Here is a 57671-nt window from a genome sequence, read left to right as displayed (position 1 = left end):
GACAGATTGATTAAAATGTACACGATCAGGATTAAACTGAAAACAAGTAAGACAGGTGTGATAACGTAAGCAATCAAAATATTTAGTAAAGATGGCATGCTCTTTGCCGTATCTAAAGATGTTCCGTGTTGTTGATCATCAAGCAGTGGAAGTTGAGACAAAAAGTAAACCGGTGCAATGAACTGAAAAACGATTGCGGCACTAGAGGTGAACCAACGATAATCTAAATCATAAATCAAGGTTGTAAATGCGCCAAATATTGCGCTGATACCAACATATAGAATAAAGGAGACAAGGATGCTTGAGAAAAATGCTTTGATAAAAATAATGAGTGCATCACTAAAAGATAAACGATTAACGAGTGAGGGCAGTAAAATTAACAAAACGGATAATATAAAGTAACTAACGATTGTTCGAATTTGGCCAGCCTGGTTGAAGTCCATAGGAGCCTGTTGTAGATAAAAATAGTAGAGAATCGGTAACGACAAACTAAAAAGTTTTGCGCCCCACATAGTTCTTTTTTTGACTTTCTTTATTTCAGAAAACAATTGAATGGAAACAAGAATCATAGCCCCCAGTCCTGCACTTATAAGTTGAGGCGTATAATCCAGATTACCTTCTAAGTTTACCATCATAAGTGTATACGAAACGATCATAACGAGTGCAAGGATAGCTAGTGGGAAGCGTGAAAAAGATGCAAACCACTGTGTTTTTCTATCCATAAACCATTTTTTTATAGCCATATAAAGCCTCCTGTCAATATTTTCTATTTACTTAATTTTACGTACTTATCGATATATTTGCAATTAACTAGCCCCCTTAAAAGAAGTAATATATTACTAATGGTTCATTTGAGAATAGAATAGTTTTAATTCATGATTTTCTGTGAAAAATGATTTTATCATACCATTGTTTAGTGTATACTTATTATATTGATATATAGGAGGAGTGGGCGGACATGAAAATAAAACAATGGCTAGTTTCTTTTCTCGTAGCTATATTTGCATCTACTCTATTATTTATACCAGTAAACAAGTTACACCTTGAACAGAATGAGCAATTATATGAAGAACAGCAAACTGCTGCTAATGAACATTTAAATCGAGTCAAAACTGAAGTGAAAGCTCACCTTGATAGCAGTTTATTTTACGCAGATTTCTTTGAAATGATCATAAGTCAAAATCCTGATATTGAAGAAAGTGAGTTACTTAAATACAGTGAACTTATTGTAGAGCGCAATACATTGATTGATAATGTCAGTTTAGCTGAGGACGGTGTGATTAATTTTGTTTATCCATTAGAAGGCAATGAGGAATTAATCGGACTCAACGTGATGGAAGAGTTAGATAAGGAAATGATTCTTAAAAAGACCTATCAAGAAGACAATCATATTGCACAAGAGATTGTAGAAACGACACATGGAAATAGAAAAATTTTTAATCGCATACCGGTGATTGTTGATGATGCTGAATCTGAAAAAATTTGGGGCTCCGCAAATGTTGTTATCGATTTTGATGAATTAATTGAAAGCACACTTTATGCTAATCAAATGTATCTGTTCGATTCAGCAATTGTTGTGGAATCCGATTGGGCAAAGACCATGTCTTGGGGGAAAACGGATATCTTTAAAACAGATGCACTGAGGACATCTATCCATCTTCCAGATCAGGTTTGGCGGATTGGTACAATGCCTGTCGAAGGATGGGTTGGGGAGCAAAGTTATTACCAGCCAGAGATCATAATTTTTTATATCTTCATTGCAATTATATTCTTCCTGGTCATGTTTTTCACTCACCAATATTTCAATAAAAGAGAACTGTCTAGAACGGATATGTTGACGCAGTTACTTAATAAAAAAACGTTCGAATTATCAGCTAAGAAAACACTTAAGAAATCACGAAAGAAAAATGGTCTGCTTTTAATTGACTTTAATGATTTCAAGATAATAAACGATACTTACGGTCATTTAATGGGGGATCAAGTCTTAACCATTAGTGCGAATCGTCTGAAACATTCTTTGAAAAAACAAGATATTATTGGCCGTATTGGTGGCGATGAAATCATGATTTTAGTAAATGATGTCACTATAAGTGAATTAGAAAGCATTAAAAACCGTATTATCCAGCAGGTTGAAAAACCGATTTGCTTTCATGGGTTGACTATAACGCCATCAGTGTCAATCGGTCATACCCTGATCAGTCAGTGGGTTCCATTTGAACAACTATATGACATTGTTGATAAAAAGATGTATAGGAATAAATCCAAGCAAAAGATACAACTCTTTACGGATATGAATCATTCGCAGACAGATGTCTAGTTAGTGGTAGAAAGTGTGTTTTTTCTTTAGTTTAATGAATAAATCGAAACAAGAGTTAGGGTTATGACAAGCCTAGCTCTTGTTTTTTTATAAACGTTTATTTAATAAAGTAAGAATATAAGGAATAAAATGATCATAAAAAAGCCATGTTTGTTTGTCCTATAGAGAAAATAATGAGGAGGGTAGACTAATCATGTTCAAAAAGACACAATTTACATTAGTTTGTTTAAAGAATATTGAATTAATGCTTTATTAATCTGTTTATTTTTGTTAAACTATTCACATAAGAGAAGTGAGGAGAGAATTTAAATGAAAAAAATTATGTGTGCCTTACGTTTTATTTTTAGAAATGGAGAAACGTGGACAGTTAAACGGGAAAATATCGGAGATTTATGGATCAAGCAAGTAACAACAAGTTTTGGTCGTATAAATGAAGGTGAATTTGAAGAGATTCATCCATGTGAGTCCTTTAGAATTGAAATACTTAACGAAGCAGATCATGTGAATTCTAATGATATCAATAAAGGTGGACTTGAAGCCGGCATGTTTGCGCGTGTTAAGCAGTTCAAAGATATCGAAAAAATGGATATTTTATATCGCGACACAAAAAATGGTGAAAAACGTATGAATTTTGAAAAAGATACGATATATTTCCCCTATGCAGCACTTGATACGGATGGCCATGATAACGCACATCAAACATCGGTAGTTCTGGATGAGACCCTTTATATCGTGGTGGATCCAGAAAAAACTGTTTCAGAGATTTATCCCGAGACACAAACGTCTCTTTCATAATGTGTTCCCTTACCGCAGTCAGATGGATAACCCCCATCTGACTGTTTTTTTATGTAATTTGTAATTGTATAAGGTAATCGGTACAATAAAGATAGAGAAGTAAGTTTAAAGGAAAGCGCAAAGAACAATAGAAAATTATGAACAAATATTTACTTTTAATAAAGAGTAGGGAAGGTTTGAGTCGAGGCTGACTAAAGTTAATATCAACTATTTGAAACTAGGGATTAGGAAGTGGTTGTGTGCTTAAAAAACTTTACACTAAATTTCAAGCATTTATTGATCTTTGGTTTAATTACAGCCATACTTGCTATAAGTATCTTCTATGTATTCAGCGAACGCCTGCATTTTCATTATTTGCTTGCCAATAGTTTTTCTATCGTTATAGCGATTCTTTTCTCATGTTTTGTGACGAAACGATGTGTATTTAAGACTAAAACAGAGACGCTTAAGCAAACATTTCGAGAGTTCATCCTCTTTGTGGCGGTTAAGATGCCAGCGTCCTTACTTAATATGTTGGGATTATTTTTTTAGTACGCTTTACTTAAATTAATCCGACAGGGGGAAAAAATCAGTGTCGAAATCCTTATTGCTCTAACAGGTTACATGATAAGTAAAAAAGTAGTGTTTAAAAGATAAAAAAGGAAATGAAAACAAATAGTGAAAGGTTGATATAAATGAAAAAAGCGTTAATTAGTATCGATTACACCATGGATTTTGTGGCAGAAAAGGGAGCATTAACATGTGGTGAGCCGGGGCAAAACATCCACGATAACATGCTTAAACTGACAAAAGAGTTTTTTGAAGCTGGGGATTATGTCGCGTTTGCTATTGATAAGCACAAAGAAAATGACCTGTACCATCCTGAAAAAGACTTATTTCCACCGCATAATATCGAAGGAACCGAGGGACGTTTAATGTATGGGGACCTTGAGGCGTATTACCAAAAAATAAAAGATACAGATAATGTATATTATACTGATAAAACACGTTACAGTGCCTTTCATGGAACGGATTTGGAAACAAAGCTAAGAGAAAGAAAGATCACAGAGGTACATCTTGTGGGCGTTTGTACGGATATATGTGTGCTGCACACGGCGGTAGATGCTTATAATAAAGGCTTTTCCATTGTTGTGCACAAAGATGCTGTGGCTAGCTTTAATCAAACGGGGCATGATTGGGCCTTGGATCATTTCAAAGAAACGCTTGGCGCAACCGTCGTTTAAATGTTTTAAATGAAACTAAAATAGCCTCCGTTAACATACCCCTGGAGATATGTTAACGGAGGCCATTCACTTACCCGCTGAATTGTATATAAATATTCAAATCAAAGGCTTCATCCTCTTCGCAGACACTTTGGCTATTTTTATCATAATACTTATAAGGACCACCGTTTATATAGGCAAAAGTTGTCATAATTCCTGTTTCTAAATGGTTTTTTATATCTATATTTAAATCTTCAGGGATTTGCCCTAAATGAATGTTTTCAATATAAAAGTCAAAACTATTTTTAGCATTGGGAACAATTCTTATTTTACGTGTAAAAAAGCATTCGTATCTGTATACTTTTCTATTTACCTTTTTAATGTTTTCATTTTTCTTACCAATATAATAACGACGGGACTTATCTTTTTTTATGATTTGTTTAACAATAGTATTGATAGTCTCTTGATTAGAGCACATGTCACTGGCAGAGAAATTAAATTTATTTTGGATATTTAAAATGGTGCTGTTTTTTTTAACGGCATTAGCGCCTACAAGATCGTTTGAATACGTTGAATGTTGTTTTATAAAGTATTTTAGTTGATCATAAAGTCTCATAATCACATACTCCTTTCATAAAGGTACCAAGCCAAACATAGAATAACAAATGAAGTTGACCTAATTCTATCTTATCGATATCTAAAAATCTTTTCAAATATTATAACTCATCATTTCTAAAAGATATATCATGCTCACTTTTTTTAAAACGGGCGAGATGATTGAGGGGATGAATAAGCCAAGTCATAGCCGAGTTGACTCTTTTGTTGAAATTAAAAAAGACACTGTATATGTAAAGAAACATACGGTGTCTTTTATTATTTTATAGAAAACCTTTTATCTGGAATGGGAAAGCACAATTTTACCCATTGTATGATGCGTTTGTAGCTTTTCATAGGCTGCTTTCAGGGTATCTTCATTCATTTCTTTAAAATGTGTTTCAAGGTTAGAAGAAATAAAACCTTGTTCCACTTGATTTTTTAATTCCGTTAAATATTCGTGTTGTTTAATCCAGTCTGACGTTTTATAAACGGAGCGTGTATACATTAATTCATAACTGAAGGTGATACTTTTACCAAAGAAACGTCCGGGCAAAGGGCTTCTTAACGGTAGAAGTGAACAAACCCGACCTTGAGGATTAATAATTTTACTTACTTCATCAATGTTTTCATCCGTTTTTGCGGTAATGAAAACGGCGTCGATGTCTAAAAGGCCTAATGCCTCAAGTTGAGGGCCAAAAGGTTTTGAGTGATCAATAATATGCTTAACGCCTAAATCTTTGATGTATGCACGACTTTGTTCTCTAGAAGCTGTACCAATAACAGTGAAGCCATAATTTAAAGCGATTTGGGAGGCAATAGAGCCTACACCGCCAGCTGCACCAACAATTAGAAGGGTTACATCTTTTGGCTTTTCTTTTAAATCAAATAAGTTTAATCGGTCATGTATGACTTCATAGGAAGTAAGAGCGGTTAGGGGAAGGGCTGCGGCTTCCTCGTGTTTCAGATTTTTTGGTTTGAGAGCCACCATGCGCTCATCGATGACATGAAAATCAGCTTGAGCCCCAGTAATGTTACTTGAGCCAGGATAAAAGACGTCATCACCCTCTTTGAATAGGGATACCTTTTCCCCAACTTTTTTCACGGTTCCAGAAACATCTCTACCTAAAATAGTGAAAGATTCATCAGAAGATTTTTTCATCATTCGTGTAGCTAAATCAGTTGGATTGACACTGACTGCTTTAACTTCAACGAGTATTTCACGATCTTTGGGCTCAGGAATCGCCATTTCGATTTTTTCAAAGGGAAGTGTATTCTGTTCTTTTTGAGGATCATAAAAGCCATAAGCATTCATTTTTTTAGTCATATTTATCACCCAATCTATTTTTCTTTAGTATAACGTTTTTGAAATTGAGCGACAACTTGAATATAATAAGAATAGTATAAGATTTTCCTTTATATAAGTTTTTTGATGCTGTATTTTTATGTTCAAAGAATTTTAGGTAAGATAAAGGTAGGGTTAGCGAAAAGGAGAGAGACTATGACAAATTATATAGACAATGCCTTAAAGGTGCTTGAGAATAATTTTGATTTAAAGAAGGATGAAAAAGTAGTCATCATTACGGATGATCGTATGCGTAGCGTAGCTATTCCTTTTTATGAAGCAGCTTGCATCAAGGGGAATGAAACAGTTTTTTCTCAGTTTCCTGCAATGTATAAATCAGGGGAAGAACCTCCAGTTATTATTGCGAATGCGATGAAAGAAGCCGATGTCGCTGTGTGTGTAACGCAAGCGAGTTTAACACATACGCGTGCGAAAAAAGAAGCTGCAGCAACGGGCACACGTATTGGTACGATGCCTGGTATCACTCTTTCGATGCTTGAAAAAGGAGCCATTGAAGCAGACCCTGATAGGGTTGAAGAGATGACATATTATTTTACTGACTTATTGGAACGTTCAAGTGAAGTGAAAATTGAAAAGGATGGGGAAATACTTACTTTTTCAATTAGCGACCGCAAGGGGATAGCAAGTACGGGAATCTTCCGTGAGAAAGGGCAAGCTGGAAATGTTCCTTCCGGAGAAGCCTATATTGCACCGATTGAAGATTCAGCAAATGGAAAACTTGTCGTGGATGGTTCCATTGCTCAGCTAGGTAAAGTTAAATCACCTGTAACGTTGACGGTGAAAGACGGGAAACTTGTTGCTGCATCCGGAAAGCAAGGAAGTGAACTTCTTGAGCTTTTGGGCACAGAAGCGGGAAAAACGATTGCAGAGTTTGGGATAGGAACGAATCCAACAGCACGAATTACCGGTGTCGTTTTGGAAGATGAAAAAGTATTTGGGACGGTTCATATTGCTTTTGGGTCCAATAAACCCTTTGGTGGTGTGACAGAAGCTGGAGTACACATTGATTGTGTACTAAAGGAACCAACCTTTTGGATAGATGGTAAAAAGATTATGGAAAAAGGAAGAGTTTTGGATCCAGCCTTTCCAAACGGATAAGAAAAATAAAAGCGGCTAGGACGTTTGCGTCCTAGCCGCTTTTATGCGAGCAAATAAATGATATGCGGTGCAACGTGTGTAAATATACTTAAGACAGATATTATGTCAAAAGTGAATCAGAACAAGTCGAGCTGTTGGGGACCCAAACCATCGAAGGTGAGACCAAGTAAGGCTTGTAGTTCTTTGGCATTTTGTGCTGCATGACCTCCTGAATTATTATTGAAAATAACACAAACATCACTCGTTTCCTTTTCGAGTTGACTGACTATGTCTGCGAACGATTGGAGTTCTTCAATTGAGTAATTGTAAAGTGTGCGTTCAGCCCGCCAGTTTACAACGTCCTCACCCAACCAACCGTCGTAATTGCGCCCATGTAAGCGTAAAATGCTCAAAGAGGATGTCTTTTCAATAATTTTGGGGACACTATTATTAGGGGTTTGGGGCTGATCAACGATAACGTTTGTCCAGTTTTGTTGTTTCAACAAAGCCAACGTTTGTGCTTTGTTTTTTTCACTAAACCAACTGGGATGGCGAAATTCAACAGCAATTGGTAAATCCTTCATCTGCTTTTTTACAAAGCGCAAGTAAGTGACATGTTTTTTTACACAATCAAAATAGGGTGGAAACTGAAAGAGAATGGCCTTTACCCTGTTTTGTGAAAGCATGGGGTGGAAGGCCCTTTTAAAAGCATCAAAGGCTTCTTCCAATGTATCATAGCTTTCCTTATAGGATTTATGTAGGGTCAAAACATTGTTGGCCTTTGGGATAAATTGAAATGTTTTTGGTGTTTGATCCAACCAATTATTTATCGTTTTTTCTTTAGGAATCCCGTAAAAGCTCGTATCGACTTCCACAACAGGGAAGTGTCCAGCATAGGCAGTAAGCTTGTTGTCGGTGCTGCGCTGGATGAGAGGGTGATCGGTCCAGCCTGTAAGTCCGAGAGTAATCATTTATCGTTACCCTCTTGTTTGCTTTCAATGTCTTCAATGACAGATACCAGTAATGCTTTATAATCCATTTGGATAGAATCCGCAAAGGGATGGAGGGCTTTTACTCGGCGACTCCGCTTTGATGACCGCCGTTCTTTGGCGGAAAGGTGGCGTCCATCGATAAGTTTTTGAATAATAGCATCTGTGTATGCATAGCCATCGTGGTGTAAAACATGGCAGCCTTTGGGTAGAAGCATGGACGCTAGCCCATAATCTTGCGTAATAACAATATCATTCGGCTTCGCAATCCCAACGATTTTAAAATCAGCCTGATCACTCCCACGTTCGACCCATAGCTGACTGACATGGTTGGGGACCTTTTTTGTTGAGAAATGAGCAATACTCGCAACAAGCATAACTTCTAAATCATACTGCTTAGCCACTGTTATGGTTTCTTCTTTTGTAGGACAAGCGTCAGCATCAATAATTATTTTAACAGTCATCATCCTTTCTAAAGGTGTTTCTTTTAATTTTGGAGTCTATTTAATAAAAACAAGCTAAAAATAATAAAAGAACACACCTGTGCTTTTTATTTATATCTAAAAAATACCACATACCTATATGGGGGGGTTAATCATCACGAATATCTAAGCCGAGTAAATCGAGAAAGCGAATGGCCTGCGAGTGATTTACGATGGCACCTTTAACCGCATCAATATCCACAGATAACTGTTCAAAAGAGGCTTTACTGAGATCGATTCCTTTTAAAGAAGTGCGTGTAAAGTTTACTTCATCAAGCAAGCTTTCAGTAAAACGGATATCAGACCAACGAATGTCCAAAAAATCTGTTTCCTTGAGTTGTGTTTGGTTGAACTCACAAATAGTTAGCGCACTGAATCCGAAACTACAGAGTGTTAGAATGCAATCATCGAAAAGCATATCTTCCAGTTTGACATCGTTAAATAAGGTGCCACTAAAGCGACACTTTATAAATTCAAGACGTTTCATTGTGACGTTAGAGAAGACCCCACTGACAAAATGACAGTTTTCAAAGATGACGTCTCTAAAATAGCCGGCTTCTAAATCAACGCCTTCAAATTGCACGTTTTTAAAGCGGACTGTTTTGAACTCAAGTCGATTAATGTCATGCATCGTGACGACACAGTCTCTGATCTCAACATATTCAATGTAGGGATCATCTAAATCAAAACTGTTATCAAAGGTCTGAGAATCAAGATGCATCGGGACTTTGGGTTGTTTTCTGTTTTTCATAATGAATCTGCTCCTTTAATTGAAGTATAACATGTTAAGCGAAATGAATAATAAGAAAGAGAAACATTTTCTTTTTCAACCTAATCTTTGTTATAATATAAAGATGAACATTTAATGCACGAGAAAAGGAACCTTTTTTTGTGAAAAGAAACAATATTCAATAAATATTAGGTTAAAGGACTGACAAAACCTTATGAAAAAACAAACCTTTCCAGAGATGACATTGACAAGTCTGGCAAGTAATTATCCGACTTTTCTGCAAGGAAAAGAGCTTTATAAAAAGGGACAAATACAAAGTCTGAAAGCCGATGAAACAAATAATACGGTTCAGACAATGGTAGATGATAAACAACTGCAGACTGTGCATCTTCGTTTTTACCCCAATGGTGTTGCACGAAAGTACCATTGTACGTGTAAGGCGTTTGAGAAGAATGCGGGCGCTTGCCGTCACGTTATTGCTTCAATGATGTACCTTAATGATTTGGATGCTGAAGAGTTGACTGCTGAAGAGTCGACTGCTGAGAAGACGACTCAGAATAAAACAGTGTCACCTTCGATGTTTTCTTATAAAAAGAGTGAGAAAGCAATTAATGCACTGATTCATTACTCGAAAAAAGAAATTTCCCGTCAGACAGATATTCTTTATAAAGAGCCTGTCTACGTTGAGTATATTCTAAATGTCAGTGGAACGAGAGCGAATCCGATTTATGATCTTTACTTCAAAGTTGGGAAAGATTATCTGTATGTTATTAAAAACAGTACCCAGCTTATTTCAGATATTGCCAATGATGAAGAGATTGTCTTTGGTAAAAACTTTACCTATAATACAGACGACTATACTCTGATGCCGGAAGATATGGAGGTGTTTGATCGTTTAAATGAAATACAGACGGTCATTAAATCTGTACTTCCAATGGGATACGAAAATCAATTTTTGAACAAAGACAGTTTCACTTTGCCCGCATCTTACATCAAAGAATTGCTGACTTTACTCGATAAAACAATGGGGGCTTTTGTTCGTTTTGGACGGCCACCGAGACAGCTGAGTCAGGCAGACAGAGGCGAAACGCTTGAAGTTCGCCAAGACTTATCAGAACTTAATCTCGCTTTTAGTATTGATAAAATTGATAATCTGTTTCATTTCAAACTGACAGATGCAAAAGTGAATATAAATGATTTATCTTTTCATGATCAGACAAAAATGATTGAATACGAGCACATTTTTTACTTTTCTGAGTCACCGCACTATGAACTGATTAAGCAGATCATAGAGGGACTCAAGGAATCTGGTTCAGATACGCTGGTTATGCGACGTCAAGAACTTGAAACGTTTTTATCCGTGACCTTAAGTCAGCTCGAACAAATCGTTGATGTTAAAATGGATGAGGATGTCTTGGCGCTATTGCATCAGGCACCTTTTGAGGCACAGCTTTATATGGACACTCAAAACGACAATTTACTTGTACGCCCTGTGTTCACTTATGGAAATGTGACGATTTATCCGCTTCAAGAAAGCGCATCGTACAAAGATGATTCGATTGTGGTACGTCAATGGGGAGAAGAGTCCAAGGTGTTGGGTCGTTTATTTAAAGAGATTCCTCTGCCTGCACGAAAAGGTGATGTCTGGGAACTGACACATACGGATACGATTAGTGGTTTTCTGTATGATTCCCTTCCAGGTTTAGCTGATGATATGGATGTTTTCCTTTCTCAATCTGCTAGAAGTCTGCTTTATAGCCCATCTAAGCAGCCACAAATTACGATGGAAATGCGTGAATCATCCAACTTATTGGATATTTCATTCGACACCGAAGATATATCTACGGATGAATTAAAAGACTTGCTTAAAGAACTTGAAAAAAATCAATCCTATTATCGCTTATCAAATGGTCAAATTGTCAATCTTAAAGACCCAGCTTTCCAAGCAATGCGCCGCGCTAAGGATTCTTTGGATATTGAAGACGATGAACTTGAAAAAGACATGACGGTTTCTGTATTCCAAGGGCTTTCAGCTATGGAAGAAGACACGATTCAAACCGGTCAGGAATTTAAAAAACTGGTAAAGCAGCTGTTTTCACCGGAAGACTTAACATTCGAACTGCCAGAAAAGTTAGAAGCTGACATGAGACCTTACCAAGTTACTGGATTCAAATGGTTGAAAAGCTTGGATCATTATGGCTTCGGGGGCGTTTTAGCCGATGATATGGGCTTAGGAAAAACGATTCAAACCATTGCTTTCCTTCAGTCAAAAATTGAGTCTGAAAAAGGAAAATATCTGATCATTTGTCCATCAAGTGTGTTATTTAACTGGCGCCATGAATGGGATAAATTTGTTCCAGACACAGACACAATCATTATTTCTGGAAGCAAAGAAGAACGTGAGCAAAAGCGTCAGGAAGCCATTGATAAAGATATTCCAATATGGATTACGAGTTACCCATTAATCCAACGTGATTTTGATTTATACAAAGAAGACACGTTCAAAACAATCATTCTTGACGAGTCGCAAAATGTTAAAAACAGTGCGGCCAAAACAACGAAGGCTGTAAAACGATTGACTTCTGAAACCAAAATCGCTTTATCCGGAACGCCGATTGAGAACCACTTGGGTGAATTGTGGTCCTTGTTCTCGATTATTCAACCTGGGTTATTCAGAAATAAGAAGGCCTTCCAGTCAATGGAACAAGAGCGTATTGCGGCTAAAATCAAACCATTTATCTTAAGACGTTTGAAACGAGATGTTCTTGATGACTTACCAGAAAAAACAGAAACAACGGAGTATATTGAATTATCTGAAGGACAAAAACGCTTGTATCAGACACAGCGTGCAGCCATTAAGCAAGAACTGAAAGAGTTGGTCGATTCAGACACCTTGAAAACCAATCGCATTAAAGTACTTGCTGGGATGACGCGTCTGCGACAAATCTGTTGTGACCCTAAACTAATCATGCCAGATTATGAAGGGGAATCCTCCAAACTTGAACGATTGATGGAGTACCTGAAAGAAGCGAGAGCCAACGGAAAACGTGTTGTTCTGTTTTCTCAATTCACATCCATGCTTAAAATTATCCGTGAACGTTTAGATGATATTGATGTCGACTACCACTATCTAGACGGACAGACTAAAAATGAGGAACGATTGAATCTGACAACCCGTTTCAATACTGGAGAGAAAGACTTGTTCTTAATTTCCTTGAAAGCAGGCGGCACAGGCCTTAACTTAACAGGTGGGGACACCGTGATACTCTTTGACTCCTGGTGGAATCCAGCGATTGAAGATCAAGCGGCCGACCGTGTGCATCGGTTTGGACAGAAAAAATCAGTTCAAATTATTCGCTTCATCACGACTGGAACCATTGAAGAGAGAATCAATGATCTACAGGATAAAAAACGTGAACTGGTCGATTCTGTTATCACGAAAGGCAATAAAGAGTCCGTTACCAGCCTTTCAACAGAAGAAATTCTGGAACTTCTCTACGAAGATTAAAGAAAGAAACAGTTTAGCGTTTAAAAAAAGTGTGATAGCTTCCGGTATATTTGAGTGGACGCTCAGATATGCCGGAAGTTTTTTTCGAGGAGAGTGGCAAGAAGTTGTGTGTACGCGAATCTTTTTTGAGACGTCCAAAAAGTAATCGGCTAAGCTCAAATGCATGCGATTTTTTCTAGTGCTTAAGATGTCCTTTTAAAAAAATAAGTTGTTTTATTCAATGAAAACAAATGCTAGGCCGAGTCTTTTATTATGGCTAGGGGTCTGTGCTATACTGACTATGAGAGTGAACGAGTGGAGGATTTATGTGAAAGACAAGATTATCGTTATAGTGGGGCCTACAGCTGTTGGGAAAACCCAGTTGGGTATCACACTTGCTAAGTCATTTAATGGGGAAGTTATTAATGGCGATTCGATGCAAGTGTATGAAAAATTAGATATTGGTACGGCGAAAGTAACAGAAGATGAAGCAGAAGGAATAGCACACCATCTCATCGATATAAAAACGCCCAATGAGAGCTATTCTGTTTCCGACTTCAAAAAAGATGCCAGAGAAAAAATAGCTGCACTAGGTGATAAGGGTAAACTACCCATCATTGTTGGTGGAACCGGCTTATATATTGAATCACTTTTATTTGATATGACACATGGCGGTAAGGCCGAACCTAATCCGGCTTTTCGTGAAGAAATGACTCGTTTTGCTCATGAAAAAGGACGGGAAGCATTGCATCAAAGACTGAACGAGAAGGATCCAAAAGCAGCAGCATCTATTCATCCAAACAATGCAAGGCGAGTGATCCGCGCACTTGAAGTGATACATGAAACGGGAAAACCGTTTTCTGACTATCAAAATGAACGTAAAAAAGAACCTGTTTTCGATGCTTATGTGATTGCCTTAGATACTGAACGTCATGTGCTGTATGACCGTATCAATCGTCGTGTGGATAAGATGATGGATAAGGGGTTACTTTTGGAAGTAAGTTGGCTTTATGAAACATATAAAGGAGATGTCCAAAGTAAAAAAGGCATTGGATACAAAGAATTCCAAGGTTATTTACGTGGAGACCAGGCATATGATGATGCCGTTATGCTGGTTAAACAACACTCAAGAAATTATGCTAAAAGACAGCTAACCTGGTTTAAAAATCGCTTCCAGGTGACTGAGTGGGCAGATTTAGTACAAAATCCAACAGCTATTGAAAAAATTAAAAACAACATCCAAAATTTTATAGAGGGTGATTAAATGGAAAAAGATAAAGTATATGAAAAAGTTATAATTGTAGGCATTGAAAAACAACACGAGGAAGAAGCGTTCAACTATTCCTTTGATGAACTCGAGCAACTTGTTGAAAATGCGGGAGGGAAAGTTGTTGCTCGCTTGTCACAAAAAAGAGAGCGTCCCGATCATAAAACGGTCATTGGTAAGGGGAAAGTCAATGAACTCAAGACCCTGGTCGAAGAATTGGATGCACAGACTGTCGTATTCAACTTGGAATTGTCGCCAAGCCATGTAAGAAATATTCAAGAAATAATTGATACGAAAGTGATTGACCGTATTCAAGTCATTTTGGATATTTTCGCTTTACGCGCCAAGAGTAAGGAAGGCCGCCTGCAAGTGGAACTGGCCCAACTGTCATATATCTTACCGCGACTTGCTGGGCAAGGCGTTAATATGTCACGCCTTGGTGCAGGCATCGGGACACGTGGTCCAGGGGAAACAAAATTAGAAACCGACCGGCGTCATATTCAAAGTCAAATGTCGGATATCAAACACGAGCTCAAAAAATATGCTGCGCACAGAAAGCGTAGTCGTGAAAAGCGTAAAAATAATAATGTGTATCAAATCGGATTAATTGGCTATACGAATGCTGGGAAATCAACGGTGCTGAATCAATTAACTGAGGCAGATACCTATGAGAAGGATCAACTCTTTGCGACGCTTGATCCTTTGACGAGAAAGTTTGAACTCCCAAGAGGCATGCAAGTGACGCTTACAGACACGGTTGGCTTTATTCAAGAATTACCGACTCAACTGATTGAAGCCTTTAAATCCACTTTGGAAGAATCGATGGACGTCGACTTACTTTTACATGTTATTGATGCTTCCGCAGCTAATTTGAAAGCTCATGAACAAACCGTCTTATCCTTATTAAAAGAGTTAGGAATGGATGAAATCCCAACCTTACATGTTTATAACAAGCGCGATCTTGTTAAAGGCCCTGTTCCTTCAACGCTTTATCCAAATATCGTCATCTCTGCTCAAGATGATAATGATTTAGAAGGCTTGCGTAGAAAGATAGAGGCTGAGATGAGAAAGAATATGAAGGTATATCAATTGGAAATCCCAAGCCATCGCGGCGACTTGCTCATCGAAATCAGGCAGCAAACCTTACTTGAACGTCAACTATTTGACGAAGAAAGCCAAGTCTACTACGTTGAAGGCTACGCCAAGAAAAACTCGAAATGGCTAACGAAACATTAACTGCATCTAGAAAATTTAACGCAAAATACTAAATAAAACCCAGTAGGCGCGTGCATTTGCTCCTACTGGGTTTTATTTGATTGGGCTTTTGATTGAGATAGAGAGTCGACCGCCGTCGACTCTCCTCAGCATTGAAAAAGTTGTCGTGTGTCTTAGTTTGAGTGAGGGTTCGGACACACATTGAAGAAAAAAGGAGAGTAGTGGTCGAAGACAGGCGTCTTCGACATATTCGAAAAATAAAACGTATCGGAGTGTCCGAAGTCAGGCGAGATTCGGACAAACATTGAAGAAAAAATGAGAGTGGTGGTCGAAGACAGGCGTCTTCGACACATTCAAAGAATAAAACGAATCGGAATGTCCGAAGTCAGGTGATATTCGGACACACATTGAAGAAAAAATGAGAGTGGTGGTCGAAGACAGGCGTCTTCGACATATTCGAAAAATAAAACGTATCGGAATGTCCGAAGTCAGGTGACATTCGGACACACATTGAAGAAAAAAGGAGAGTAATGGTCGAAGATGCGCACCCGCGCATCTGCTATGTATAGCAGTGCTGCCCTTCCCAAAATCACTATTCCAAACAAACGAACTAACCAATCAAGCTATGTGAAAAGTGCAATTTAGACTGTAGCCGTGTATACTTATACATAACACAACTGAACATTTAAACATTTAAAGAAGAAACGCTGTGGAGGGAAGCATATGATTGAAAAATGGAATTTAAGTATGGAAGAAAGAAAAATATGGATTGCGCTTGGCGGGAGTGTGCTGTTTTCATTCTTACTGGCAATTCTTGTGATCCTTTTTGACACGCGCATATTAGCAGGAGTTGAATATTTACCGAAATGGACACTTACAAGTGTGGATCTGGCTCGCCAAATATTGGGACTACTAGCAGGCTCACTTTTCTCAGTCGCAACCTTTACCTTTGCGACAATGCTCTCCATTATTACACTTTATACATCGAATTTCAGTCCGAGGGCAATCGAAAACTTCTTGCTTAATCCCACTTCCATGCAAACGCTGGGGATTTTCTTAGGCGGTTTCATTTATTGTTTGGCCTCACTCTTTTTTATGCGCAGTTCAGAAGATGAATATGTCGTTATTTCAGCAACGATTGCCTTGATTTATGCGCTGGGGGCCGTCTTTACTTTTACCCGATTTGTTTATACGAGTTCACAGTACGTGCAACTTGAAAAATTAATCCATAGTTTATACGAGGAAGCACAAGAAGTATATGATAACTACATCAAGCGATTTGAAGATTTTCCATCTATCAAGCATCTCCCAGACATGTCTTTCATGTATACCTTTGATATCGTAGCCGCAAAGAGTGCCTACGTGGAGCATATCGACTTTGACACCTTGAAAAAGATAGCAGACGAGAAAGAAGCAAATATAATTGTGACCATACGTGTCGGTTATTTTGTCACCCAAGACGAACCGATTATGGAAATAAAAACGAATAAAAATATTGAAGATGAACTGGATGATATCACTAAAAGAGTGAATCAGAGCTTGAGTTTTGAAACGGAAAAGTCAGCCATGTATGACCCGGATTATGCACGTATAAAATTAACCGAAGTGGCTTTAAGAGCTGTATCGCCGGGCATCAATGACCCCAATACAGCAATACACGTCTTACATTACAAATCCTTACTGGAAAAGCGACTAGCCGGAATGCCTGGGAAATATGTCATCTTCATAAACGAAGACGAGAAAACAGCTGAAAACACTAAAGATACAATTGAAAAAGAGAGCAAAAATAACGAGAATAAGAAAAAGTATCACTCATCAAAAGGTGATAAAGAGGATCCTAAAAAGGAAGCTGACGAAAAAGGAATCGATCCACAAACGGATGAGTCAAGTGAAGAGCAAGAAGAAAATAAAGAAATAAAGACTGAAATCATTTCCTCAGACGAAAATGATAAAGAAAAGCAAGACGAAGAAAAAGATAAAGCAAACGAAAAAAGGAAACGAGTTATATCAGGTTTAAAAGAAGACGAAAACAATAAAACATATGAAGCGAGTTTAGAAGACAATAAAGATACTGAAAACAAAAGCAAGTCTAAAACAACGAATGAAAACAAGTATACGAGAAGTGTTTTTTATAGATATAATGACTTTGCGGAAGACTTACATTCAGGTTACTGGCAGCTTGTTTTTTACATGCAAAAAGACATCTCAGGCGTTCACGCATTATTCGATGCCCTCAAAACTATTTCATACGCCTCTCATCTTGATAATTTGGGTTTCATAAAAGAGTACAATGAATATTTGTATAATATGACATCCAAAAACTTTCAAGAAACCTTTGATCAAAACATCATCGAAAGAGACTATGAAGCAGTAAAGACAATAATCGAAAAGAAAAAAGCACAATTAAGTGAATAGTACTATCTTAAAGAGTATGAATGATTAGGGTTCATCCTCTTTCTGAACTTATTTAGGGGGAGGCCGTCATTAATTTCCCCCATTTTTATAAGTATAGATTAAAAATATAATAATCAAACCTTCTTTCAGCTAAAAGAATAGTGTATAATTATAACATAACAAGGAAATTAAAATCGTAATAAAAACTCAGTAAGCAAATCAAAATGATAAAGATATTAACTAGCAAGCATTCAAAGGAGAAAAAAAGCACTATGATAAATCTCATACCATTATTTCTAGGATTTAATATGATGGCTATTTCCAAAAGTACTATCTATAAAATTGCTAGTTTTAGTCTACTTATAATTGTTTTATATCTACTTAGCAAAAAGAACGGTTCTTCACCTTATGTCTTTTCTATTATTGGTGGATCAAATCATAACAATGAAAAAGATAAATCGAATCAAGAAAAGAACAGTTGGTTAAGAAATATATGGAGTAAATTATTTTTTTCCAATAAAGAAAAGCAGGCTCTAATCAAAGAGTTGGAAGAAAACAAGGAGAAACTATATCAAAAAACCTATTTTGATAAATTAACCAAATTGCCAAATCGCATGAAACTACGTAAAGAATTCAACGCGAAGAAAGCTGACTATGTAAAATATGAAAAAGAAGTATCTGTATTTCTATTAGACATCGATCGATTCAGAATAATTAATGATCTCTACGGTCGTGGCACTGGTGATGCAGTGATTAGAAAAGTCGCACAAAGACTTCGAAAAATTCTAAGTGGAACATCAATCATTGCTCGTGAAAGTGAAGATGAAATCTTTATCATGATTGAAGATATTAACGCTGAAGAAACAAGCCAATTCGCAGAAAAAATTGTGGATTTATTTAGGAAACCCTTTGAAATTAATGAGTACAAATTTTATGTCACTGCCAGTATAGGTATCAGCCGCTATCCAGAAACAGCTAATGATATTGATGTGCTCTTTCGACAAGCAGAAAATGCTATGTTTAAAGTGAAAAAGACGACAAAAAATAATTATCATATTTTCCTAATGGATGATGCCGATGCATTGGAGAGAAAAAGACGCATTGAATTTGGCTTGAAAGAAGCGTTATTAAACCACGAGCTATATTTAGTTAGTAATAATCAATACAGGAGAAATATATGGTGTCGAAGCCTTGTTGCGCTGGGAGCATTCAGATTTAGGTTTGATATCACCGGGGGAGTTTATACCTATAGCAGAAGAATCAGGAATGATAAATGAAATTGGTTATTGGGTCATACACGAAGCCGTCCGACAAACAAAAGATTGGCATGAACAAGGGAAAAAATTAAGTGTAGCTGTAAATGTCTCTGCAATGCAGTTTGAAGATCCCTATTTTGCGAAGCGGTTAAATAATGTTCTAACATTATATGAGCTAGAAGAAGAATACTTAAACGTAGAAATAACGGAAAGTATAATGAAGGACGTAGATCGTGCCAATAAAATAATAAAAGAATTGCATGATATTGGTGTAAGTGTGGCAATCGATGATTTCGGAACGGGGTATTCTTCCTTGAGTGTTTTAAATAATATATTTATTGATACGCTTAAAATTGATAAGACATTTATTGATAATATGCTTAATAAAAAAAATACTGCCTCTCTTGTAAAAACAATTATTAAAATGAGTAAAAGCATGAACTTTAAAACAGTAGCTGAAGGAATTGAAACAAACGACCAGTTACTTTTTCTGAAAGAAAATCATTGTGAATATGGACAAGGGTATTATTTCAGTAAACCCATATTGCCAGCTGAACTTATTGAACTTATAGACATAAAAGAAAAGCCGTAAAGCTATATACTTTACGGCTTTTTAACAAAAAGATGACTGAAAGCGTTATAACTTTATATAGTTATGATTTGGTATAATTGACTATTTTTATGAATAAATATAAAATTATTCTATTACAGTCATAGTTTTTTAATATTTAAATAACGAGGGATACTAACATGAAAAATAAAAGAAAGAGAATACTGATTTGGTTTTTAGTTGCTCCAATAGCAGCAATAATTCTTAGTACCGCCTATTACATACAAATAAATGTCCTGCCTTTTTTTAATATGGATTATATTCTTTTTTTACTATTAGCCATACTTGTTGGTTTTTTTCCAATTAAAACAGAAAATTCGATTTTGTTTTTAATTCCAGGAATATCATTGGCTGTTTTAGTCATTTTTGGATTAGTCCCCGAAGTCATTGTTTCTTCAATTGCACTCGTCATTTTAATGATGCGCTCCAAACTAAGGATTGACCAGCATTATAAATACGCAGTAAATTTAGTGATGTTTTATGTTTTGTCGGGTATATCAGCGGCCTTTTATTATTTTGCGATGTACCTAACAGATGTCTTATTTGGTACGTCTATATTATTACTGGCCTTGGTGGTCTATCTCGCCGCTCACTTTATCCTAAATCAAATAGGTGCCTATTTAATTAAACGGTATTACTATGAACAAACAAATACCAGAGTGTTTGATGAGCATTACTTGTTCTTCTTTTTTACCAATCTACTAATTTCTCCACTGTCATTTTTACTAGTATATTTATATGAATTGGTTGGAACAGTCGGCATTGTTATCGGAGCGTTCCCATTTCTGATTTTAACGATGGGGGTAAATACCATTTTCAAGAGTAAAATGCATAATAAGTATCTAAAAGAAATGAATTATTTTTCTCAAGAACTAAATGTGAAAAAAGTAGAGAAAATGTTCTAAACATATTTATTTATGCGTTGATTGAGATCTTTCCAGCAGAGGCCCTATCATACTTTACCGTAGACGAGGAGCATAATGTTTTAAGGAAAAGAGTTATTTTAAATAAGAAAGAGATTGATGTTCAAGATGAAGCGTTTACACTCGGTGAAAAGTCGGTTTTAAAACAAGCTATCACAGAAAATCAGATTTTTTATCGTAACTATGCCAAAGATTGGAAAAATGATTGTGAAAATGAACTATTGTATAATGCAGAGAGTGCCGTGATTATTCCGATTAGCGTACTTGATGGTGTCCAAGGCATTATATTAATGACACATAACGCCCGCTCAATTTATGATGAAATGATTATTTCTTTGCTTAAAGTTTTTCATAAATATTTCATTATTGCAATGGACAATGCCCTGCATTATGAACAATTGGAGATAAACGCCGAAATGGATTTCTTGACACAACTACCTAATTTAAAAGGTTTAGCGAAAAAATTGGGAAGTGTGAAACAAGAGAAGACGTTAACCCAATTATCTTTAATTGTAATGGACTTGGATTTTTTCAAAAGAATCAATGACACGCATGGCCATCAATCTGGTAATGAAGTACTTAAAGAATTAAGTCAAAGGCTTAAAACTAACTTGGCGAAGGACAATTACATCGCTAGATTTGATGGGGAAGAGTTTATCATTTTGTTACCAAATTATTCTCAAACCTCTGCAGTAGACGTAGCTGAAAAAATACGTCATTTAATTGGAGACACGCCATTCGCTATTAGGGAATCAATAAAATCAAGTGATGAGAAAAGTATTTCAGTAACTGCAAGTCTAGGGGTAGCGACGAGTACGAATAATGATACAGATATAGAAGAATTGATTCAGCTTGCTGATCGTGCAATGTATATTGGATCAAAACAACAAGGCAGAAATAGAGTGACCGTTGCTCAAAAAGGAAGTTAGACTTATGACTATAAAAAGTGTATTCAAACAGTTAAAAAAGAATGACGATGGCGTTACTTTAGTTGAGCTCTTAGCTGCCATTGCTATCTTATCGATAGTAGTGACAGCCTTTTTGGCTTTTTTCATCCAAGCGGCTGAAACCAATAACCGTACAAATGAATTAAATGAAGCAACTTTTTTGGCACAGGAAGAAATGGAATTAGTTACAAGTTACTCAAGTGGAAATTACAGCGATCAAGAGGTTGTAAATAGTTTTTTTGAAGGAACTATGCAAAGAGAAAAAACGACAAATGGATTTACTGTAAAAACAACGTTAACAGAACCTGACGGGGATACTAAATTATATAAAGTAATCGTTACAGTCGAAGGGGATAAAGGACATGCTAAAATGGAGACACGCTTGCCATTCGAAAAGGATACAAACAAATAATAAAATACAGTGGAAGAGTGATAAGGGGATTACTTTAATCGAATTACTTGCTTCCTTAGCTATCCTTTCAATTGTTATATTACTTGCCGGTTCAGTCAATATATTTGGACAAAAACAATTCATTAACCAGACACAATCAGCGAGTCAAGCTAATGATATGAGCTACGCCTTGTCCGTGATGTCACGAGATTTAAGAAAAGAAGAAGCAGGTGCAGTGAGTGTGACGGAAGTGGAAGATGGGAAAGAAATAACGACCAATAGTGGATTAACGTTCACTTATATAAATTCAAAAAATCAATTAAGAAAAAATGGAACAGTTCTTGTTGATGCGATCAGTTCAGCGGAATTTGAAAAAAACGATAATAATATCAAAATCATTCTAAAAAATAATTCACCACAAGTAAAAGACAAGTCTTATCAGACAACTATTTACTTTAGGAGGTAAACAATGTCATTCAAACACTTACGTTCATATATTAAAAATGAAGAGGGTAGTGGCCTTATTCTTGCACTAATGACATTATTAGTTTTATCTGTCCTCGGAGCCTCTTTGGGTGCTGTAACCATAGGTAGTTTTAAGTTAGGGGATAACACGCGTGATGACAGTTCTGCTTATTACATAGCAGAAGCGGGCGCCAACATGGCTTATGAAGAAATGAAAGCTGGAGTTATGGCTGTTTACGATAAAAACCTTCCTGAAAATTCTTTTTTTAACGGTGAAGATGGAGTAAAGGGAGTAAGAGAATCGATAAACGGGGAAGGGTACACTTTTGAAGAACAGTCAGGAGAGGTACCAACCGCTACAATTACAGTAAAGGAAGTATCAAATGCTAATCCCAGAGAATATGTTATCACCTCAGTAGGTGAAGTAGATGGCAAGACAAGAACAGTGAAGAAACCTGTAGAAGTTAGTTGGATAAAGCAAGAAACAGGTCAAATAATAAATTTTCCGCAAAATGCTGCAATACTATCTAAAGAAGGCATTGAAGTGAAAAATGAAGGGGCAACTATAATTGGAGATATCCATTTGGATGCTTTAGGACCACCAGGCTTTAAATCTACAAAAAATTTCAACTTTAGTGACACCGTTTATCTTCATCCTAATTTGAATGGGAAATTCAATAAGGTCACTCAGGGCGGAGTAGCTAAAAGAAAGAATTTAAAGACAAGAGATAAACCATTACCTTTTCTGGGGTCTTTCTTACTACATAGGAGATTGACAATATGACTGTCTCAATGCTACTTATTCTTTTCTTATACGGTTTAATTTTTGGATCGTTTTTTAATGTTGTTGGTTTGCGCGTTCCCAATAAGACTTTATTCAAACAAAAGCGCTCTTATTGTGATACGTGTGAACGGACGCTTACTTGGTCTGAGCTTATTCCTGTCTGGTCTTTTATAGCTCAAAAAGGGAAATGTAAAGAATGCAAATCTAAAATCTCTTTACTGTATCCAACGATGGAACTCGCCACTGGCTTTTTATTTGTCTTCACTTATTACATAACAGGATTTAATGCAGATTTTATTTTTGCCCTCTTACTCATAGCTATGATTATTCCCGTCACTGTTTCAGATATCGTGTATCGTCGGATCCCGAATCGCTTACTGCTCTTTTTCAGTTTGTTGTTCGTCAATTACCGCTTGTTTTACCCACTCGATCCTATTTGGGATTCCTTTATCGGTGCTGGCTTTGCCTTGGTCCTTGTCTTCCTAATTATTTTAATTTCTAAAGGCGGCATGGGGATGGGTGATTTGAAATATTACACACTCTTTGGCTTTATCTTTGGTTTGAGTCATTTCTTGCTTTTATTCTTTCTATCTACTTTATATGGAGCGATTTTTGGTCTCATTTTTGCCAAAATTAAAAAATTAGGACGTAAAGCAAAAATACCTTTTGGTCCATTTATTGGACTATCTGCATTAACCGTTTTTTACTTTGGTGATGCCTTAATTCAATGGTATTTGAATCTCTTTCTTTAAATCACAATCCGTATTCTAATTAATTCTTTACCGGAGGAACTTACTATGTTATTTGATTCTAAACCTTTAATATATTTTCAACTACTAGATCAGAGTTTAAGATACTTGGCACTGGACCCAAAAAATCATACCATTATTGATAAAGATGAAATTGTCTTTGAAACAACTATACTAGAAGATGGGAAAATCACTAATATTCCTTTACTAGAAACACGCCTAGATGCTTTGGTGAAAGAAAAAAAGTGGAAAAATGCTAAAGCGCATTTCCTTCTACTCAATGATTTTGTTGCGGTGAGAGAAGAGACCGTACCCCTGCAGCTAACGCCATCTGAGATAAAAGACTATTTATCTCTACATATCAATCAGTCTATTCGTTTGCCTTTTGATAATCCGATATTTGATTTTCAACTTATCGAAAAGAATGAAGATGGACAGAGGGTAGTGATTATTGCTTATCCAAAAGAATTTGTGAAGCAGTACCAAACCATTTTACAGAATGTTTCTTTGAAGCCAGTAGTAGCTGATATTTCGGCCTTGTGCTTTTATAGAGTGGCTGAAAAGCAAAACCTCATTGATCAAAATCAGAAGAATCATTCCTTAGTTTTAGAATGGAACCCATCTGAACTATCGATTATGGTTTTCAATAATGATGCCCCTACCTTTAACCGACATTCCCGTTCTCAACGTATAGCTGGAAATTGGGAAATAGATAGCAACGGAAAGTGGACTTGGAAAAGTTCAGAAAATGAACGTGATATGATGCTTGAGGATCAATTAGATGGTCTGGAACGCTTCTTAGATTTTTACCGATACAGTGTTCTAGATGGTAAAGGGAGTGTCAAGCAGATTATTTTAACGGGTCACTATCCCGATTTAGAAGAAGTGAAAGGTTATCTTTCAGATAGATTTGAAGCAAGTGTACAACTTCTTGAATTGCCTGATACACTTGGTCAGTCTTTTGGTGCGTTATATGGCCTGTCTCTTAAAGAAGGCAATGTTAAAGTGAAACGCAAAACGAAGCGAGAGACTAAGAACGAGGAAAGAGAGGTAAAGTAGATGATAAATATTAATTTCTTTGAAAAAAAACAAGTTAATATTCTTCCTTATATTGTAGCAGGCGTCTTCTTTATTCTTTTTTTAGCCATGGGAATCTATTTTTTCTTCACGCATTCTTATTATTCAGAATCAATTCAAGATGATAAAGAGTGGGTACAAGCGAATGCTTCAGATGTCGCTTTATCACGTCGCACCGAGCAAATCGATGAGCGTACGATGCAAGCAGGGGAAGTACAAGAAACACTTTTAACTTCTCAATATCCAATGAGTTATGTAGCCAAGGATTTGACAGCGCTGATTCAAAAGGAAGAAGAACGCGTGCAAACTTACCAGTTAAGTGAAACGGATCAAGTGGTATTGGTACTTGAAAAGACTAATGTAGAGGAAGCCTCATCTATCATTGATCGCTTCAATCAGGTTGAATATATCGATAACGTGCAATTATTGAGACTTGAAAATCAACAAAATGATAACAACCAGTATTTGTTTGAAGTAACGCTTGATATAAATCGAGAGCGTCTGCATGAGGTGACTAAAAAATGACAATAAAATGGAATAGAGAAAGTCTTCTCATTATGTTGACCCTGGTCGCAATATTAATTGGACTATTCTACTATGGTAATCAGTATTTTGTCTCGCCAGTTAAAGAGGAAGCAGCGACCTTATCTACTTTGGTTGAAAATCAGCAGGCTGTGCTCTCTGAGTATACTCCAGATGAAGGTTTATATAATGAATATGAGTCAGAATATACTACAACGAAGGCATATTTACCCATAGATGATGCTACAGAAAAAGCCATGGTCACACTTGAGCAGTTAGCTGGAAATGAGAAAGTAAACATTTCAACCGTTTCTCAGCTTTCGGATCATGAGTTAGTAGAAGGTGTGCCAAACGGTTTTGTGAAAAATACGTATCAAGCTGATGTAACGAGTGACTCAGCAAAAAGTTTGCGTAATCTCATTGAGCGCTTAATGACAGAAGAACGCGTTTGGAACCTAACCTCATTTTCTTATGAGAAAAACGGTGAAGCGACCTATTCTGGTACTTTTACCTTTGAATTATTTTACTACGATGATCTATCTGAATAAGGAAACGATCCTCAGAGCTATTTTAATGAAAGCAGAAGGACTTCGATTGCTGAAATCGAAACCTCCTGCTTTTTTGTAACTTAAATCATTATAGTGGGCGTGCTTATCTCGTAGGTATACGAGTAAATCAGTTTTATTTCTCATTTTAACTGTAAAATATCGAACTCAGCGCCAAGCACCAACTGAGTGAACACTTTCTGAACACAAATGTCGAACTCAGCGTCTAGCGCCAACTGAGTGAACACTTTTCTGAACACAAATGTCGAACTCAGCGCCAAGCATCAACTGAGCAAGCACTTTCGATAGATATGGCCCAATACCTTTTAAACAAAAGTAAAATAAGGAAGAGAGATGGCTATCTCTCTTTTTCATCATTCAAGATCTAAGTACTTATTTGCTGCAGCATAAGGGTTGTTAGATATAAGAAGTAAATTCAAACCTAAAATGAACACATTTCGAGTTTTGTGCCTAGCAATTTTTATAAATGTCGCGTATCATAGATAGAGTTAGTTTTTAAGTGGACAAAAAGACACGAACTAAAATCAATAAAGATAGAAAAGGACGTTAAATATGGAACAAAATAAAATGGGTGTTATGCCCATCAATAAACTTTTAATTAGTATGTCTCTACCGATGATGTTATCTATGATTGTACAATCTTTGTATAATGTAGTGGACAGTATTTTCGTTGCTCAATTGAGTGAAAATGCGTTGACAGCTGTAACACTAGCCTTTCCCGTACAAAATTTAATGATTGCGATTCAGGTAGGTACAGGAGTAGGGATGAACGCACTTCTTTCAAGAAGATTGGGCGAAAATAATTATGAAAAGGCCAATAATGCAGCTAGTAATGGTGTGTTCTTATCGATACTGCATTACCTGGTGATCTTGATTTTAGGATTGACGATTGTGCCGTTCTTTTTCAGAAGCCAGACCAGTAATCCTGAGATACTAGCTCAAGGTGAATCTTATATGCGCATCATCATGATTTTTTCGCTAGGACTTTTCTTGCAAGTCATTTTTGAAAAACTCTTACAAGGAACAGGTAAATCAGTCTTTTCCATGTGGGTACAAGGTTCTGGAGCGATTATCAATATCATTTTAGACCCATTCTTCATTTTCGGTTGGTTCGGTTTCCCAGCATTAGGTGTTACCGGTGCTGCTGTAGCCACTGTTATTGGACAAACAGTCGCCGCCTTAATTGGGGTACTATTAAATTATTATAAAAATGATGAAATTAAATTGCAGTACAAAAATTTCCGTCCGCATTTAGAGACGATCAAAGATATTTACGTCGTTGGTGTTCCGTCATCGATGATGATTGCTATTACGTCAGTAACGATTTTCTCAATGAATAAAATTCTACTGAAATTTTCACCGACTGCGATTGCGGTATTCGGAGTTTACTTCCGTTTACAAAGTTTTGCATTCATGCCTATATTCGGGTTAAATAACGGAATGATACCAATCGTTGCGTTTAACTACGGGGCACGTAATAAAGAACGAATAAAGGAAGCCATCCGATTATCTATTATTTATGCGATGATATTTATGCTGATTTGCTTAGCTATTTTCCAATTTTTCCCTGTCACGCTATTAAATTTATTTAATGCATCACCAGAGATGCTGGAGATTGGCGTGCCAGCCATGCGCATCATCAGTATTAGTTTCTTGTTTGCTGGCTTTAGTATTATTGTCAGTACCATATTCCAGGCCTTCGGGAAAGGAACATTTGGTTTATACGTATCCTTTACCCGACAAGTGATCGTTTTGATTCCACTGGCCTACCTCTTTTCACTAACAGGGAATGTAGACACTATTTGGTGGTCATTCCCAGTATCTGAACTGGTTTCAGCACTCTTGTGTGTGTATTTCTTACGCGTTATTTTCAAGAAATATGTGGAACCACTACCCGATGAGCCAATCATTACAAATAGTTTATAGACTTAGAAAAGCTGTTTCTCTTTAACTTAGGAGAAGCAGCTTTTTCTTATAGATGAAAAGATTAAATAGGACAGTTTTTTATTTGTGAAGACTTTCATTAGAGACTCTTAATATAAGGTGTATCATTATGAGAATACACAAATCATTATATGGAAACGCTTACTTTATAAGTGGTCTATATGTATAATTGAAAGTACTTATCATAGGAGTTTGGGCGCTTCAGTAAAAAGAGCCTAGCGAACAAACTTGATAAATCTAGTAAAGGAGTGGGGCCATCGAGTCAAGTATAAGAATGAGCACGTTTTTCTTTTAAGGTCAGCAAATAGAATAATATTGGAGGAAAAATACATGATAAATAAGGATCGATTGGCAAGAAAATTAGGGTTGCTTACTTGTGTTACTGTGATGTCATCACTTTCTTTCGCACTCACTGATGAGGTTCATGCGGAGGAAGACAATACCCAAGTCACTATTTTAGGAACTACGGATTTACACGGTAATATTTATAACTGGAGTTACGAAAATGGGGAAGAAGTTAATGATATAGGGATGGCCAAAGTTTATTCGGTTATTGAAAAGGTGCGTGCTGAGAATCCAAACACACTACTTATTGATAACGGGGATACTATACAAGGAACAATACTTACAGATGATCTTTACAATACTGATTTAATGTTGGACAACCCAGTCATTGATGTGATGAATTTTATGGAATACGATGCGATGACTTTAGGTAATCATGAATTTAACTTTGGTTTAGATATGGTTCATAAAATAATGGAAGAATCAGAGTTCCCCATGTTGGCCGCTAATGCTAAATTAAAAAATGATGACAGTTATCTTGCTCAACCTTATACAATTGTCGAAGTTGATGGAATAAAAGTAGGGATCATTGGATTTACTAACCCAAATATTCCAAAGTGGGATGGTCCTAAAGTTACAGACCTATATTTTGAAGACTTTTTAAAGGCGGCTGAAGGGCCTATGAAAGAATTGAATGAAAAAGCAGATGTTATTATTGCTTCATCACATTCTTCTTACACAGGTGGCTACGAAGAATCAGAAGGCTATATCAATGATGATGCTCAAAAAATTCTAGAAGCTTATCCGGAAATAAAGGCATTAATGGTTGGACATAGCCATTCAGTTGTAAATGAGAATTATAACGGGGCCGCCGTTGGTGGTGCAAATGATGCAGGGGCACAAGTGGTTCGTTTTGATTTGGATATCTCCAAAGAGGGCGAAGAGTATACAGTAGACAGTAGCACGACAGAATTAATTTCAGTAGAAGGATATGAAGCCTCTGAAGAGTTGAAAACCTATGCTAGTGAATACCATGAAAAGACACTCGGATTTTTAGAAGATGTCATAGGTACAGCATCGGATGATTTCACTCCGAAGCAGCGCGTTAAAGGGATTCCTGAAGCGCAATTACAGGATACAGCTGTGATTGACCTAATCAATGAGGTGCAGCTGGAAGCCACAGGAGCAGACGTTGCAGGTGCTGCCTTGTTCAGACCCAACTCAACATTAAAAGCCGGCGATCTAACTTATGCAGATATCTTTGACATCTATAAATATCCAAACACGCTTGTAGGTGTAGAAGTGACAGGTGCGCAGCTTAAGAAATATATGGAATGGTCAGCCCAGTATTATAATCAATATACTGAAGGCGATGTTACAATAAGTTTTGATCCAGAGATCAGAGGCTACAATTATGACATGTTCCAAGGTATTGACTATAAGGTAGATATTTCTAAACCTATCGGCGAGCGTATCGTGGATCCTATTTTCAAAGGAAAGCCACTTAAGGATGATGATGTTGTAAAACTTGCAGTTAACAACTATAGATACGGTGGGCTTTCAGCGATGGGGCTTATCACTGAGAAACCTTATTTCGAGTCAGATCCAAAATCTCTCAGATCCTATATTGCTGATACAATTAGAGATGCTGGGGTAATCAAACCTTCAACCGATGACAACTGGGAAATCATTGGCGCAGACCTTGACCATGCATTAAGCGACTATATTATTGGTGAAGTTAATGCTGGAAATATTGAATTGCCTGTTTCGGAAGATGGAAGAAGCTACAACTCCCAAGCTTTAAATGCAATTGAAATGATTGAAAATGGTGAAATTCCAGAATCTGTTTTGAAGAAACATGGTTTAATAGAAGACGAGGAAAAACCAGGTAATGGAAATGAAGAGACAGAGAAGCCGGATGGTAATGACGAAACAGATAAAGACAAGGAAACAGATAAGGATCAGGATAAAGATAAAGAAACAGACAAAGACAAAGAAACAGACAAAGATAAAGACAATGAGATAAATAAAGATAAAGAGACAGATAATACAGAGACAGACAAAGACAAAGATAAAGAGACAGATAAAACAGCAACAGATAAAGACAAGTCAAAAGCTGAAGACACTGAAAAAACAACAAAAGAAGATGAAGATGGCGAACGTCTCCCTAAAACAGCGACAACAACTTGGTTATTTGGACTCATTGGTTTAGGAAGTGTATCCCTTGGTTCAGCCGCTCACTTCTTTAAAAAGAAAGTTAAATAACTGACGCAACACACGCATAACTAACGAAAGAGCTAAATGAAACACTCCTCTTGAAGTCGGCTCACTTCAAGAGGAGTGTTTTTTTGTTTGAGGATATTGACTTACACATATAGAAAATTTTAAAAATAAAAACTCTGCTCTAAACTAAATGGAACAAGGAAAATAAACGGATATCCTTTAAATGACTTGCTAGGAGGTATCTGTGTTAATAAACCTTCACTTTAAACCTGTACCCAAATAATCAAGACCTACAAAAAAACATCGTTACACTCTTTAACCCCAACGACTTTTTCATGAAATATAAGTACGTCTGTGTTAAGATGATAGAATACTGAAAAGAAAAAGAGGCGAGTTAATATGTCTTATTCAACACAGATGATCGAAGCGATTCAGAGCGAAGAATTGGATTTAGCATCTGAATTACTTCGACAAGCTATTGATATGGATAATGATGAAGACCTATATGCTCTAATTGAAACCCTATATGATTTAGGTTTTTTAAATGAAACAAGAGAAGTTGTTACCGAACTTATCACGCGACACCCTGATGATGATGGTTTGACGCTAACTTTAGCAGAAATAGCGATTGAAGAGGGAGATGAGCTGGAGGCTTTCGATCGATTAAGCCAAGTGGATCCGTCTAGCCCGTACTATGTCCAGTCGCTCCTTGTCTCGGCTGACTACTATCAGACACTTGAGTTGCCTGAGGTATCTAGAGAAAAACTACTCGAAGCTAAAAAGTTAATGCCTGAAGAACCCGTGATTGATTTTGCTTTGGGAGAATTGCTTTTTACTAGTGGAAAATATAGAGATGCAATCGGTTATTATGAACGTTTATTAACCGACCATCACCTCGAATTTGCTGGAACAAGTATTTATGGAAGATTAGGTAGCGCTTATGGAATAATTGGCGACTTGGATAATGCCATTGATTATATGAACGAGGCAGTAGAGATGCAAGAAAGCACAGAGCATCTTTTCCAACTTGGGTATCTTTATTTCCAAAAAGAAGATTATACACGCTCAACTGAATTATTTAATAAAGTAAAAGAGCAAGACCCAAGTTATACTTCAGTTTATGTTTACCTTGCACAAGGATATTTGAAGCAGAATAACGAAGAAGAGGCGCTTAAAATTGTAGAAGAAGGACGATTTTATGATAAAGAAAATCCTTTGCTTTACAGTGTGGGAGCTGAGGCGAGCTTAGCTAAGGGAGATACGGAGACTGCCGAGTCCTTTTATTTCAAAGCGTTAGATCGTGACCCTGAAAATCTAACGTTAACCTTGCATCTATCGAACCTGCTTATTGAACAGGAACGATTCCAAGAGGCGCTTAAGTTAATGGAAGTGAAACTGGAAGCTGGTGAAGAGGATCCGCAACTCTTTTGGAACAGTGCGAAGGCGTATAATAGCGAGGAAGACTTTGACAACGCGAGAGATAAGTACGAAAGAGCGTATGATTTATTGAAAGATTCACCTGAGTTTCTGAAAGATTATGCTGTTTTTCTTCGTGAAGATGGAGACAAAGATGGATTTGTTCAATTAAGTAAACACTATTTAACAATGAAACCAGATGACTTGGAAGTTGCTGAATGGGTAAACAATGAAGAACTGTATTAATTTTGGTATAATGTAAACAAGCTAGAGGAGGGGAGTATCCATGTATAATCGTGTTCAGTTAAAAGATAAGAAAGTATTCTTGAAGTGGTTCTTGGAGCGTTATCAGTTGAAGAAAAGAGAGTCGATGTGGATCTTAAATTATTTGCTTAATCACGACATCGTTTTAAACAAAACAAAATTTGTTGAAAAAGCGGATCACACTCCTCGAGGAATTAGTATGGGAACTGTTGGAGTGGACAATGCCGCTTTCCGATTTTATAAAGATGGCGTCACTTTCGACCACCCTGAACAGGCCTTTCATGAGGTTAGACTCAACTGGCACACTGAAATATATATCGAGCTGTTTTTCAAAGATGCTGAATTGTCTCCAGAGTATGCAAAAGTGCTTGAAGATAATCCTTATGCAAAGTGGAATGACCTTGTACCAGAAGAGTTGAACCAGCAGGTCGATGACGCAATGGATAGTTTTTATTTACAAGAGAAAAAACAGAAATTACTTGATGAAATTGATTATGCCCTTGAAACAGATAACCGTAAAGACTTCTATGACCTTACAGAAAACTTAAAAAATATTGAAATTAAACTAGAAAATGAAGTGTCTCCTTCATAACACTACGAAATGAGGAGAATGAATATGACAGAGATGCAAGACATGCAAGACAGAGTGGATGAGTATATTGGACAATTTAAAGAGGGGTATTTTCCTCCTCTTGTCCAACTCGCTCGTTTAACAGAAGAAGTAGGCGAGCTTTCTCGAGAAATTAATCATGTTTATGGCCAAAAAAAGAAAAAGACTAGTGAGGCTTACAAACCAATGGAAGAGGAAATTGCCGATGTCCTCTTTGTCCTTATCAGTTTATCCAATACACTTGATATTGATTTATCAAAAGCCTTTGAGTTAACGATGAAAAAATTTGAATCACGCGACTATTTTCGTTTTGAACGTAAGGATGGACAAACGGATACAGATGCGAATAGTTGAGGAATAAAGGAGAGAAAGAACATTGAAGCTAGATATTAGCGTCAGATGTTCGTTTATATTATGAAGCAAGTTCCAATTACAGGTGAATTCAAAAAGGCTCTGCCCGTTTTGAAGACCATTCAATCCGCTGGTTTTGAAGCATATTTTGTGGGAGGAAGCGTACGTGACGCTGTCTTAAACAAGGCTGTTAATGATGTTGACATCGCTACGAGTGCCTTTCCGCAAGAGATTAAAAAGTTATTCAAGAAAACAGTGGATGTCGGTATTGAGCATGGAACGGTTATGGTTTTGATGGAAGACGAAAGTTATGAAGTTACGACTTTTCGGACCGAATCGACGTATCAAGATTTCAGACGTCCTGATTCGGTTACTTTTGTGCGCTCTTTGAAAGAAGATTTAAAACGACGAGACTTGACAATTAACGCCTTTGCTATGGATGACACAGGTGAAATCAAAGATTTCTTTGGCGGTGAACAGGATCTTAACAACAAAGTGATCCGTGCAGTTGGAAAAGCCGAAGAACGTTTCCATGAGGATGCTTTACGAATGATGCGGGCTGTAAGATTTGCAGCTCAACTTGGGTTTCATCTCGAAGCAGATACATTTTATGCTATTGTAGTGAATGCTCATTTATTGAAAAACATTGCTGTTGAGCGTATTCGTATAGAATTTGTTAAAATGGCGATGGGGAAACATCTTATGGAGGGCATGACAGGTTTTATAGAATCCAATTTGTATAAATATTGCCCTGGACTTATTCACGCTAATAAGGAATTAGAAAAAGTCGCGAAGGTAAAGGAACCGATTGAGAATGAACGCCATGTTTGGGCGCTGCTTTTATATTATCTTGGTATCCAAGAAGAAAAAGAAGCGCATGCATTTTTAAAACGTTGGAAATTGTCTAACCAACTCATTAAGGAAAGTACCGATTTACATCAACTCTTCCTTCATCGCCTTCTTTTTGAGCATACGAATGAAACGGTTTATCAGTATAAAAAAGAACGGGCTTTAGAAGCAGAAATTCTTTTAAATCAGGTTGGTAAAACGGGCAACAATAAATCAGTAGAGCGTATTGATGATGAGCTACCGATTCATTCAAGAGACGACCTGGCTATAAATGGAAAAATTATACTTCAAGAAACAGAACGTTCTGGCGGGAAATGGTTAGGGATAGCGATTAGTGCTGCAGAAAAAGCTGTAGTGAAAGGCAAACTCGCCAATGAAACATCAGAAATACTTATTTATTTAAAAGAAAATAATTACATGCCTTGATGAAAAAATAATTCGTTTACTAGGAGGGAGGAATACAATGAAGAAAGATCAAATTTATGCCATCGTTGATATTGAAGCCACAGGAGCAAGTATTGGTAAGGATGAACGGATGATCCAATTTGCTTGTGTCCTTGTAAAAAACGGAAAAACGATTGAAACATTTGATTCCTTTGTCAATCCTTCTCGTAAAGTCAGCGGGCTTATTCGTAATTTAACAGGAATATCCAGTAAAGATTTAGCAACGGCTCCCTATTTTGAAGACATTGCTCATCTCATCCATCAACTACTGGAAGATACCATATTTGTTGCGCACAATGTTGGGTTTGATTTTAGATTTTTAAATGAATGCTTTCGACGTGTCGGTATGCCAGCACTAACAATACCGGCAATAGATACCGTCTTACTCTCGCAAATCCTCTTTCCAAAAGAAGAGAGTTACAAGCTAAAGGAGTTAACCGCCTCACTTGGATATACCCTTAATCATGCGCACAATGCGCTTTTCGATGCTAAGGCAACGGTTTATCTCTTAAATAAATTGGATGAAAGATTAAAAAAATTGCCCTTAGTTACTGTTGAGAAATTAGCGGAATTATCTGCTGCAACAACAGCTGAGACGTCTCTTTTTTTCAAGCACGCTTTAAAGGAGATGAAAGAACAGCCAATTGATTTAGATGAATCACTGATTATTATCGAAGGATTAGCACTTAAAAAGCCGATGACGGATAATGAACAGCTGACCCATCGTTCAAAGCATACATATCCTTACAAAGAAACAGACAAGCGCGCACAGTTAGAATTAATGGGATTAAGTTATCGTGAGAGCCAAAATCAAATGATGAATACCATTTTCAATTACTATAAGCAAGAAACCCCTGATTGGATTCAGTTTATTGAAGCGCCAGCGGGATCAGGAAAATCCTTAGGCTATTTATACCCCAGTCTTTTCTTGTCTTCGCCGAAAGAGAAAGTTGTCATTTCAACTTATACAAAGCTCCTTCAACGCCAACTTGTTGAGGAGAATCTAGCTAAATTACTAGAAGGTTTGCCTTTCAGTAAAACAATTGCACTGATGAAAAGCCCAAGTCAGTATCTATCGCTATCTGCTTTTTACAGTAAATTAAAAGACGTGGATGCAAGTGACACGGAGGCTATCTTTTGCATGAAGTTACTTGTCTGGTTGACTGAAACAGATGAAGGAGATTTGGAAGAGATTGGTTTAGGAAAAACCCTCCATCATGCATTTTGGACGGAAGTTAAGAGCGTGTTAAATGCTAAAACGCCATTCGAATGTTTCAAAGAGGTCGATTACCTTGCGCGCAGGGAGAAGCGTATGGAAAAGGCCTCAATACTTGTAACAAATCATGCTTATTTATTTTCACAATGGCGGCAGTTTCCTGATACCTTTGATAATACTAATCTGCTCCTTGATGAAGCACATCATATTCCTGATGTCATTGAGCAGAACGCTACGATACGCCTTTCTGTGAAAACTATAACCAATGAACTTAAGCAATTAGGCTCGAAGGAAAAAGAAGAGACTTTGCTAAATGATTGCCTTGAATTATTACCTTCTGAGAATATAAAGGGTTATCAGCTAGATACACTGCATTCATCGGTAGCGATGGTATCGGAAGGCTGGGAAATGTGGTGTAAGAAATGGATTGATTGGCTCATTCATGCCGATTCATATGAAGACCGTATAGTTGAATGGAAAGAAAAAACACTCTATTTCAATGAACTTCCCCTTGATATTAAGCGCGATACCAAGTTCTTTTGTAGAAACTTAGAAGAACTGGTTTATGTAGGTCAACAGTTAACAAGTGCTCTAAATAAAGCAGAGGAAAAATTAACTCAAAAGGAAAAGCGACTTTTGTCTAAAATTAATGCTATACTTGATCATTTTCTAACGGTGACGAAACGATTTAACTATCTCTTTTCGTCAGTTGAGTCTTCTAATCCAACCGTTGTTCGGTTTTATTCCAAGAATCCATTATCAACATTAAGCTTTTATCGCTTTGATCAAGAAGTTAAGGATACGCTTTTAAGTCAGTTTAATTCAGCGAATCATATCGTTTTAACCAGCAGTACTTTGTCGGTGAACGGTTCGGTATCTTATTTGAAAAACCAACTTGGAATAGAGAACAATCAATTAGCTCTTTATCCTTCTTCTTATAATTATGCAAAACAGGCAAAATTATATGTGACAACAGATGTGGATACCCATGCGCAAAAAAATAATAGCGTTTCAACATCTTTTATCACTGAACAAATTGAGCGAGCGTTAAGTAAAACAGATGAAAATTGTCTTGTCTTGTTCCGATCACATGATATGATCCAAAAGGTTTACAAACGACTCATCCAGCGTGGGAATCTTAATAATCGGACTATTCTGGCTCAAAACATTTCAGGTAGCACGGCCAAAATAAAAAAACAGTTCAAGAAAGCTAGGCAAAGTGTTCTTTTAGGTTCAGATAGTTTTTGGGAAGGGGTCGACTTTCCTTTAGACGAATTGAAGATAGTAATGATTACTAAATTGCCTTTTGACTCACCCGATATGCCAATGGTTAAAAGACGCCATCAGAGTATGCGAGCTAGGGGAGAGAATCCTTTTGTCAATGATGTTTTGCCACGTGCGGTGATTAAATTCAAACAGGGGATTGGTCGTTTGATACGTAGTCAAGAGGATAAGGGTGTTTGGATTGTTTTAGACCGTCGTTTTGTTGAAGCAAGCTATGCTCCCATGTTTTTAAATTCTTTACCGGAAGATTTAAAAGTCAACGAGCAGCCACTTGACCAAATTAGTGAAGATTTATCTGATTTTTTTGAGACGGAAGAATAGGAGACAGACGCTAGTTTAAAATATTAAAAAGGCGTATTTATTTATCTCTGTCGATTTGATATACTTAGAGCATTGATTAGAAAGAAATAAATGAGGAGACCAATGTGAAAAAAGTTATTATAGCACTTGTACTGATTCTCAGCGTCTTTATCGTTGGAGGCATATACATCTACCAGAGTGCAAATGCTTCCTATGCTCAAGCCGAGCAAGAAACCGTCGCTTTTCTAAAAGAACGGACAGATTTAAAAGATGTGGATGAATTTTACTGGTACAATAGTGAAGCAACCATTTTTACAGTTAAGGGTTCCAATGAATCGGCAGAAGAGAAGTACTATCTTGTGAAAACTGACGGCGGGACAGTCATTATGTTCGATGCTGCTGATATGGTTACCGAACAAGAAGCACGTAGAAAAACAAATGAAGCGCGGTCCCCAAAACGTATTTTGAATGCGAAGATTGGATTAATGGAAGAAACACCAATCTGGGAAGTCACATATAAAAATGAACACGATCGCTTAGGATACTATATCATTGATCTAAAAACAGGTGAATGGATAAGGTCTGTCGATAATATCTGATTTTGATTATATTACTAAAGGAGACACATAATGAAAAAGATACAGATTATAGACTCAAAAAACCACGTTGGTGAAAAAGTTAAGATAGGTGCTTGGGTCGCTAATAAGCGTTCCAGCGGTAAAATTGCTTTTTTAAGCTTACGTGACGGTTCTGCCTTTTTCCAAGGCGTTGTTGTAAAAAGTAACGTTGAAGAAAAGATTTTTGACCAAGCTAAAAGTTTAACACAAGAGAGTTCTGTTTGGATTACAGGTACGATTCAAGAAGATTCGCGTTCAAAATTCGGTTATGAAATACATATCGAAGATATTGAATTGATTAGTGAAGCCGTCGATTACCCTATTACACCCAAAGAACATGGGACAGAATTCTTAATGGATAACCGACACTTATGGTTGCGTTCATCTAAGCAACACGCAATCATGCAGATTAGAAATGAAATTATTCGTGCAACTTACGAATTTTACAATAATGAAGGCTTCGTTAAAATTGATCCACCTATTTTGACAGGAAATGCTGCGGAAAACACGACAGAACTTTTCCAAACCAAGTATTTTGACCGAGATGCTTTCCTATCTCAAAGTGGTCAGCTATACATGGAAGCTGCTGCAATAGCACTCGGACGTGTCTTTTCATTTGGACCAACGTTTAGAGCTGAGAAATCCAAAACACGCCGTCACCTTATTGAATTTTGGATGATGGAACCTGAAATGGCCTTTATGAATCATGATGAATCTCTAGAAGTTCAAGAAAAATATGTTGCCTATTTAGTTGAAAATGTACTAAATAACTGTGACCACGCTCTAGATGTCCTTGAACGAGACAAAGAAATATTGAAGAGATATACTGAACTGCCTTTCCCACGCATTTCATATGATGAAGCTGTTGATATGCTTCAGAAAAATGATTTTGACGTCACATGGGGGGAAGACTTTGGTTCGCCAGAAGAGACCTTTATTGCGGAACACTATGACAAACCCGTGTTCATTGTCAATTACCCGAAAGCAATCAAACCATTCTATATGAAGAAGCATCCAGAACGTGATGATGTTGTTTTATGTGCCGACATGATTGCGCCTGAAGGATATGGTGAGATTATCGGTGGATCTGAACGTGAAGATGACTATGAGACACTCCGTCAGGAAATCATTGACTTTGGCTTAAATGTAGCCGATTATGAGTGGTATCTAGATCTACGTAGATATGGAAGTGTGCCACATTCAGGCTTTGGTTTAGGATTAGAGCGTATGGTGACATGGATCAGTGGAACGGAACACATTCGCGAATCGATTCCATTCCCACGTTTGTTGAACCGTATTTACCCATAAAACGAACAGTATAAAATGTGAAAGGAGGATTGGGATTTATACCCGGTCCTTTTTTCGTAGATTATTAAGAAAACCATGTAATTTAGCACTTTTAAATGTATGATTCCAACGAAGTTATTTTTTACAGATGCAGTACCTTTAAGGAGAATAAGCATGAATAAGCAATTGTTATTTGAATGGATAAGTAGTGGAACCTTAAGCGTCCCTAATTATCTATTGAAACATTACAAAAAAATAGGGCTAGATAATAATGATTTAGTTACTCTTCTTCAATTATTATCGCTCGTTGAAAATGGTCAACGTTTTCCAGACAGTCAACTCCTCGCTGATCGGCTTGATATTACTAGAGAAGATGCATTCAAAGCGATTCATCAACTAATTACTAAAAAAGTATTGACGATTGAAACAAAAGCGGATGAAGAAGGAAAGACCGTGGATGAGTTCTCATTTGATTTACTTTATGATAAGTTATCGGCCTTATTGGTTCAAACCAAGGAGAATGAAGAATCAGAAAAAGAAGTGTTAGCCTCAAAAAATATCTATCAGCTATTTGAACAGGAATTCGGGCGTAGCCTTTCAGCAATGGAGATTCAGACCTTGAATATGTGGATTGAAGAGGATAAATACAAACCCGAATTAATCGAAATGGCACTAAGGGAAGCCGTTTTGAACCAGGTGTATAGTTTGAAATATATTGACCGTATTCTATTAAGCTGGGAAAAGAAAAACATTCGTACAAAAGAACAAGTGGAAAAAGAGTCAAAACGGTTCAGGAAAAGTCAATCCAATGATAATTCCAAAGAGAAGTCTGACCCTAACGAAACGCCAGTCCCTATGTATAATTGGCTTAAGGATAAGTTGGATAATTGATATATCTAAAGCTAAAGGAGAGAAGAATGTGGTGAAGACAGAAGAGCTACTTACATCTAAAGAAACTGTAGAACTTATTGATGCGATGGGCGTACTATTCCCTGATGCCAAGGCAGAATTGACGCATAAAAATGCATTCGAGCTTTTAATATCCGTTATTTTAAGTGCTCAAACGACGGATGTGGGAGTGAATAAAGCAACGCCAAAATTGTTTGCAGCCTACCCAACACCAGAGGCCATGATGGATGCTGATGTCAATGATATTATGGAAAAAATAAAAACAATTGGTTTATATCGAAATAAAGCGAAATTTTTAAAAAAATGTGCTACTCAATTGGTCGAAGATTTCGATGGAGACGTGCCGAATACGCGTAAGGAACTACAAAGTTTAGCAGGTGTGGGCAGGAAAACAGCGAATGTCGTGATGAGTGTCGCTTTTGGAGAACCAGCTATTGCAGTAGATACGCATGTAGATCGTATAAGTAAAAAATTCAATATTGCTCCGCCAGAAGCTACGGTGACACAGGTTGAAACTATTCTTATGGAGAAACTGCCACGTGACATGTGGAGCAAGGCACATCATCGTATGATATTTTTTGGACGCTATCAATGTCCCGCGCGTGCACACAATCATGATGAATGCATTATGATTGTGAATGAGATTATTGAGAATAAAAAATCGAATTAAGTATGTTATTTTGGGTTTGTAACGTTTTCATAAAATAAGTATGTAGGTTATAATAAGAGATATTACATTTATATTTATGAGGGGAGAAGCTATGGATCATAAAGAAAGTCGTTTAGACAGGGCAAAGTCCCAGTATGCTCTTTACAAGGAAAGGCCCTTAGATATATCTATGGCCAGAGGGATTCCTTCAGAAGAACAATTAAAGCTGTCCGAATCTTTAATTAGCGACATTAAAATAGATAAATGGTTAAGTGAAGATGACCTCGATATACGTAACTATGGTGGACTTTATGGTATAGAAGAAGCGAGAGAACTTTTTGGAACATTACTTAATACAACAGCGGAAGAGACCTTGATTGGAGGGAACTCCAGTCTGCAACTGATGTTTTCAGTTTTGAGTCACCATATGTTTACTAAAGAAAACCCTTGGAGTGCATCGAAAGATATGCCAGTGAAGTTTATTTGTCCGAGTCCTGGTTATGATCGACACTGGTCTATGCTTGAATATCTTGGTATAAAAATGATTCCTGTTGAACTGACGGGGAGTGGCCCTAATATGGAAGTCGTTGAAAAACTTGTATCCCAAGACCCTTCAATAAAAGGGATGTTCGTTGTTCCTAAATACAATAATCCAACTGGCGAATCTGTTTCAAATGAGGTTGTTGATCGACTAGCGGGCATGCATACTGCTGCAGATGATTTCTTGATTTTATGGGATAATGCTTATGTCGTCCATCATTTAACGAATGAAAAAGTTGAAATCAAAGATATTTTTTCAGCATCCAAAGCCTTTGGACATCCAGATCGTGTAATCCAATTCGTCTCCACATCTAAGATGACGCTTCCAGGTGCTGGTGTATCCGCGATGGGGGCATCAACCCATAATATTAACGAGATGGCTAAATATTTTGGTAAGCAGCTGATTAGCTTTGATAAAATTAACCAGAAACGTCATGTGAAATTTTTGAAAGACGAAAGCACAATTGCCGCACATATGGAAAAACATCGGGATATATTGGAGCCTAAATTTACTTGGATCGACGCGATTCTTTCTGCTTATTTTGGAGGCGAGAATAATTCATTTGTCGAATGGACAACTCCAAAAGGTGGGTATTTTGTTCATCTGACAACTAGAGCAAATTGCGCCAGGAAAATAGTTGAGTTGATGAGCGCTATTGGTATCACTTTGACCCCGGCTAATGCAGCGTATCCTTATGGGAGTAATCCCTTGGATAATAGTATCCGTCTTGCGCCAAGCTTTGTCAGCCTTGATCAATTGGAAATCGCGATGGAAGCTTTATGTGTCTGTATTGATTTAGTTACTTTAGAAAATTATGAAAATCTATAAGGAGGAATTATAAATGTCAAAGAAAAGTTTTGGAATTGGGGCAGTTTTAGGCGCCTTAACAGGAGCTGCTGCAGCGTATTTATTAGCACCACAGTCAGGAAAAGAATTTCAAGATGATATGAAACTGAAGATAAAAGATGCAAAAAACAAAGCGATCATTCGTATGGATGAGGCAGTTATGGAAACAGAAATTTGGCTCGACGAACAATTAACTGAAAAAGATATAAGAAATCAACCCGTCGAATATGAGCGTACCCCAGAAACTACAGCAGAAGCACCGGTTCATGCCTACACAGATACAGAAACGTACACTGAATCGCCAGATGTTTTCACTGAAGAATAATAAACAATACGAAGAGAGAAGCGCTGATGCTTCTCTCTTTTCTTTAGTATGCTAGAGGGGAGAGTCGGCCTTAGCCGACTCTTTCTTGTTTTGGTTGGGGGGGATGTGTTTGCTTTATTATTTGTGAGTTCGGACAGTTCTTGATTATAAATGATTAGAAAGAGTCGAAGCTACTAATGTTTGGCATGTTTAACCATAATAATGAATTGGACTGTCCGAACCTGTGTGAACTTCGGACAGTTCTTGATTATAAATGATTAGAAAGAGTCGAAGTTACTAATGTTTGGCATGTTTAATTATAATAATGAATTGGACTGTCCGAACCTGTGTGAACTTCGGACAGTTCTTGATTATAAATGATTAGAAAGAGTCGAAGTTACCAATGTTTGACATGTTTAATTAAAATAATGAATTGCACTGTCCGAAGCAGGATGACTCTAGGTAGAAATCCGATAATATATCCAAGAATACAAAAAAACACGCGCAAAATCAGTAGACATCAGTTTTGCGCGTATTCAACTCTTTAATTAATGTTTAGTTTTGGCGGTCACCATCTTTAGTGAAGCGAATAACAGATGAGTCTTTGTTATGAGCGATTTCTTTTGCCCGTTCAACAGCATCATGTTTCTTTTCGAATGTAGTATCAGCTTGCTTGGCATTCTTTGTGCGTACTTTCCATTCTTCGCCTTCAAAATAAACAAGGACATCATTATTTAGAAGGTCAGTATTGACTTCAGATTCATGCGAATCCGTTTTACTTGGTTTGCTAGCGCGTTTATAAGACTTAAGCTCCTCGTCTGAAGCATTTAAAACCCATTCTTTTGCCTGGCTGGTTGCGATGGGAATCGCTCTATCTTCACTATATCCTTCATCGACTAATGCATTCGCGATGTCAATTGACTTTTTTCTAACAAGAGGATCTAAATTCTCAAATGAAGCAGGATAATCTTCTAAATTCCAAGGCATATGCATTTCATCCTTTCATATTCGTTAGTTTCGTTATATCATGAATAAGTAAAACCGTCTAATATTAGCTTTGAAAATGAGGTATATAAATGAAAAAAATAGATAAATCAGCACTATTTCTGAAGGAACATTTAGATCTATTTAGATGTCCTGTATGTGCGAGTGACTTCAAAAATGTAATAGGGAACCAATTAATATGCGGTGAAAATCATACATATAATCTCTCCAAAAAGGGGACGATTTACTTTCTCATGAAGCCTTCAAAGACGGAGTATTCAAGAGAGATGCTTTTATCCCGTCAACGTATTGCAAAAATGGGTTTTTGGAAGCCGATGTTAGATGTTTTATATCCTTTAATTAATAAAAATAATGGGGTGACATTGGATGCAGGATGTGGAGAGGGCGCTCACAGTGCATATTTAAAAGAAAAGGGGTTAAAAGGACCTGTCATAGCCTTTGATATTTCAAAAGAAGGAATCAATTTAGGGGCAGCAACCTATAGCTCACCCTTTTTTGTAGTAGCGGATTTAGCCCAATCTCCCTTTCAAACCTCGAAATTTGATACGATATTAAATATATTATCCCCGTCAAACTATGATGAATTTGATCGTTTACTTAAAGAAAACGGCCGTGTGATTAAAGTTGTTCCTGGAAAAAATTACCTCACTGAATTGCGCTCTTTTCAGACCTTGAGTAAACAGACATATTCTAATGAAGAGGTAAAAAATAAGTTTATGGAACACTTTAAAAATGTAGAAAATTATCCGGTTAACTATACGGTAGAACTTACTGACGAAGAAATAAGTGACTTTTTGAAAATGACTCCATTGGCTTGGAACATTGATATTCCAAAAACAAAATACGAAAAACTAAGACGTATTACGATAGATATGGAGATTCTTGTAGGAAACAAAACAATAGAAGAATAAAATGTTGAATTAAAATTAAAATAACTGTTATTTGCTTGTACTCAAAAGAAAAAGATGATACTATGGAGAACATAAGCTTATTTGGTTCATTCATTTTTATCAGCAATCCCATCAGAAGCTGATAAAAGCAAATGACGACCCAAAAGGTTTCATTAACGTACCGTTTCGCAGTGCTTGCCACCGAGACGGTACGTTTTTTTCTGTAAAAAATGTGATAACAAGATATGAGACTACATAAATGAGACATAAATAGTGTATAATACATATATAATTCAAAAGAGGAGAATGAATATGGATATCGTTGTAATAGCAGGAGGCTACAGCCATGAGCGCGAAGTATCCATGAGCTCGGGTAGTTTAATCGCTAACGCCTTAATGAAAAACGGTCATAGAGTTATTTTACTTGATCTTTACTTTGGAACAACAGAAGCTAACACATTTGAAGAGGCGTATAAAAAATTAAATAAAAATAAATATGAATACAAAGTTAAAAGACAAATACCGGATTTGAATCTTTTGCGATCAAAAAAGGATAAGCCGAACGAATTAATAGGTGATAATATTATTCCAATTAGCCAGACAGCCGATCTGGTCTTTTTATCATTGCACGGTGAACTTGGAGAAAACGGTCAAATACAAGCTGTCTTTGATTTATACGACATTACTTATACAGGAACAGGCTATATGGGTAGTGCCATTGCCATGAATAAAATTTTGGCTAAGGAAGTTATGTCGCAATATGGCATTAAAACACCGACCTGGGAAGTTTTAAGTGATGAGCAACAGCCGAAAATGTCTGTACCTTGCGTTGTGAAACCGGATGCTGGTGGTTCAAGTATTGGCGTCTACCTTGTTGAAAAAGCTGAGGAATTAAAAGAAGCGATTGCAGATGCAAGAAAATATTCAACCAATGTATTGATAGAAGAAATGATAAAAGGAAGAGAATTCTCCATTGGCATATTAGAGGATACGGCTTTACCACCGATAGAAATTATTCCGAAATCTGGCTTTTACAACTACGAGAATAAGTATCAAGAGGGAGCAACGGTCGAAATTTGCCCTGCTGAAATTAGTGAGAAACTTACGAAAGAAATGCAAGCTATTGCTAAGCAAGTACACAAAGTATTGCGTCTTGAATACTATTCTAGGATTGACTTTATTGTAACGGATTCTGGAGAAATATACTGTATCGAAGCTAATACTCTTCCAGGGATGACACCGACGAGTCTTTTCCCACAAGAAGCAACAGCAGGAGGTATCGATTATGATACTTTATGTGATAGAATAGCTCAACTTGCTGTAGATAAAAAGTAAGGAACATTGTGATGAGCGGAGTGAAAGGAGTAAGAACATGACTCAAGATCTAAAAGAATTGATAAAGATAAAAGCAGCTGAAATCGGAATCGATAAAATTGGTTTTACTCATGCCGAACCTTTTTACTCTCTGGAGGATAAACTGAAAAAGCAACAAGCCAAAGGACACCACTCAGGTTTTGAACATAAAGTGATAGAAGAGCGTGTCTATCCTGAAAAAATATTTGATGAACCCAGGTCTATTATTTCAATTGCCTTGGCTTATCCTTCTAAGATGCACAACAAACCTCCTCGCGTCAAAGGCGAAAGGCGGGGAGAGTTTGCTCGGGCATCTTGGGGGACAGATTACCATTATATTTTAAGAGACCGCATGAATAAGCTTATTCACTATATTAAGGAGATTGCGCCTCAAAATGTTTCCTTCAAACCAATGGTCGATACAGGTGAATTGGTTGATGTCGCGGTAGCACAACGCGCTGGACTCGGGTTTATCGGGCGAAATGGTTTGCTGATTACGAAAGAATTTGGCTCATATGTTTATTTGGGTGAAATTATCACGAATATTGAGTTTGAAGCGGATGAAGAGGTTGCCTTTGGTTGTGGCGACTGCACACGATGTATAGACGCCTGTCCAACGGATGCCTTGCTTGGCGATGGGCGTATGAATGCTAATCGTTGTCTTTCTTTTCAGACTCAGACCAAAGGTTACATGCCAAAAGAATATCGTCGTAAAATGGGGCATGTGATTTACGGTTGTGATATTTGTCAAATCGTCTGTCCGTATAATAAAGGAATGGATTCACATTTTCATGAAGAAATGGAACCAGAACCTTTTAATACAAACCCTAAATTGAAACCTCTTTTAACTATCTCCAACCGTGAATTCAAAGAAACTTTCGGAGAATTGGCTGGATCCTGGCGCGGAAAGAAACCTTTACAGCGGAATGCAATCATAGCTTTAGCCAATTATCGCGACTATTCCGCCGTGCCTGATTTACTCAATGTCATTGATAATGATGTCCGACCTATGATTAGAGGAACCGCAGCGTGGGCAATAGGCGTTATTACAAATAAGCGGCCCAATGGTGAAATTATTGCCTTTCTTGAAGAGGCCCTTTTAAAAGAAACAGATGAAGAGACTATTGAGGAGTTTCAAAGTGCGATTAATGATTTAAAAGAACGGATGAACAAGCTTAACATGAAGGAGAATTAGCGTGACCAACCATATTGTTTTATTTGAACCACTTATTCCAGCAAATACGGGGAATATTTCCAGAACATGTGCTGGAACCAATACAATTTTGCATTTAATTGAACCTTTGGGATTTAGTACAGATGATAAACACCTGAAACGAGCAGGTCTAGATTATTGGGATAAAGTAGGCATCAGGTATCATAAAAATTTAGAGGCTTTTTTAGACACTGTCGGAGAGAACCCTCTGTATTTAATTTCTAAATTTGCAGAAAAAGTATATTCGGATATTGATTATTCAGATACGTCCAAAGATCACTATTTTTTATTTGGGAAAGAAACGACGGGTTTACCAGAAGCGTTTATGAAAAAAAATGCTGAGAAGTGCCTGCGCATACCAATGAATGATGAGCATGTGAGATCACTAAACCTTTCCAATACTGCTAATATTCTTATTTTTGAAGCATTAAGACAGCAGAACTTTGCCGGTTTAGATCAGGTGTATACTTACGAAAATGACAAGTTGAAATAACGCGTATTACGCCAACATTCTTTAATGGAATAAATTGGATTAAATAGTTTATAAACATACTAAAAACGGCATCACCCTTTGCTAAAAGAGGTGATGCCGTTTTATTTGGTTTATGAACGCTTTACATTTCGTTCGGTGCTTCGACACCAAGAATGCGCAAGTCTTCTTTCAATACTTCAGTTGTTGCCAAGACAAGTGCCAAACGCGCTTCTTTTTCATCATGTTCATCAAGTACACGAACATTTGCATAGAAACGATTAAAGGCTTGAGCCAAATGGATCGCATGTTTAGCAATAATTGATGGTTCGTAGTTTAAATAAGCACGTTTTATAGTATGCTTATATTCTTGAAGCAACTTGATGACTTCCCAACTGTATTCATCGCTAAGTTCGAATGCGTTAGAGGGATCAAAGTCAGTAACGCCAGCTTTATTTAATATACTCATAGCACGCGCACGTGTGTACTGGACGTAAGGACCGGTCTCGCCTTCAAATTGAACCACTTCTTCAATCGTGAAGTCAAAATTATTTAGACGATCATTTTTGAGGTCATGGAAGACAACAGCGCCAACACCGACTTGTTCAGCAACAATTTCTTTGTTTGGTAAATCAGGATTCTTTTCTTCGATCTGTTTCAAAGCAAGATTATGGGCCTCAGTTAGTACGTCCTCAAGAAGAACAACTTTACCTTTACGTGTAGATAATTTCTTTCCATCTTTCGTGATGAGGCCGAACGGAATATGATGAATATCATTAGCCCAATCGAAATCAGCTTCTGTTAAAACAGCTTTCAACTGATTGAAGTGATTGGATTGTTCTTGGCCAACTACGTAAAGTGACTGTGCAAAGTTATACGTATTTTTTCTGTAAAGCGCGGCTGCTAAGTCACGAGTCATATAGAGAGTTGCGCCATCTGACTTCATAATCAAAGCAGGGTTCAAGTCATATTTTTCTAGATCAACAATATGAGCGCCTTGATCGGATGATAATAAGTTTTTGCTATTCAAAAGATCAACGACTTCTCCCATTTTATCATTGTAAAAGGCTTCACCGTTAGTGGAATCAAAGGAAATATTTAAACGGTCATATACTTTGTTGAATTCGTTAAGCGACTCTTCTCTGAACCAAGTCCAAAGTTCAACCGCTTCTTCATTTCCATTTTCTAAATTTTTAAACCATAGGCGTCCTTCTTCTAAAAGGGAAGGATCATCTTCAGCAACTGCATGGAATTTAACATAAAGACGGAGGAGCTCTTTAATCGGTTCTTTTCTAACGTCTTCTTCTGAACCCCATTTTTTATATGCTGTTATAAGTTTCCCAAATTGCGTTCCCCAATCTCCAATGTGGTTGATGCGAATAGGGTTATAGCCAACTTTTGCAAAAATGTTAGCTAATGCATTTCCAATGACCGTCGAACGTAAATGGCCCATTGACATAGGTTTAGCTATGTTTGGAGATGACATATCAATAGGAACATTGCTGTTATGTCCAATATTTAAATTACCGAAATTATTTTTTTCAGAAACAACTTCTTTTAAAACAGCACTTGATACAATTTCTTTTTTAAGGAAAAAGTTTATATAAGGGCCAACGATTTGTTTGTCTTCAATAAGTGGTGATGAAATCGACGAGCCGATGTCCTGAGCAATTTGTGCAGGATTCTTTCTAAATATTTTTGCTAGCTGAAATGTAGGAAAAGCAACATCACCATGATCGGCGTGTTTAGGCTTTTCAAGCAAATCTTTTATTTCATTTAATTCGAGTTGTTCGCTAAGCTGTTCGTGTAGTGCTTCAGCAATAAGTTGTTTATAGTCCATTAAAAGACCTCCAGTAATTGATTTCTAACCCTTTACGTTTAATACAATTATAAAAAAAGGGCTATAATTTTGTATAAAAAATCATGCCGTCTCCGATTACATAAGTATTAATCACTTGTATTATAGCAAAGCTTGGCCTAAGTGGCAAGATATTATAAGGAAAGAACCAGAAGTAATAGTGTTGGATACTAGGCGGAAAATGATTGGATAATTTAGAAGTATTTTAGTTGTACTTAAGACTGTCTTTGCTCGACTAAAAAAAGGCATTGTTAGAGAAAAACAACAAGAGTAGTACCCTTACGTTTATTTCTAAGATAAAAAGAGAGAGTCTAAAGTCACGTTCAGAAATCGCAGCTCAACTTTATTAGTTCCTATTATATTTCTCTTGTAAAAAGTTATTTTGAAACAAATTTTCTTTCTAAAATATAAAAATATTTATCGCTTCTACCTTATCTGTGGTAAATTAAGATATATGAAGACGTTATCACGACTATTTTTCTTATCTCTAGATTAAATTTATCTATTATTTAGTCTTCCGACATTTTTTTTCACAGAGATTTAAAAAGACGGTTCTGTCATTTATTATAAGCAAATAAATAAAAACACTATCAGATGCATGTTTATTTGTAATAAGGTATAATTAGCTTATACATATATATATTAAAAATAATGGAAAGTAGGGAGGAAATGAAAAAAATAGAAAGACAATTAATCATCAAACAAATTATTTTAAATAATGCGATATCTACTCAAGATGAACTAATTGAACATCTCTTTAGAAAAGGGATTCAGGCGACACAGGCTACAATATCCAGAGACATTAAGGATATGAACTTAGTTAAAACAGCATCGGCTGAGGGGGGAGTAAGGTATACGATTTATCAGAATAACAAAGTAACGATGGAAGAAAAACTTGATTTAACAATTAAAAGTGTTGTTGTTGATGTGACCCAGGTTCAATTTATTAATGTTGTTAAAACCTTACCAGGGAATGCCCATGTAATCGGTGCTTTAGTCGATGATATTCATTATTCTGAAGTAGTAGGATCAGTTGCTGGAAATGACACAATCGTTTTGATTTCAAAAACGTATGAAGAGGCTGAAAAAGTCTTTCAACATATTGATGGCGAATTGAAAAAATAGAGTTATTCTAAATATAAGATTTACAAAGGAGATTTCAAGATGACGACGATAGATTTAAGCGCTTTACAGAACGGATCAGATATTCGTGGATTCGCTCTGGATACAGAAAAGCAGAAAAAGAATTTAACAGAGGATACAATTAAAAAAATTGCGCATGGACTTATACACTGGTGGTTAGAAAAAACGGATAAAGCTTTAGCAGACACAACCATCACCATTGGACACGATAGTCGCTTAACGGGTCCGGACATTAAAAATTGGCTGACTGAAACATTTACTCGTCTAGGTGTAAATGTCATAGATGCAAAGATGGCAACAACTCCGGCACTTTTCATGTCCACGCGATATCAAGAATTTGAATCTGATATTGGCATAATGATTACGGCGAGCCACTTACCTATGGAATATAACGGCCTGAAGTTCTTTACGCACGCAGGCGGACTGGAACATGAGGATATTGCATCTATATTAGCACTGGCTGAAGAAGAAGTTGAAGCTAGTGATGCAATAGAAACTAAACCAAAAGAGCAGGATTTACTTGCAGTTTACGCGGCGGACCTTGTTGATAAAATTAGAATAGCTTTGAATGTTGATGATACTACAAAGCCACTGCAAAATCGTAAAATTATTGTCGATGCAGGAAATGGTGCAGGCGGATTCTTTGCAGATAAAGTGTTGAACATACTGGGCGCGGATACAAGTGGGAGTCAATTTTTAGACCCTGACGGCACGTTCCCGAACCATGAACCTAACCCGGATAATAAAGAAGCCATGAAAAGTATATCCAACGCTGTTTTGGAGAACAAAGCAGATTTAGGCATTATTTTTGATACCGATGTTGATCGCTCGGCGATTGTTGATGGTGAAGGAAACAGCATAAATAGAAATAACTTAATTGGGCTTATAGGCGCAATAGTATTGGATGAGAATCCTGGGACAACAATCGTTACCAATTCTCCGGTTTCTGATCACCTTATCCAATTTGTAGAAGAAATAGGCGGGAAAGTAGATCGCTATATTTCTGGCTACCGAAACGTTATCAATCGTGGAATTGCATTGAACGAGGAGGGCATTGATTGCGCATTAGCGATTGAAACAAGCGGACATGCTGCCTTACGTGAAAACTATTTTTTAGATGACGGTGCGTATTTGGCTGCTAAAATAATCGCAAAAGAGGCTAAATTAGCTGAAGAAAACAAGAGTGTAACAGATCTTATTAAGCATCTTGAACAACCGGCCGAGACAGAGGAAGTTCGTTTTGTGATTACGACTGATGATTACAAAGATATTGGCATGGAAACACTTGAGCGTTTTGCTGACTGGGTAAATGGCACTGATGGCTTCACTTTAGTACCTAATAATTTGGAAGGTAAACGTGTACAAATAACTGAACCTTATGGAAATGGATGGCTGCTTTTGCGTATGAGTCTTCATGAACCTAAACTTGTTCTGCAAATTGAAAATGATACAGCCGGAACCATACCGACTATTAAAGATAAATTGAAAACATTTTTTCATTATGAAAGTTATATAGATAATAGTAAATTATAAGTTGAAAACACCTTTCCTCATTTTGAAATTGAGGAAAGGTGTTTTTTTGGTGAGCGCTTTGCTAGTAGTCGCGTATTATATACCTTACTTAAATCAATTGGACGCGTTCGTATACTGAACGGAGAGGCATTCGACATTTTGACTGGAGGAAGGTTTGTTGTAGATGTCGAAGATAGCGAAGTTCGACACTTTGCTCGGATATTAAGAAGCTGGAACGGTCGAAGATGGCGAAGTTCGACACTTTGCTCGGATATTAAGAAGCTGGAACGGTCGAAGATGGCGAAGTTCGACACTTTGCTCGGATATTAAGAAGCTGGAACGGTCGAAGATGGCGAAGTTCGACACTTTGCTCGGATATTAAGATGCTGGAACAGTCGAAGATAGCGAAGATCGACGCTTTGCTCGGATATTAAGATGTTGGAACGGTCGAAGATAGCGAAGTTCCACCTATTCGCTCGCAAGTGATTTAAAATAATACAATTTGTAAAGGAGATTCAAATTCAAATCAAATTTATCATACACGACAATATAAAAGCCGGTAAGTTCAGTTACAGACTGAACTTACCGGCGATGGTACTATTAAATTATAGTGTTCTTACTTGTTTGGGTTATAAAGCCACTTCTGATTATCTTTGGCAAGTAAATCATCTGCTTCTTTTGGCCCCATTGAACATGCGGTGTAGAAGGGGATATTTTCCAGATCTTTATTCCAGGCTTCTCTTATAAAATCAACATATTTCCACGACGCAGCAACTTCGCCCCAATGAGCAAAGTGAGTTTCATCGCCATTTAGTACATCGAGTAATAGTTTTTCATAAGCTTCTGGTCTCGCTTTGAGCATTTCTTTAGAGCGCATCGCTTCCAAAGAGACAGGTTGGATTTCCATACCTGGCCCTATTTTCTTGTCATTCAATTGAAGCTCAATCCCTTCATCAGGGCTAATATGGATTGTTAAGATTGAGTCGCCTTCATCAAAAATCTGCTGATCTGTTTTTTTCCAGAGAACATCAACACGAGACGTTTTTTCTTTCATACGCTTACCAGTACGAATGTAAATAGGTACATCGCGCCACTTATCTGTATCAACAGTAACTTTTCCAGCGACATAAGTTTCAGTCATGGAATCAGCACTGACTTTTTCTTCATCACGGTACGCTTTTAAGTTCCCATTATCTGAAAAACTATATTGCCCACGAACAAAATCTTCTGCTACGTTTGGACGTTTAAGAGACTTTAGTACGGCTAGTTTTTCTTTTCGGACATTTTCTGTAGTGTAAGAATCCGGTTCATCCATGGTCAATAGGCTAACGATTTGAAGAATGTGGTTTTGGACCATATCTCTTAAAGCACCACTTTTATCGTAATAACCGCCACGTTCTTCAACACCTAAATCTTCAGATAGAGTAACTTGTATTGATGAAAGTGAATCACTATTCCAGCTTTCTTTGATAAGACGATTGGAAAATCTAAGAGCTAGAATTGTTTGAACCATTTCCTTGCCCAAGTAGTGATCGATACGGTATAGCTGATTTTCATCAAAGGAATCATTGATTTCATTGTTTAAGTGTTGAGAAGATTCGAAATCAGTACCAAATGGTTTTTCAATGATAACACGATTGAAACCATTCTCTGTTACTAATTTCTGGTCTCTTAAATGTTTAGTTATTGTGCCGAAAAAGTTAGGAGACATTGAAAGATAGAAAATACGATTTCCTTGAATATCATATTTAGTGTCCAATGAATCGGCAAGATTTTTAAGTGTGTGATAATGCTCTGAATCATTAACGTTGTGAGACTGATATCTAAAATGACTGGAGAAGGCTTCAGCGTCTGCCTCTGAGTCAGAAATTGAATCAACTGCTTCTTTAACTATGTTCTGATAATATTCATCCGACCATTCTCTTCTGGCCGTCCCAATGACTGCAAAATGCTCTTTTAAATAACCTTTTGAATACAAGCGATATAATGCAGGATATAATTTACGGGAAGCTAAATCCCCGGTTGCTCCGAATATAATATATAACGCTCTCTTTTCTTTGGACATTATTTCCCTCTTTTCTACATGGCTAGCATGTTTATGCATCTACATACCATTTTACTTTTAATTTGTGTATCAATCAACTGAATGGTCACGAAGAGCGGATTGTTTTTTTAAAATAGATTTTTTTAAGTTGATAAAAGAGGAGAAATCTAAATAATCCGACACACTTACTTTAAAAGTGAAGGGTTTTACTTTATATTAATGCAGTTTTTCTCGTTTACAGCGATTTGTTGTGGCGTGATTGTCTTGGCTTTGGTACAATACGAGGTGAACAGAAATGAGGAATGAAAAATGACACACCCATTCGATAGATTTAATTTGAATGATTATCTTGTAGAAGCAATAACTGAATTAGGATTTAAAGAACCCACTGAAATTCAAGAAAAAGTAATCCCTGTAGTGAAAAAAGGCAGAGATATAATTGGGCAATCGCAAACAGGCTCTGGGAAAACACACGCTTTTCTATTGCCTTTGTTTAATGAAATAAATCCTCAAAAAGAAGAGGTTCAAGTTGTAATTACTGCACCAAGTAGAGAATTGGCCGAACAGCTTGCGAACGCTGCATCTCAGCTAGCAAGTTATTCCAAGGATCCAATCAATGTTCAGTCTTACATTGGAGGAACGGATAAAAACAAGCAGATTCAAAAACTTAAAAATGCTCAGCCACATGTGGTTATTGGTACTCCAGGACGATTAGTCGATCTTATTGAAAGTAACGATCTGCTTATTTATACATCAACTTATATGGTTGTAGATGAAGCGGACATGACACTTGATATGGGCTTTTTAGAAGATGTCGATAAAATTGCTGCACGTTTACCAGAAAGTGGTCAAATGCTTGTGTTTTCGGCTACTGTACCACAGAAACTTCAGCCGTTTTTGAAAAAATATATGAACAATCCTATGCTTCTTGAAGTAGAAAACGAACAAGTGATCGCAGATACAGTTTCAAATTGGTTAATATCAACTAAGGGTAAGAATAAAATTGATATGATTCATCGTCTTTTAACGATCGGTCAGCCGTATTTGGCCTTAGTCTTTGCTAATACGAAAGAATATGTTGATGAAATTGCACTTGAGTTAAAGAAAAAAGGGCTCAAGGTAGCTGTCATTCATGGCGGTATTTCTTCACGTGAACGTCGTAGAGTGATGAGACAAATCCAAAATCTGGAGTATCAGTATATTGTCGCAACAGATTTGGCAGCTCGCGGTATAGATATTGAGGGCGTTTCACACGTTATTAATGCTGAAGTTCCACAAGATTTAGATTATTTTGTTCACCGTGTGGGTCGTACAGGGCGAAACCAGTTGAGTGGTATAGCTATTACGCTTTATGGACCAGATGATGAGCAAGATATTGTGACAATTGAAAAACGAGGTATTACGTTCTCACCTAAGGAAATTAAGAAGGGTGAAGTAGTGGATGCTTACGATAGAAACCGAAGAAATCAGCGTAAAGATAAAAACACACAAAAAACAGACTTTGACCCTGAAATTCATGGGTTAAGAAAGAAACTAAAGAAGAATATTAAACCAGGGTATAAACGAAAAATTGAACGTAAAAAGCAAGATAAGAAAAGACGTGCGCATCGTTTGAATAAAAATAATAAAGATTAAATAAAAAAAGTTCTTCACGCTGTTTGGTCAATCAAATCAGCCGTGAAGAACTTTTTTTAATTTTTATGTTTCTTTTTATAGTTTTTTAAAGAGCGGTAAACGAAGAGAAGCGAGAAGCCCAGTGTTATTTCAAAGGTGAATGGGATAAATAGGCCAAAGGTTTCAAAGAGCGCAAATATAACGGTTGGCACACTGAGTGCAATGAGTGCCATGCGAGCGATTTTTCCAAAGGGGATCGCGATTCGAGCAAAGGTCTTCATCACATTTGCAAATAGGGCAATGATTAGCCATTCATATAAAAGACTGAACCCACTGGCGATATAAGTAACTACAAAAGTGAAAAAGAGAACGACAGGTGAAAAACGTCCCATATCAGCCATTATATCTTTGAAATCTGAATCATTAAATGTTCCCAATTGAGCGTATGAAACAGGTAAGGATTGTCCCACGATATTTAAATAAAATTGATCATCCATTAAGCCTATACCAATTGGTGTATTCAAGCGCTCAACGTTAGTGTCGATTTCTTCTTCTTGTATAGAATCATTCGGGTCAAAGAAGAATAAGAAAGAATTTGTTTGATGGACATAGGATTCTGTTTTTTCTTCTACCATAAGTTTGTCATCAGTAATTTGAAAAGAGGGAAGTTTTTCAGTAATCTCTTGACCATCTTCTTTAAGGTTACCCATAACGGTCATCAACAATGATGCCATCGAAATAGTGATAACAAGAGTGAGCAAAGCGAAATAATAGAATAATTGTTTTCTAGTCATTTTCATTGCTTTATAGAGTTCATTTGGAGCAGTGAAACCAAGTTTTAAGTATTCCTTCATTTAATAAACGCCTTTCTGTTTTTAAGTAATAAGGTAAGTTTACTTCTAAACGCGTTAAATTGCAATCATCCTTAAGTTGTATGAAAAAGAAAGAGCAAGCTAGCTCTTTTTAGATTGCGCACAAGGAAAGTGAAGCGTATTAGTTGAATAGTGTGACCGAAATGTTACAATAGATGTGTACGATAAATAGTAATAGGAGGAATGTTAATTATGACATACACTTTACCAGATTTACCATATGCTTATGACGCATTGGAACCAACAATAGATGAAGAAACAATGCATCTTCACCATGACAAACATCATGCAGGATATGTAACTAAAACAAATAAAGCTCTTGAGAATCATCCGGAGTTAGCTGAATTAAGTATCGAAGATTTAATGAAAAAACTGGATTCAGTACCTGAAGATATCAAAACTGCTGTAAGAAATAACGGTGGTGGACATGCAAACCACTCTCTTTTCTGGGAAATTCTTTCGCCAAATGGTGGCGGAGAGCCGACAGGTGAATTAGCAGACGCAATAAAAGAAACATTTGGTGACTTTGAGTCATTCAAAGAAAAATTTGCTGCCGCAGCAACAGGCCGATTTGGATCAGGATGGGCATGGTTAGTCGTTACTGATGGTAAATTAGAAGTTATGAATACATTGAATCAGGATTCTCCTTACTCAGAAGGAAAAACGCCTATTTTAGGATTAGATGTATGGGAACACGCTTATTACTTGAATTACCAAAACAAGCGTCCTGACTATGTCAAAGCTTTCTGGAACGTTGTAAACTGGGAAGAAGTATCAAAACGTTACAAAAACGCTAAATAAGTAAAAAAATAAATAACGAAAGGCCGGGGCTCTTTGAGCCGACCCCCAAAAGTTAGACCTAAAAATTCTAACTTTTGGGGGTATTTTTATGGCTAAATATAGCTATGAGTTAAAAATGAAAATCGTTCAAGATTATTTAAATCAAAGAGGAGGATATTTATTCCTTGCCAACAAATATGGGATATCCAGTAAAACAACTATTCAAAAATGGGTAGCTAGTTATAAAGCAATGGGAAAAGAAAGTTTGAAACGCAGTCGTCAAATTAAGAGTTATTCTGTTCAATTCAAGAGAGATGCGGTAGAGTTATACTTAACTACAGAAGTGTCCTATCAAGATCTCGCTATCGCACTTG

At 36.9% G+C, this 57671-nt stretch carries 52 protein-coding genes (1 of these 52 running past the window's edge); 42 read left to right on the top strand and 10 right to left on the bottom strand.

The features are described 5' to 3' along the window. Positions 1-743, bottom strand: the 5' end (the start) of a protein-coding gene (locus BMX83_RS02130; protein ID WP_091632687.1) for a DUF4153 domain-containing protein. The gene continues 1024 nt to the left of window position 1, outside the view; only the first 743 of its 1767 coding nucleotides appear in the window; the start codon lies at positions 741-743; its stop codon lies off the left edge, out of view. A gap of 215 nt (positions 744-958) precedes the next feature. Here BMX83_RS02130 and BMX83_RS02125 point away from each other — a divergent pair, with 215 nt between their 5' ends. From BMX83_RS02125 to BMX83_RS02110, 4 genes are all read left to right on the top strand, one after another. Next, a complete protein-coding gene (locus BMX83_RS02125; RefSeq protein WP_091632684.1) occupies positions 959-2317 on the top strand; it encodes a sensor domain-containing diguanylate cyclase in 1359 nt (452 codons plus the stop codon). A gap of 309 nt (positions 2318-2626) precedes the next feature. Further along, the gene (locus BMX83_RS02120; protein WP_091632681.1) at positions 2627-3112 is read left to right on the top strand and encodes a hypothetical protein; all 486 of its coding nucleotides are present in this window, start codon (positions 2627-2629) and stop codon (positions 3110-3112) included. Positions 3113-3343: 231 nt separating this feature from the next. After that, on the top strand, positions 3344-3643 hold the full coding sequence (locus BMX83_RS11165; protein ID WP_091632678.1) for a GtrA family protein: 300 nt from the start codon (positions 3344-3346) through the stop codon (positions 3641-3643). A 143-nt stretch (positions 3644-3786) separates the two neighbouring features. Further along, positions 3787-4335: a cysteine hydrolase family protein gene (locus BMX83_RS02110; RefSeq protein ID WP_091632675.1), complete on the top strand. Its 549-nt coding sequence runs from the start codon at positions 3787-3789 to the stop codon at positions 4333-4335. Positions 4336-4405: 70 nt separating this feature from the next. Here the strand turns inward: BMX83_RS02110 and BMX83_RS02105 are convergent, their stop codons facing one another. Both BMX83_RS02105 and BMX83_RS02100 read right to left on the bottom strand, forming a co-directional pair. Next, on the bottom strand, positions 4406-4930 hold the full coding sequence (locus BMX83_RS02105; RefSeq protein WP_091632673.1) for a hypothetical protein: 525 nt from the start codon (positions 4928-4930) through the stop codon (positions 4406-4408). Between the two features lie 276 nt (positions 4931-5206). Continuing rightward, the gene (locus BMX83_RS02100; protein WP_091632670.1) at positions 5207-6235 is read right to left on the bottom strand and encodes a zinc-binding alcohol dehydrogenase family protein; all 1029 of its coding nucleotides are present in this window, start codon (positions 6233-6235) and stop codon (positions 5207-5209) included. Positions 6236-6409: 174 nt separating this feature from the next. Between BMX83_RS02100 and BMX83_RS02095 the strand changes: the two genes are divergently transcribed. Continuing rightward, complete coding sequence (locus tag BMX83_RS02095; RefSeq protein WP_091632667.1) at positions 6410-7372, top strand: aminopeptidase; 963 nt, start codon at positions 6410-6412, stop codon at positions 7370-7372. A gap of 116 nt (positions 7373-7488) precedes the next feature. Here the strand turns inward: BMX83_RS02095 and BMX83_RS02090 are convergent, their stop codons facing one another. The 3 genes from BMX83_RS02090 to BMX83_RS02080 form a co-directional block, all read right to left on the bottom strand. After that, entirely contained in the window at positions 7489-8322 is an 834-nt protein-coding gene (locus BMX83_RS02090) for a DUF72 domain-containing protein (RefSeq protein ID WP_091632664.1), read from the bottom strand. After that, complete coding sequence (locus tag BMX83_RS02085) at positions 8319-8804, bottom strand: DUF188 domain-containing protein (protein ID WP_177170459.1); 486 nt, start codon at positions 8802-8804, stop codon at positions 8319-8321. The genes BMX83_RS02090 and BMX83_RS02085 overlap by 4 nt, the downstream gene beginning before the upstream one ends. A gap of 127 nt (positions 8805-8931) precedes the next feature. After that, complete coding sequence (locus BMX83_RS02080) at positions 8932-9573, bottom strand: pentapeptide repeat-containing protein (protein ID WP_091632658.1); 642 nt, start codon at positions 9571-9573, stop codon at positions 8932-8934. A 193-nt stretch (positions 9574-9766) separates the two neighbouring features. Here BMX83_RS02080 and BMX83_RS02075 point away from each other — a divergent pair, with 193 nt between their 5' ends. From BMX83_RS02075 to BMX83_RS01940, 28 genes are all read left to right on the top strand, one after another. Beyond that, positions 9767-13060 (top strand): DEAD/DEAH box helicase, encoded by a 3294-nt coding sequence (locus BMX83_RS02075; RefSeq protein WP_091632655.1) that lies wholly within the window; start codon positions 9767-9769, stop codon positions 13058-13060. 280 nt (positions 13061-13340) lie between these two features. Next, positions 13341-14303, top strand: a complete 963-nt coding sequence (miaA, locus tag BMX83_RS02070) for a tRNA (adenosine(37)-N6)-dimethylallyltransferase MiaA (RefSeq protein WP_177170464.1) — start codon at positions 13341-13343, stop codon at positions 14301-14303. Further along, complete coding sequence (hflX, locus tag BMX83_RS02065; protein ID WP_091632651.1) at positions 14304-15542, top strand: GTPase HflX; 1239 nt, start codon at positions 14304-14306, stop codon at positions 15540-15542. Between the two features lie 702 nt (positions 15543-16244). After that, positions 16245-17936 (top strand): DUF2254 domain-containing protein, encoded by a 1692-nt coding sequence (locus BMX83_RS02060; RefSeq protein ID WP_091632648.1) that lies wholly within the window; start codon positions 16245-16247, stop codon positions 17934-17936. 251 nt (positions 17937-18187) lie between these two features. Then, positions 18188-19192: a GGDEF domain-containing protein gene (locus tag BMX83_RS02055; protein ID WP_177170458.1), complete on the top strand. Its 1005-nt coding sequence runs from the start codon at positions 18188-18190 to the stop codon at positions 19190-19192. Then, entirely contained in the window at positions 19107-19763 is a 657-nt protein-coding gene (locus BMX83_RS02050; RefSeq protein ID WP_342707554.1) for an EAL domain-containing protein, read from the top strand. The genes BMX83_RS02055 and BMX83_RS02050 overlap by 86 nt, the downstream gene beginning before the upstream one ends. A 158-nt stretch (positions 19764-19921) precedes the next feature. Then, positions 19922-20686, top strand: coding sequence for a hypothetical protein (locus BMX83_RS02045; RefSeq protein ID WP_091632639.1), 765 nt, complete (start codon positions 19922-19924; stop codon positions 20684-20686). 17 nt (positions 20687-20703) lie between these two features. Beyond that, the gene (locus BMX83_RS02040; protein ID WP_091632636.1) at positions 20704-21633 is read left to right on the top strand and encodes a GGDEF domain-containing protein; all 930 of its coding nucleotides are present in this window, start codon (positions 20704-20706) and stop codon (positions 21631-21633) included. Between the two features lie 4 nt (positions 21634-21637). Then, positions 21638-22063 (top strand): type IV pilus modification PilV family protein, encoded by a 426-nt coding sequence (locus BMX83_RS02035; protein ID WP_091632634.1) that lies wholly within the window; start codon positions 21638-21640, stop codon positions 22061-22063. Continuing rightward, the gene (locus tag BMX83_RS02030; protein WP_091632631.1) at positions 22014-22508 is read left to right on the top strand and encodes a PilW family protein; all 495 of its coding nucleotides are present in this window, start codon (positions 22014-22016) and stop codon (positions 22506-22508) included. Before BMX83_RS02035 ends, BMX83_RS02030 begins: the two co-directional genes overlap by 50 nt. A gap of 3 nt (positions 22509-22511) precedes the next feature. Next, the gene (locus BMX83_RS02025) at positions 22512-23291 is read left to right on the top strand and encodes a PilX N-terminal domain-containing pilus assembly protein (protein ID WP_091632629.1); all 780 of its coding nucleotides are present in this window, start codon (positions 22512-22514) and stop codon (positions 23289-23291) included. Then, positions 23288-24043 (top strand): prepilin peptidase, encoded by a 756-nt coding sequence (locus tag BMX83_RS02020; protein WP_091632626.1) that lies wholly within the window; start codon positions 23288-23290, stop codon positions 24041-24043. The genes BMX83_RS02025 and BMX83_RS02020 overlap by 4 nt, the downstream gene beginning before the upstream one ends. A gap of 45 nt (positions 24044-24088) precedes the next feature. Further along, on the top strand, positions 24089-25099 hold the full coding sequence (gene pilM, locus BMX83_RS02015) for a type IV pilus biogenesis protein PilM (RefSeq protein WP_091632623.1): 1011 nt from the start codon (positions 24089-24091) through the stop codon (positions 25097-25099). Further along, positions 25100-25642, top strand: a complete 543-nt coding sequence (locus BMX83_RS02010; RefSeq protein ID WP_091632621.1) for a hypothetical protein — start codon at positions 25100-25102, stop codon at positions 25640-25642. After that, a complete protein-coding gene (locus tag BMX83_RS02005) occupies positions 25639-26187 on the top strand; it encodes a hypothetical protein (protein WP_091632618.1) in 549 nt (182 codons plus the stop codon). Before BMX83_RS02010 ends, BMX83_RS02005 begins: the two co-directional genes overlap by 4 nt. Before the next feature lie 570 nt (positions 26188-26757). Continuing rightward, a complete protein-coding gene (locus BMX83_RS02000) occupies positions 26758-28131 on the top strand; it encodes an MATE family efflux transporter (protein WP_091632616.1) in 1374 nt (457 codons plus the stop codon). A 348-nt stretch (positions 28132-28479) separates the two neighbouring features. Further along, positions 28480-30699, top strand: coding sequence for a bifunctional metallophosphatase/5'-nucleotidase (locus BMX83_RS01995; RefSeq protein WP_218141907.1), 2220 nt, complete (start codon positions 28480-28482; stop codon positions 30697-30699). Between the two features lie 357 nt (positions 30700-31056). Beyond that, the gene (locus tag BMX83_RS01990) at positions 31057-32319 is read left to right on the top strand and encodes a tetratricopeptide repeat protein (protein WP_091632613.1); all 1263 of its coding nucleotides are present in this window, start codon (positions 31057-31059) and stop codon (positions 32317-32319) included. A gap of 40 nt (positions 32320-32359) precedes the next feature. Then, positions 32360-32929: a ReoY family proteolytic degradation factor gene (locus BMX83_RS01985; RefSeq protein ID WP_091632610.1), complete on the top strand. Its 570-nt coding sequence runs from the start codon at positions 32360-32362 to the stop codon at positions 32927-32929. 9 nt (positions 32930-32938) lie between these two features. Then, on the top strand, positions 32939-33301 hold the full coding sequence (locus BMX83_RS01980; protein ID WP_425425824.1) for a nucleotide pyrophosphohydrolase: 363 nt from the start codon (positions 32939-32941) through the stop codon (positions 33299-33301). A 60-nt stretch (positions 33302-33361) separates the two neighbouring features. After that, complete coding sequence (locus BMX83_RS01975; protein ID WP_091632769.1) at positions 33362-34573, top strand: CCA tRNA nucleotidyltransferase; 1212 nt, start codon at positions 33362-33364, stop codon at positions 34571-34573. 37 nt (positions 34574-34610) lie between these two features. Then, a complete protein-coding gene (locus tag BMX83_RS01970) occupies positions 34611-37412 on the top strand; it encodes a helicase C-terminal domain-containing protein (RefSeq protein ID WP_091632605.1) in 2802 nt (933 codons plus the stop codon). Positions 37413-37516: 104 nt separating this feature from the next. Beyond that, positions 37517-37990, top strand: a complete 474-nt coding sequence (locus BMX83_RS01965) for a cell wall elongation regulator TseB-like domain-containing protein (RefSeq protein WP_091632603.1) — start codon at positions 37517-37519, stop codon at positions 37988-37990. A 30-nt stretch (positions 37991-38020) separates the two neighbouring features. Further along, on the top strand, positions 38021-39316 hold the full coding sequence (asnS, locus tag BMX83_RS01960; protein WP_091632600.1) for an asparagine--tRNA ligase: 1296 nt from the start codon (positions 38021-38023) through the stop codon (positions 39314-39316). A gap of 153 nt (positions 39317-39469) precedes the next feature. Next, positions 39470-40186, top strand: coding sequence for a DnaD domain-containing protein (locus BMX83_RS01955; RefSeq protein ID WP_091632597.1), 717 nt, complete (start codon positions 39470-39472; stop codon positions 40184-40186). 28 nt (positions 40187-40214) lie between these two features. Then, entirely contained in the window at positions 40215-40874 is a 660-nt protein-coding gene (nth, locus tag BMX83_RS01950; RefSeq protein WP_281242024.1) for an endonuclease III, read from the top strand. A 91-nt stretch (positions 40875-40965) separates the two neighbouring features. Then, complete coding sequence (locus BMX83_RS01945; RefSeq protein WP_091632591.1) at positions 40966-42222, top strand: aspartate aminotransferase type Ic; 1257 nt, start codon at positions 40966-40968, stop codon at positions 42220-42222. Between the two features lie 13 nt (positions 42223-42235). Beyond that, positions 42236-42565 (top strand): YtxH domain-containing protein, encoded by a 330-nt coding sequence (locus tag BMX83_RS01940; protein WP_091632588.1) that lies wholly within the window; start codon positions 42236-42238, stop codon positions 42563-42565. A gap of 534 nt (positions 42566-43099) precedes the next feature. Here BMX83_RS01940 and BMX83_RS01935 read toward each other — a convergent pair. After that, positions 43100-43531, bottom strand: coding sequence for a DUF2188 domain-containing protein (locus BMX83_RS01935; protein ID WP_091632586.1), 432 nt, complete (start codon positions 43529-43531; stop codon positions 43100-43102). Positions 43532-43620: 89 nt separating this feature from the next. Here BMX83_RS01935 and BMX83_RS01930 point away from each other — a divergent pair, with 89 nt between their 5' ends. From BMX83_RS01930 to trmL, 4 genes are all read left to right on the top strand, one after another. Next, entirely contained in the window at positions 43621-44460 is an 840-nt protein-coding gene (locus BMX83_RS01930; RefSeq protein ID WP_091632583.1) for a methyltransferase domain-containing protein, read from the top strand. A 291-nt stretch (positions 44461-44751) separates the two neighbouring features. Beyond that, positions 44752-45774, top strand: coding sequence for a D-alanine--D-alanine ligase family protein (locus BMX83_RS01925; RefSeq protein WP_091632581.1), 1023 nt, complete (start codon positions 44752-44754; stop codon positions 45772-45774). Positions 45775-45811: 37 nt separating this feature from the next. After that, positions 45812-46987, top strand: a complete 1176-nt coding sequence (gene queG, locus BMX83_RS01920; protein WP_091632579.1) for a tRNA epoxyqueuosine(34) reductase QueG — start codon at positions 45812-45814, stop codon at positions 46985-46987. Position 46988: 1 nt separating this feature from the next. Further along, positions 46989-47498, top strand: a complete 510-nt coding sequence (gene trmL / locus BMX83_RS01915; RefSeq protein WP_091632576.1) for a tRNA (uridine(34)/cytosine(34)/5-carboxymethylaminomethyluridine(34)-2'-O)-methyltransferase TrmL — start codon at positions 46989-46991, stop codon at positions 47496-47498. A gap of 121 nt (positions 47499-47619) precedes the next feature. On the opposite strand, the gene argS is transcribed toward trmL, so the two are convergent. Beyond that, on the bottom strand, positions 47620-49314 hold the full coding sequence (gene argS / locus BMX83_RS01910; protein ID WP_091632573.1) for an arginine--tRNA ligase: 1695 nt from the start codon (positions 49312-49314) through the stop codon (positions 47620-47622). Positions 49315-50001: 687 nt separating this feature from the next. Here argS and BMX83_RS01905 point away from each other — a divergent pair. Next, positions 50002-50457 (top strand): arginine repressor, encoded by a 456-nt coding sequence (locus tag BMX83_RS01905; protein ID WP_091632571.1) that lies wholly within the window; start codon positions 50002-50004, stop codon positions 50455-50457. Between the two features lie 39 nt (positions 50458-50496). After that, positions 50497-52008, top strand: a complete 1512-nt coding sequence (locus BMX83_RS01900) for a phosphohexomutase domain-containing protein (protein ID WP_091632568.1) — start codon at positions 50497-50499, stop codon at positions 52006-52008. 595 nt (positions 52009-52603) lie between these two features. Here BMX83_RS01900 and zwf read toward each other — a convergent pair. Beyond that, positions 52604-54052, bottom strand: a complete 1449-nt coding sequence (zwf, locus tag BMX83_RS01895) for a glucose-6-phosphate dehydrogenase (RefSeq protein ID WP_091632565.1) — start codon at positions 54050-54052, stop codon at positions 52604-52606. Between the two features lie 288 nt (positions 54053-54340). On the opposite strand from zwf, the gene BMX83_RS01890 reads away from it, so the two are divergent. Beyond that, positions 54341-55666 carry a DEAD/DEAH box helicase gene (locus BMX83_RS01890; protein ID WP_091632561.1) on the top strand — a complete coding sequence of 442 codons (1326 nt, stop codon included), beginning with the start codon at positions 54341-54343 and terminating at the stop codon, positions 55664-55666. Positions 55667-55722: 56 nt separating this feature from the next. On the opposite strand, the gene BMX83_RS01885 is transcribed toward BMX83_RS01890, so the two are convergent. Next, positions 55723-56499 (bottom strand): DUF1189 domain-containing protein, encoded by a 777-nt coding sequence (locus BMX83_RS01885; protein WP_091632558.1) that lies wholly within the window; start codon positions 56497-56499, stop codon positions 55723-55725. Between the two features lie 210 nt (positions 56500-56709). Between BMX83_RS01885 and BMX83_RS01880 the strand changes: the two genes are divergently transcribed. Continuing rightward, positions 56710-57318: a superoxide dismutase gene (locus BMX83_RS01880; protein ID WP_091632555.1), complete on the top strand. Its 609-nt coding sequence runs from the start codon at positions 56710-56712 to the stop codon at positions 57316-57318. An 88-nt stretch (positions 57319-57406) separates the two neighbouring features. Beyond that, on the top strand, positions 57407-57671 hold a 265-nt coding region (locus tag BMX83_RS01875; protein WP_143059469.1), incomplete at its 3' end, for a transposase.

The organism is Alkalibacterium gilvum (genome assembly GCF_900109085.1).
In the GTDB taxonomy this organism is placed as follows: Bacteria; Bacillota; Bacilli; order Lactobacillales; family Carnobacteriaceae_A; genus Alkalibacterium; species Alkalibacterium gilvum.
This window is presented reverse-complemented; position numbering and strand designations above follow the sequence as displayed.

What these genes read in the sequence shown, in the direction of transcription:
- BMX83_RS02125 (WP_091632684.1), top strand. Translation starts at nt 959, where the DNA reads ATGAAAATAAAACAATGGCTAGTTTCTTTTCTCGTAGCTATATTTGCA.
- BMX83_RS02120 (WP_091632681.1), top strand. Translation starts at nt 2,627, where the DNA reads ATGAAAAAAATTATGTGTGCCTTACGTTTTATTTTTAGAAATGGAGAA.
- BMX83_RS02110 (WP_091632675.1), top strand. Translation starts at nt 3,787, where the DNA reads ATGAAAAAAGCGTTAATTAGTATCGATTACACCATGGATTTTGTGGCA.
- BMX83_RS02105 (WP_091632673.1), bottom strand. Translation starts at nt 4,930, where the DNA reads ATGAGACTTTATGATCAACTAAAATACTTTATAAAACAACATTCAACG.
- BMX83_RS02100 (WP_091632670.1), bottom strand. Translation starts at nt 6,235, where the DNA reads ATGACTAAAAAAATGAATGCTTATGGCTTTTATGATCCTCAAAAAGAA.
- BMX83_RS02095 (WP_091632667.1), top strand. Translation starts at nt 6,410, where the DNA reads ATGACAAATTATATAGACAATGCCTTAAAGGTGCTTGAGAATAATTTT.
- BMX83_RS02090 (WP_091632664.1), bottom strand. Translation starts at nt 8,322, where the DNA reads ATGATTACTCTCGGACTTACAGGCTGGACCGATCACCCTCTCATCCAG.
- BMX83_RS02085 (WP_177170459.1), bottom strand. Translation starts at nt 8,804, where the DNA reads ATGACTGTTAAAATAATTATTGATGCTGACGCTTGTCCTACAAAAGAA.
- BMX83_RS02080 (WP_091632658.1), bottom strand. Translation starts at nt 9,573, where the DNA reads ATGAAAAACAGAAAACAACCCAAAGTCCCGATGCATCTTGATTCTCAG.
- BMX83_RS02075 (WP_091632655.1), top strand. Translation starts at nt 9,767, where the DNA reads ATGAAAAAACAAACCTTTCCAGAGATGACATTGACAAGTCTGGCAAGT.
- miaA (WP_177170464.1), top strand. Translation starts at nt 13,341, where the DNA reads ATGAGAGTGAACGAGTGGAGGATTTATGTGAAAGACAAGATTATCGTT.
- hflX (WP_091632651.1), top strand. Translation starts at nt 14,304, where the DNA reads ATGGAAAAAGATAAAGTATATGAAAAAGTTATAATTGTAGGCATTGAA.
- BMX83_RS02060 (WP_091632648.1), top strand. Translation starts at nt 16,245, where the DNA reads ATGATTGAAAAATGGAATTTAAGTATGGAAGAAAGAAAAATATGGATT.
- BMX83_RS02055 (WP_177170458.1), top strand. Translation starts at nt 18,188, where the DNA reads ATGATAAATCTCATACCATTATTTCTAGGATTTAATATGATGGCTATT.
- BMX83_RS02045 (WP_091632639.1), top strand. Translation starts at nt 19,922, where the DNA reads ATGAAAAATAAAAGAAAGAGAATACTGATTTGGTTTTTAGTTGCTCCA.
- BMX83_RS02035 (WP_091632634.1), top strand. Translation starts at nt 21,638, where the DNA reads ATGACTATAAAAAGTGTATTCAAACAGTTAAAAAAGAATGACGATGGC.
- BMX83_RS02030 (WP_091632631.1), top strand. Translation starts at nt 22,014, where the DNA reads ATGCTAAAATGGAGACACGCTTGCCATTCGAAAAGGATACAAACAAAT.
- BMX83_RS02025 (WP_091632629.1), top strand. Translation starts at nt 22,512, where the DNA reads ATGTCATTCAAACACTTACGTTCATATATTAAAAATGAAGAGGGTAGT.
- BMX83_RS02020 (WP_091632626.1), top strand. Translation starts at nt 23,288, where the DNA reads ATGACTGTCTCAATGCTACTTATTCTTTTCTTATACGGTTTAATTTTT.
- pilM (WP_091632623.1), top strand. Translation starts at nt 24,089, where the DNA reads ATGTTATTTGATTCTAAACCTTTAATATATTTTCAACTACTAGATCAG.
- BMX83_RS02010 (WP_091632621.1), top strand. Translation starts at nt 25,100, where the DNA reads ATGATAAATATTAATTTCTTTGAAAAAAAACAAGTTAATATTCTTCCT.
- BMX83_RS02005 (WP_091632618.1), top strand. Translation starts at nt 25,639, where the DNA reads ATGACAATAAAATGGAATAGAGAAAGTCTTCTCATTATGTTGACCCTG.
- BMX83_RS02000 (WP_091632616.1), top strand. Translation starts at nt 26,758, where the DNA reads ATGGAACAAAATAAAATGGGTGTTATGCCCATCAATAAACTTTTAATT.
- BMX83_RS01995 (WP_218141907.1), top strand. Translation starts at nt 28,480, where the DNA reads ATGATAAATAAGGATCGATTGGCAAGAAAATTAGGGTTGCTTACTTGT.
- BMX83_RS01990 (WP_091632613.1), top strand. Translation starts at nt 31,057, where the DNA reads ATGTCTTATTCAACACAGATGATCGAAGCGATTCAGAGCGAAGAATTG.
- BMX83_RS01985 (WP_091632610.1), top strand. Translation starts at nt 32,360, where the DNA reads ATGTATAATCGTGTTCAGTTAAAAGATAAGAAAGTATTCTTGAAGTGG.
- BMX83_RS01980 (WP_425425824.1), top strand. Translation starts at nt 32,939, where the DNA reads ATGAGGAGAATGAATATGACAGAGATGCAAGACATGCAAGACAGAGTG.
- BMX83_RS01975 (WP_091632769.1), top strand. Translation starts at nt 33,362, where the DNA reads ATGAAGCAAGTTCCAATTACAGGTGAATTCAAAAAGGCTCTGCCCGTT.
- BMX83_RS01970 (WP_091632605.1), top strand. Translation starts at nt 34,611, where the DNA reads ATGAAGAAAGATCAAATTTATGCCATCGTTGATATTGAAGCCACAGGA.
- asnS (WP_091632600.1), top strand. Translation starts at nt 38,021, where the DNA reads ATGAAAAAGATACAGATTATAGACTCAAAAAACCACGTTGGTGAAAAA.
- BMX83_RS01955 (WP_091632597.1), top strand. Translation starts at nt 39,470, where the DNA reads ATGAATAAGCAATTGTTATTTGAATGGATAAGTAGTGGAACCTTAAGC.
- BMX83_RS01945 (WP_091632591.1), top strand. Translation starts at nt 40,966, where the DNA reads ATGGATCATAAAGAAAGTCGTTTAGACAGGGCAAAGTCCCAGTATGCT.
- BMX83_RS01940 (WP_091632588.1), top strand. Translation starts at nt 42,236, where the DNA reads ATGTCAAAGAAAAGTTTTGGAATTGGGGCAGTTTTAGGCGCCTTAACA.
- BMX83_RS01935 (WP_091632586.1), bottom strand. Translation starts at nt 43,531, where the DNA reads ATGCCTTGGAATTTAGAAGATTATCCTGCTTCATTTGAGAATTTAGAT.
- BMX83_RS01930 (WP_091632583.1), top strand. Translation starts at nt 43,621, where the DNA reads ATGAAAAAAATAGATAAATCAGCACTATTTCTGAAGGAACATTTAGAT.
- BMX83_RS01925 (WP_091632581.1), top strand. Translation starts at nt 44,752, where the DNA reads ATGGATATCGTTGTAATAGCAGGAGGCTACAGCCATGAGCGCGAAGTA.
- queG (WP_091632579.1), top strand. Translation starts at nt 45,812, where the DNA reads ATGACTCAAGATCTAAAAGAATTGATAAAGATAAAAGCAGCTGAAATC.
- argS (WP_091632573.1), bottom strand. Translation starts at nt 49,314, where the DNA reads ATGGACTATAAACAACTTATTGCTGAAGCACTACACGAACAGCTTAGC.
- BMX83_RS01905 (WP_091632571.1), top strand. Translation starts at nt 50,002, where the DNA reads ATGAAAAAAATAGAAAGACAATTAATCATCAAACAAATTATTTTAAAT.
- BMX83_RS01900 (WP_091632568.1), top strand. Translation starts at nt 50,497, where the DNA reads ATGACGACGATAGATTTAAGCGCTTTACAGAACGGATCAGATATTCGT.
- zwf (WP_091632565.1), bottom strand. Translation starts at nt 54,052, where the DNA reads ATGTCCAAAGAAAAGAGAGCGTTATATATTATATTCGGAGCAACCGGG.
- BMX83_RS01890 (WP_091632561.1), top strand. Translation starts at nt 54,341, where the DNA reads ATGACACACCCATTCGATAGATTTAATTTGAATGATTATCTTGTAGAA.
- BMX83_RS01885 (WP_091632558.1), bottom strand. Translation starts at nt 56,499, where the DNA reads ATGAAGGAATACTTAAAACTTGGTTTCACTGCTCCAAATGAACTCTAT.
- BMX83_RS01880 (WP_091632555.1), top strand. Translation starts at nt 56,710, where the DNA reads ATGACATACACTTTACCAGATTTACCATATGCTTATGACGCATTGGAA.